This window comes from Streptomyces sp. NPDC008313 (assembly GCF_042956125.1).
GTDB lineage: Bacteria > Actinomycetota > Actinomycetes > Streptomycetales > Streptomycetaceae > Streptomyces.
The window spans coordinates 57,672-113,211 of record NZ_JBIBFR010000025.1 but is presented as its reverse complement, the minus strand read 5'-3'; the positions used below and the strand labels follow the sequence as shown (position 1 = coordinate 113,211).

Below are 55,540 nucleotides of genomic sequence, written 5' to 3'. Positions count from 1 at the left end.
TCGCCCCTGCGGAACGGCACCGGGGCGCTGCTCGTCCCGAACTGCACCAGGTCCGCGTCCGCCGCCCGCAGCGCGAGCGCGGCGCCGAAGACCGCCGCGGCGTCGGCCCGGTTGAGCTCCGAGCGGTCCGACAGCCGCGAGTAGAACATCGAGCCCGAGCGGTCGACGAGCACCAGGGTCCGCCCGCCCAGGGCCGGCACGTTGGCCAGCGAGTGGCCGAGCGCCTGCTCCAGCGGATACGACCAGCGCAGCGACGGGGCGTGCCGGTACGCGGCGAGGTAGCGGAAGGGGAACTGCCGCGAACGCGCCACCTCGGCCGGGTCGCTGATCCTGGCCGCGGCCCGGGCGGCGACCTCGTCCGAGACACCCGCCTCGTCGAAGTTGCGCAGGTTGCGGACCAGCGCCATCGCGCCCATGGACGGGATGACGGCCTCCCAGGCCGCCTTGCCCATCGGGCCCTGCAGCCAGCCGGCCAGCATCTCCCAGGTGATGCCGGCCGCGGCGAGCCGCTCGGCGCCGTCCGGGCCGGTGACGACCGCGCGCCGGTTCCCGGCGGGCAGCGCCATCAGCTCACGGTGGGCGGCGAGCACCCGGCTCGACGCGGGCGGCACCGCCGTGTCCGGGTTGTGCCGGCGGTCCAGGGCGTACCGGAACAGCTCGCCCTGCCACGGCTTGCCGGGGTCGGGCGCGGCGTGCACCAGATTGAGGACGTCGCCGAACCGGTAGCCCTTGGACGCGGTGTCGTACTTCAGCAGCGCCTTCTCGCCGTACAGACGCCGTACGGCGTCGGCGACACCGCGCTTCACGGGCTTGGGCAGCGCGCGGCCGTACCGCGAGGTCCAGTAGGCGAGCAGCTCGCCGGGCTCGTCGGGGCGCCGCAGCACGGAGGCGACGACCTGCCGGTTCGCCGGGCCGTCGGTGGCGCCGGCGTCGAGGCGGGCCTTGACGTACTCGGCGGCGCCCACGAGGGAGGCGGTACGGAGGTTGCCCTCGCCGCGCAGCCAGCCGAGCAGTCCCGCGGTCCACTCCGGGTCCTCGACGGCGAGCCGTCGCACGAGCGAGGCGAACCGGTCGTCGCGGGCCGCGCCGGACTCGTGGAAGGTCTGCTGCGCCACGAAGTTGGCGATCGACAGGAGGAAGAGCTCGGAGCGCGCGTCGCGCTCCTGACCCCGGCCGCCCTGCGCGGTCCGCAGAACGCGGCCGGTGGACGTGACCCGGGACGTGGTCCGCGGCTTCGCGGACTTCGTGTTGAAGCGTGCCATGGTGAATTCCCCCGAATTCGTCGGTGACCGCGCGCACGGAAAGGAAGTCGTGCCGTGCGGTCTTTTTTCGAGGGAGGCGCAGCAAATGGAGCGTGCCCGAGATCAGGAGTCGGCGACGGAACACGCGAATGCTCTGCCCATTGAGCTACACCGGCCCGAGGCCGGTGACGGGACTCGAACCCGCAGCCGTTCGGTCAAGGAAGTAACCGTTGCCTGCGCACCGGGCACACACCATGTGCTGCGCCTCCCGAGATCGGATCGGCAGCGACATGTGATTCGAACACAACGAAGTAGCCGCGGCCCGCGCACCGGGAGGTGCACATGAGACATGAAATTGTGGTGTCCAGAGTTCAGGCCGGCGGAACCGACAAGGTGCTCTGCCTCTGAGCTACACCGGCACGTGGTACCGGTGGCGGGAATCGAACCCGCGGCCGCCCCATTATCAGTGGAAGTAGGTCCTGCCTTCGCACCTGGACATGCATCACTGTAGGAGGCGTACCGCGGGTCGGGCGAGCGAATTGATTCCCTCTGTACGGCGGAGTGTTCAGCCGCGCTTCTGCCGCTTCCAGGGGCCCGTGATGGCGAGCATGACGCCGGGCGTCTGGATGTTGGCGTACAGGGTCCGCCCGTCGGGCGAGAAGGTGACCCCGGTGAACTCGCTGTACTCCGGCTCCTGTTCGGTGCCGATGTTCAGCTCGTTGCGGGCGATCGGGTACGTACGGCCGCTGTCGGTGGCGCCGAAGAGGTGCTGGACGCCCTCGCCGTCCTCGGCGATGACGAGGCCGCCGTACGGGGAGACGGTGATGTTGTCGGGGCCGTCGAAGGCGCCGTCCTTCGACGGGTCGGGGTTCACGCCGAGCAGCACCTTGAGGGTGAGGGTGCGCCGCTTGGGGTCGTGGAACCAGACGGCGCCGTCGTGCTGCACGGGGCTTTCACCGCGGGCGAAGGAGGAGACGATGTACACGCCGCCGTCGGCCCACCACATGCCTTCGAGCTTGCGGGCGCGGGTGACCTGGCCGGCGCCGAACTGCTTGCGCACGGAGGTGGTCCTCGCGTCGCGGTCCGGGACGTCCACCCAGTCGACGCCGTACACGGTGCCGGTCTTCGTGGCGCGGGAGAGGTCGTCGACGAACTTGCCGCCGGAGTCGAAGCACTTGAAGGCCTGGAGCACGCCCGCGTCGTCGGCGAGGGTGCGCAGCTTTCCGCGGCCGTGGTGGAAGCCGTGCGGCGGCGTCCAGCGGTAGAGCAGGCCGTTGGGGTTGGAGGCGTCCTCGGTGAGGTAGCAGTGCCCGCGCTTGGGGTCGACGACGACGGCCTCGTGGGCGTAGCGGCCGAGGGCCTTGACGGGCTTGGGGGCGCGGTTGGCGCGGCGGTCCTCGGGGTCGACCTCGAAGACGTAGCCGTGGTCCTTGGTGAAGCCGTTGGTGCCGGCCTTGTCCTCGGTCTCCTCGCAGGTCAGCCAGGTGTTCCAGGGGGTGGAGCCGCCCGCGCAGTTGGTCGCGGTACCCGCGATGCCGACCCACTCGGCGACCTGGCCGCCGGGGCGCACCTCGACGACCGTGCAGCCGCCGGCCGCGGCCGGGTCGTACACCAGGCCCTCGGTGAGCGGCACCGGGTGGGGCCACTGGGCGCGGGGGCCGGCCAGCTCGTGGTTGTTGACGAGGAGGGTGCGGCCCCGGGGGCCGTCGAAGGCGGCCGTGCCGTCGTGGTTGGACGGCGTGTACTCGCCCGACTCCAGCTTGGTGCGGCCGCTGTAGGTGACGACGCGGTACGAGAACCCCTCGGGCAGCGCGAGCAGGCCGTCCGGGTCGGCGACCAGCGGGCCGTAGCCGACGCCGTGGTGCCCGTGTCCGTGCCCGTGCCGGTCGGCGGACTCCTCGCCCGTGTGCAGGGAGTCCTCGGACGCGAGGGCGTTCGGGGCGGTGGCGAGGGCGCCTACGGTGCCGGCGAGGGCGACTCCGGCTCCGGTCATCGCGGACCTTCTGCCGAAGTCCCTGCGGGTGAGCGACATGGTGTCTCCTGTAACGGTGGAGTGGGACTGTCCAGGGGAGTGGCTGGCTGCGGCCACACCGTCCCGCCCGCGTCTGAACACCGGTTGAACACAGGCCGTCCTGTGGGGACCCCCTTCCGTGAAGTCGGGATCACCCCTGCGGCCCCGCCGTCCGGGGCCGCGCCTCACCGCCCCGGCGTCACGACCGCCCGAGGCCGCACCTCACCGTCCCGGCGGCCCGGCGGCACCACCCCGCCGTCCCGCCCGGCCGCCGACGGCCGGACGTCGCCGTACCGGTCAACTCCCCTTCTGCGAGCGCGCCTTGAACGCCGCCTTGCGCGCTTCCTTCGCGATCTTCTTGTCGGGGTGCAGCCGTCCCATGGCCTCCAGGACGTCCGGTGTCGCCGGGTGGCCGACCCGCCACGCCGTCGCGAAGAACCCGCTGTGCTGCTCGGCGAGGCCCTCCACCAGGGCCTGGAGCTCGGCCGAGTTGCCCTCGGCGGCGAGCTGTGCGGCGACGGTGTCGACGGTCAGCCAGAAGACCATCTCCTCGGACGGCGCGGGCACGTCGGCGGCTCCGCGCTCGCTGAGCCACACCCGGGCGAGCCCGCCGAGCTCCGGGTCGTCGAGGACTTCCCTGAGGGCGGGTTCGGCCCCGGGGCCGATGAGTGACAGCGCCTGCTGGCAGTGCAGCCTGCGCAGCGGCCCGCCCGCGTCCGACCCGCGCGCGGCGGCGAGCAGCTCGCGAGCGGCCGGGAGCGGTTCGCGCCGGCCGAGCCACTGCTCGGTCTCGGCCCGCGCGGCCGCCGGCGGGAAGACGGCCGTGCCGTCGAGCAGGGCGTCCGCGCCCTTGTCCGCCAGATCACCCACGGCGGGAGCGGGCACCCCGGCCTCCACCAGCCGGGCCCGCACCCCGTAGAGCCCGAGCGGGGTCAGCCGCACCATGCCGTAGCGCGAGACGTCACCGTCGTCGACGGGCGTGGCCGGTTCCTCGTCGGTGTCGGCCATCAGCGCCTCGTCGACCGGCTGGAAGTCGACGAGTCCGACCGGCTCCAGAAGCCTGAACTGGTCGTCGAGCCGCATCATCGCGTCCGAGACCTGCTCCAGGACGTCGTTGCTGGGCTCGCCCATGCCGTCGGGCACGATCATCGACGCGGCGAGGGCCGGCAGCGGCACCGGATCGCGGCCGGGCACGTCGCCGCCGACGGTCAGCAGGTACAGGTTGCGCAGCACCCCGTCGAGGAACTCCGCCTCCGCCTGCGGGTCCCAGTCCAGCCGGGCGAAGTCGACGGAGCCGCCCTCGTCCATCGCGTCCACGAGATCGTCGAGGTCCGGCACGCTCGCGTCGGCCAGCACCGTGTCCAGGGCGCCGAGCCACACCCCGAGGACGTCCTGCGGGCTGCCTGAGGTGAGCAGCGCGAGGTCCGCGCCCGTGGCGACCGTGCCCTCCTCCTCGTCCACGATCTCGACGAGCCCGGTGTCGACGGCCACCCGCCAGGCCTCGCTCGCGACGGCCGCCGCGTCCTCGCCCTCGAGACCCAGCTCGGCGGCGGCCGGCGCGAGCTGCTCCTCGACGAGTCCGCCGCCCGCGTCGACCCTGGTGCCGGGTCCGGCCCAGCGGGCGAGCCGGGCGGCGCGGGACAGCAGCGGCGCGGCGAGCGCGTCCCGCGCCAGCTCCGCTTCGGGCGTCAGCCGCACCGGCGGCAGGGAGGAGCTGCTGTCTGACATCGGCTGGTTTCTCCTTGGTGCGCTCAGCACGGGCGGCACCGGCGACGCGGCCGGACCCGCCCGGACGCGAGGTCTCGGACGGCCCCCCCTCCACGCGAGGGGGGCAACCACTCAGCCTAGGACCTGTGCGGGACGGATTTCACCCCATGTCAGCCGGTTCACGTCCTCGTTGGGAGGTGTACGTGGCTGAAACCTTGACAAGTTCCCTGCGTACACACGAGATTGACGCGCGTAGAAGTCGGACGGGGGTCCGTGTGCGGGTTCGCCCGTCCGTCCTCTACGCGCGTCACCAACCGTTCCGGCGCCCCTGTGCACGTCCCCGGAGGGATTTCGTTGCCGAGCAAGTCTTCCGCGCGCCTCGCCGCGCTCACCGTCGCCGCCGTCTGTTCCACGGTGTCCACCGTGGTGCTCACCGCGCCCGCCCACGCGGACTCCGTCCGCATCCACGACATCCAGGGCACCACCCGGGTCTCCCCCTTCGCCGGCCGGCAGGTCACGGACGTGACGGGCGTCGTCACCGGCGTACGGACCTACGGTTCCTCCAAGGGCTTCTGGTTCCAGGACCCCGACGCGGACGACGACCCGGCGACCAGTGAGGGCGTCTTCGTCTTCACCGGCTCCGCGCCGAAGGTCGCCGTCGGCGACGCCGTCACGGTCTCGGGCACGGTCTCCGAGTACGTACCGGGCGGTACCTCGTCGGGCAACCAGTCCCTGACGGAGATCGGCAGGGCCACGGTGACCGTGGTCTCCAGCGGCAACGCGCTCCCGGCCGAGACGGTTCTGGACGCCAGGTCCGTCCCGGACGCGTACACGCCGGCCGGCGACCCCGCAGCGAACGGCTCGGTCAACGGCCTGACGCTGGAACCCGGGAAGTACGCCCTGGACCGCTACGAGTCCCTGGAGGGCATGACCGTCCGGGTCTCCGACGCCCGCGTGGTCACCGCCACCGACCCGTACACCGAGCTGTGGGTCACCGTGAAGCCGCACGAGAACGCGAACCGCCGCGGCGGCACCGTGTACGGCTCGTACACCTCGCAGAACACCGGCCGGCTGCAGATCCAGTCCCTCGGCGCGACCGCCGCCTTCCCCACGGCGAACGTCGGCGACCGGCTTGCCGGTGCCACCGCGGGCCCGCTGGACTACAACCAGTACGGCGGCTACACCCTCGTCGCCAACCGGATCGGCACGCTGGACGAGGGCGGGCTGGAGCGCGAGACGACCAGGCGCCAGGGCCGCGGGGAGCTGGCCGTCGCCACGTACAACGTGGAGAACCTCGACCCGGGCGACGCGACCTTCGCCGACCACGCCGCCGCGATCGTGCACAACCTGCGCTCGCCCGACATCGTGTCCCTGGAGGAGATCCAGGACAACAACGGCGCGAAGGACGACGGCACGGTGGCCGCCGACCAGACCCTCGGCAAGCTGACCGACGCGATCGTGGCGGCGGGCGGCCCGCGCTACGAGTGGCGCGGCATCGACCCGGTCAACGACCAGGACGGCGGCGAGCCCGGCGGCAACATCCGCCAGGTGTTCCTCTTCAACCCCGAGCGGGTCTCCTTCACCGACCGCGCGGGCGGCGACGCCACCACCGCCGTCGGCGTCACCCGGCATCACGGCAAGGCCGCGCTCACCGCCTCCCCGGGGCGGATCGACCCCGCCGCCGCCGCGTGGGAGCACAGCCGCAAGCCGCTCGCCGGTGAGTTCGTCTTCCGCGGCAGGACGGTCTTCGTGATCGCCAACCACTTCGCGTCCAAGGGCGGCGACCAGGGGCTGACCGCGCAGTACCAGCCGCCGGCGCGCAGCTCGGAGGACCAGCGCCACCTCCAGGCGGCCTCGGTGAACGCCTTCGTCAAGGACGTCCTGAAGACCCAGAAGAACGCGGACGTCATCGCCCTCGGCGACATCAACGACTTCGAGTTCTCCGGCACCGCGCGGCTCCTGGAGGACGGCGGCGCCCTCTGGTCCGCGATCAAGTCCCTGCCGAAGAGCGAGCGTTACACCTACGACTACCAGGGCAACAGCCAGGTCCTCGACCAGATCCTGGTCAGCCCGTCGATCCGCCGGCACGGCCTGGCGTACGACAGCGTGCACATCAACGCGGAGTTCGCCGACCAGATCAGCGACCACGACCCGCAGGTGCTGCGCTTCCGGCCGTAGCCACCCCCCGCAGGCCGGGGTACGGCGGCACACGTGAGAGCGGTGGCCCGGGGAGTCTTCTCCCCGGGCCACCGCCCTTCTCGTCAGCGGTCCGCGTTCCTCAGTGGTGCATGTGCCGCCTGCGCACCACCAGGCACACCGCGAGCAGCACGCCGGCCCCGGCGACCACCACCGGACGCGGGTTGCGGCGTCCGGCCCTGACGGCGGAACCGGCCCCGCTGCGCACCGGCTCGGGGACGTTGTGCTGCACGACCTGTCCGGCGTGAACGGCCTTGTCCTGAACGGCGTGCCCCGCGTGGGAGGCCCTGCCGCGCAGCCGTGCCTTCTTCTCGTCGGCCCGGTGCCTGAGTTCGGCGGCCCGGACCTTGGCGCGCGCCTTCACGTCGGCCTTGGCCGCTAGCTCCTCGACGGTGTCGCCGAGCTGGGTCCTGGTCTCGGCGATCTGCCGCCGCAGTTCGTCCGGCCCCTTGGCCCCCGACGCGTGCGCGTCGCCGTCGCCCGCCGCCAGGTGGGCTCCGGTGTCGTGCGCGGTCTCGCTGTGGGCGCCCGCGGAGTGCGGTCCCATCGTTCCCGCGTGGTGGGCCCCCCTGCGATGCTGCGTCATCGGTGCGCCCTTTCCTTGATCTCGTCGACATCGGCCTTCACGCTGTCCAGCGTGCGTTCGGGCTTGGCCGGTGTGGCCCGGCGCAGCTGCCCGCGGCCGGCGATGGCCAGCACCGCCGCGATCAGGAACAGCACTCCCGTGATGATGAGCGCCGCCGCCCACACGTCGAGCACCAGCGAGAGTGCGGCGATGCCGGTGGCTGCCAGGGCCATCAGCCCGACGTAGGCGAGGGCACCGGCCGCACCGAGCATCCCGCCGCCGCGGCCCGCGCGCCGCCCCTTCTCGGCCAGCTCCTCCTTGGCAAGCATCAGTTCCTGCCGGACGAGCTGGGAAAGCTGTTCGGTGGCCTGCCCGACGAGCTCGCCCACCGAGTGGTGGTCGGCCGAGGGGCGACCGACCGGATGACGATCGGCCGGGCGGCGTTCGGTGCCCACAGGCCTGAGGTCCTGGGTAGCGGTCACGGTGTCCCGCCTCCTCTCACTCCGGGACCGTTCGAGTACCCGGACCGCCGTGCGCTACCCCTCCGGCCCGGACCGGAGCCCGCCCGCCCGCACCTCGTAGCGAAGAAGCCCTTTATCTCGTAGAAGAATTAAGTGGAGCTTCACCGTCCTCGCGCCGAGACTGGCCGTATGACGACTCCCGCACCCGCTCCCGCACCGGTCCCCCGCACCCGCGCTCCCTTCGGCCGGGCGCTCTGCGCGATGGTCACCCCCTTCACCGAGGCGGGCACGCTCGACCTGGACGGTGCCCAGCGGCTCGCGGACCGTCTGGTGACCGAAGGCTGCGAGGGACTGGTGCTGTCCGGCACGACGGGCGAGTCGCCGACCACCTCGGACGACGAGAAGACGGCGCTCGTCCGGGCGGTCCGCGAGGCGGTCGGCGGCCGTGCCCCGGTCGTGGCCGGCGTCGGCAGCTTTGACACCCGGCACACCGTCGAGCTGGCCCTCGCGGCGGAGAAGGCGGGTGCCGACGGACTGCTGGTGGTCACGCCGTACTACAGCAGGCCCCCGCAGGACGCGGTGGAGGCGCACTTCCTCGACGTCGCCGACGCCTGCGGGCTGCCCCTCGCGCTGTACGACATCCCCGGGCGCACCGGCACCCGGATCGAGCCGGAGACGATGATCCGGCTGGCGCGGCACCCCCGGATAGTGGCGGTCAAGGACTGCGCGTACGACCTGCTCGGCACCCAGAAGGTGCTCGCCCGCACGGATCTGGCCTACTACGCGGGCTGCGAGGAACACGTCCTCGCCCTGTACGCGGTCGGCGGCGCCGGCTACGTCAGCACGGTCGCGAACGTGGTCCCGCGCCGCCTCCGGGCGATCCTGGACGCCTTCGACGCCGGTGACACCGCCGGTGCCGCCCGGCTGCAGCGCCTGGCCGTGCCGCTCATCGAACTCATGATGGCCTCGGGCCTGCCCGGCACGGTCACCGCGAAGGCCCTGCTCGGCGCGCTCGGCCTGCCCTCCGGGCCGGTCCGCGCGCCGCTGCGGCCCGCCGGCCGGGAGACGGCCGACGGGCTGCTCGCCGCGTACGAGCGGCTGGTGGCCGGCTGATCAACGAACCCCTGTACCGCTGATCGCCGGCCACCGGCCGCCGGTCCGGTGTCCGGGCGGGCGCCCGGGTGCCGCCCCGGCCGGTGTCCGGGCGGGCGCCCGGCTCAGCGCCGGGCGAAGAGCGGGGTCCAGCGGCCCGGCGCCCCGTCGACGCCCTTGCGGAAGCCGCTCAGCGGGACGACCTTGTCGCTGCCGATAGTGACCAGGGCGAGCCCGTTGTGGAACTCGCTGGAGCCCGGGCCCGGCGTGGCCTCCCAGGCGATCAGCCGCTTGTCGTCGGCCCAGGCCAGCAGCTGCTGTCCGCGCACCGTGGTGACCTGCCGGCCCGTGAGGGGGTCCAGGATCGCCGACGCGGACCTCTTGTCGCTCCCGGCGAAGTCCCCGGCGACGCGCTTGCCGTCCGGGGAGAGTCCGGCCTCGACGGCCCAGTGCGTGTACTTCTCCCGCGCGGGCGTGGCGGTCTTGTGGCCCTCGAAGTCGTAGTACTGCTGGTTGGGCGCCGTGATGAGCCCCGAGTACACGAGCTTGCCGTCGTGGCTGAAGGCGAAGTCCTGACGCGGGTTGACGCGGTCCGCTTCGGCCGCGACTTTGCTCCAGCTCCCCTTCCCGGAGTCCACGTCGAGAACGTAGAAGCCGGTCCTGGCCGATTCGCCGAACTGCACGTCCCAGTCGTTCTTCTTCCCGTCGCCGTCACTGTCGTAGTCGACCTTGTGCAGCAGGTCCGGGTTCTCGCTGTACGTGGTGGCGACGAGCTTGCCGCCGTCGGGCGAGAAGGCGACGCCCGCGACCCCGTGCCCGACGGGGATCCACCGGTCCACCTCACCGGTGACCAGGTCGAGGAGGCCGATCCGCTTGGCCGGCAGCCTCTTCTCCAGGACGGCGGCGGTGCGCATCCCGGGGGCGACGTCGACGACGGACCACTTGTCCGCCTTCTCGTACCTGCCGGTCTCCTGGTCGAGGAGCCGGTAGACCCGGGTCGCGACGCCGAGGGTGGCGGACTCCTTGACGTTGGTGCGGGTGAAGTACCCGGCCACGGCGATGTCCCCGGCCGCGATCAGGTCACGTGGCGGCGACTGGCTCGGGTGGCCGATGATGTCGCTCCTGTTCATCTCGCTCGCGGGCCGTACGTCGTCACCGCCCCCGCTCATCACGGGTACGGCCACGGCGGCGGCGATCACGGCGGCCGTGGCCGCGGCGACGGCCGCGATCCTGCGCCCGCGGCGGCGGCGGACGGTCAGCACACGGTCGGCGAAGTCCGGCGGAGGGGACACGCCCCCGGCCGCCTGCTCGTGCAGTGTGTCGCGCAGCAACTCGTCGACGTTCACGGGCGCACCTCCACGGGCGAGTAGTCACGGGACGCGCGCCGTTCGGCGTCCGCCGGGCCGAGAGCGGCCAGTTCGGGGGCGAGCGCCCGCAGCCGGGCGAGCGAGCGGTGGGTGGTGGAGCGGACCGTGCCGACGGAGCAGCCGAGCAGACGGGCCACATCAGCCTCGGGCAGGTCCTCGAAGTAGCGCAGGACGAGCACGGTCCGCTGACGGGAGGTCAGCCGGGCGAGGGCGCCGCGCATGAGGACGCGCAGCTCGGCCGCCGACGAGACGTCCCCTCCCCCGCCCTCGGGCGGCTCGGCGACGCTCAGTTCCCTGCGCGGCCACTTCAGCCGCCAGCGGCTGACCTGCTGCCGGTAGAGGATCTGCCGTACGTACGCCTCGGGTTCGTCGATGCGGTGCCAGCGTCCGGCCGCCTTGATGAGGGCGTTCTGCAGCAGGTCCTCGGCGGCGTGCCGGTCCCCGCCGCTCAGCAGCACGGCCGTCTTCAGCAGCGCCGGCGACCTGCTCGCCACGAACTCGCGGAAACTCTCCTGCCCTGCGGCATCCATCGTCACCTTCTCTTCCCCGGCGAGCCCTGTGCCCCGCCCCTCTGTCCCCTGTGACGCGTCCCGCCGCCCGCCGCTATGCCTGTGGACCCGAACGAATTTCGCGGCTCCGTGTCCTCCCGCTGCCGTACCTTGACCGGATGACCGGACCGCTGCTCTACCTCGACGTCGACGGCCCCCTCAACCCGTACGCCGCGCAGCCCGAGCGCCGGCCCGAGGGGTACACGACGATCCGGGTGGCCCTGCGTCCCGGCACGCCGCTGCGGGTGTGGCTGCATCCGGAGCACGGCCGGGCGCTGCTCGCCCTCGGGTACGAACTGTGCTGGGCCAGCACGTGGATGGATGCCGCGAACCGCTGGATCGCCCCCGTCATCGGCCTTCCGGAACTGCCGTACGTCGACTTCACCGGCGCCCTGTTCACCGAGCGGCCGGACGGCGTCCACTGGAAGACGGCGGCGATCGTGGAGCACGCGCGGGGCCGTCCGTTCGCGTGGGTGGACGACGAGCAGAGCCCGGCCGACGACGCGTACGTGGCCGCCCACCACGCCGGACCCGCCCTGCTGCACCACGTGGACCCCCGGATCGGGCTGCGGGAGGGCGACTTCGAGGCGCTCACGCGGTTCGCGGCGGGCCTGCGCGGCTGACCCGGACGCCCGTCCCGCGACGCCGAACGCCCTCCGGGACGAAGCCGGGAGGGCGCTCGGGCATGCGGGCGGGGTGGGTCAGTTGTGGCTGTGGAGGATGTCGTTCAGGCCGCCCCAGACCGCGTTGTTCGGGCGGGCCTCGACCGTGCCGGTGACCGAGTTGCGGCGGAAGAGGATGTTCGAGGCGCCGGAGAGCTCGCGGGCCTTGACGATCTGGCCGTCGGGCATGGTGACCCGGGTGCCGGCGGTGACGTACAGACCGGCCTCGACGACGCACTCGTCGCCGAGCGCGATGCCGACGCCCGCCTCGGCGCCGACGAGGCAGCGCTCGCCGATGGAGATGATCACGTTGCCGCCGCCGGACAGCGTTCCCATGGTGGACGCGCCGCCGCCGATGTCGGAGCCGTCGCCGACGACGACACCGGCGGAGATGCGGCCCTCGACCATGGAGGTGCCCAGGGTGCCCGCGTTGAAGTTGACGAAGCCCTCGTGCATGACCGTGGTGCCCTCGGACAGGTGGGCACCGAGCCGGACCCGGTCCGCGTCGGCGATGCGGACGCCCTTGGGCGCCACGTAGTCCGTCATACGGGGGAACTTGTCGATCGAGGTCACCTGGAGGTGCAGGCCCTGCGCGCGCGCGTGCAGCCGGACCTTCTCGACGTCGTCGACGGCGACCGGGCCGAGCGAGGTCCAGGCGACGTTGGCCAGGTGGCCGAAGATGCCGTCGAGGCTCTGGCCGTGCGGCTTCACCAGCCGGTGGGAGAGCAGGTGCAGACGCAGGTAGACGTCGTGTGCGTCGACGGGCTTGTCGTCGAGGGAGGAGATGACCGTGCGGACCGCGACCACCTCGACGCCGCGGCGGGCGTCAGGGCCGATCGCCTTGGCGGCGCCCTCGCCGAGCAGTTCCACGGCACGCTCGGCGGACAGCCGCTCGGTGCCGGACGGGCCGGGCTCGCCGGTCAGCTCGGGGGCGGGGAACCAGGTGTCGAGAACGGTGCCGTCGGCGGTGAACGTGGCGAGGCCCGCGGCGGCGGCACCGGTGGTACGGGGAGCAGTGGTGTCGGTCATGAGGGCAACCTAACCGGCCGGAGCCCACGGAGGCGAACCCACCCCGGGGCCGTCTCAGGTACCGGGCCCGCCCCGGGGGGCGGGCCGCGGACCTCACGCCCCGCGGATCACCCGGCTGAGCACCTCGCGCGCGTACTCCTCGTCGTACGGCGTGTCCGTCAGGAGCGTCTGGAGGCAGATCCCGTCCATCAGGGCGACCAGCGCCCGCGCGGTGACCGGGTCGGTGCGGCGGGCGATCCGGTCGGCGAGGCCCTCGCACCACTCGGCGGCGACGGGGCGCAGCGCGGGCCGGCGCAGCGCCGCGAGGTAGAGCTCGTACTCCAGCTCGACACCGGTGCGGTCGCCGGCCAGCCACTCGCCCATCAGTCCGGCGAGCTCACCGGCCGGTTCGACCCGGGCGTCCTCCAGGGCGCCGCGCGCGGCGACGACCTTGGCGAACCCCTCGTTGGCCTGGCGCAGCGCGGCGACCAGCAGGTCGTCGAGGGTGCGGAAGTGGTACGTCGTCGAGCCGAGCGGCACGTCCGCCTCGGCGGCGACGGAGCGGTGGCTCAGCCCCGCGATGCCCTTGGCGCCGACGACACGGATCGCCGCGTCGATGATCCGCTGCCGCCGCTCGGGGTCGTACCGGCGGGACATCAGTGCGCCCCGCCCAGGTTCAGCAGGACGACCCCGCCGATGATCAGGACGATCCCGGCGAGTTTGGCGGCGTTCAGGCCCTCGCCGAGGAAGAGCGTCCCGATGGCGGCGATGACGGCGGTCCCGGCGCCCGCCCAGATCGCGTAGGCGGTGCCGACGGAGACGGTCCTGAGCGTCTGGGCCAGCAGCAGGAAGGCGACGACGTAGCCGAGGAGGGTGAGCAGGGAGGGCCAGAGCCTGCTGAATCCCTCGCTGTACTTCATGGAGGTGGTCGCGGCGACCTCCGCGGCGATGGCGCCGGCCAGCAGCACGTATCCCATGCGTACGAGCGTACACATCGTTGCGTACGGCTGTACACAACGGTCTCCCGGTCCGTGCCCTGCCGCGGCGGGAACGCCAGAACGGCCGTACCCGTGGTGACCGGGTACGGCCGTTCTCGTGTCCCGCCCGTGGTGCCGCGCGTCGCCGCGCGCCCCACGTGGGTCAGACGTTGAAGCCCAGCGCGCGAAGCTGCTCGCGGCCGTCGTCCGTGATCTTGTCCGGGCCCCACGGCGGCATCCAGACCCAGTTGATGCGCAGTTCGTTCACGATGCCGTCCGTGGCGGACTTCGCCTGGTCCTCGATGACGTCGGTGAGCGGACAGGCCGCGGACGTCAGTGTCATGTCGATCGTCGCGATGTTCGCGTCGTCGATGTGGATGCCGTAGATGAGGCCGAGGTTGACGACGTCGATGCCCAGTTCGGGGTCGACGACGTCGTACAGCGCCTCGCGGACTTCCTCTTCCGAGGCGGGCTTCGTCGTCAGCGTCTCGTTCTCGCTCATGCCGTCTTCCTCGCAGCGTTCTCGGGCTCGTCGCCCAGGGCCTGGGCCGTCGCGTCCTTCCACGCCATCCAGCTCAGCAGGGCGCACTTCACCCGCGCCGGATACTTGGAGACCCCCGCGAACGCGACCGCGTCCTCCAGGATCTCCTCCATGGCGTCGTCCGGCTCGATACGGCCCTTGGACTGCATCAGCTCCAGGAAGGTCTCCTGGGTCTTCTGCGCCTCGGACAGGTCCTTGCCGACCAGCAGTTCGTTCAGCACCGAGGCCGAGGCCTGGCTGATCGAGCAGCCCTGCCCCTCGTACGAGATGTCGGCGACCTTCTCGCCCTCGTACCTCACGCGCAGCGTGATCTCGTCGCCGCACGTCGGGTTGACGTGGTGCACCTCGGCGTCGCCATCCCGCAAGCCCCGCCCGTGCGGGTGCTTGTAGTGGTCCAGGATGACTTCCTGGTACATCGAATCAAGCTTCACGACCTGCAGCCCCTCAGCCGAAGAAGTTCCGTACGTGCTCCAGGCCGTCGACCAGTGCGTCGATCTCGGTCGGCGTGGAGTACAGATAGAACGACGCTCGCGTGGTCGCGGGAATTCCGTACCTCAGGCAGACCGGCCGCGCGCAGTGGTGACCGACCCGGACCGCGATGCCCTGCTCGTCCAGGACCTGGCCCACGTCGTGCGGGTGGATGTCACCCAGGGTGAACGAGATCGCCGCGCCCCGGTCCTCGGCCGTGGTGGGGCCGATGATCCTGAGATCGGGGACCTCGCCGAGCCGCTTCACCGCGTACTCGGTGAGGGCGTGCTCGTGGGCGAGGATCCGGTCCATGCCGATCGCGCTCAGGTAGTCGATCGCCGCGCCCAGTCCGACCGCCTGGGCGATCGGGGGTGTGCCCGCCTCGAACTTGTGCGGGGCGGGGGCGTACGTCGACGAGTGCATCGACACCGTCTCGATCATCTCGCCGCCGCCGAGGAACGGAGGCAGGTCCTCCAGCAGTTCCTGGCGGCCCCAGAGGACACCGATGCCCGTCGGACCGCACATCTTGTGACCGGTGAAGGCCACGAAGTCGGCCTGGAGGGCCTGTACGTCCAGCGGCATGTGCGGGGCGGCCTGGGAGGCGTCGATGCACACCAGCGCACCGACCTCCTGGGCGCGGCGCACTATCGCCTCGACCGGGTTGACAGTGCCCAGGATGTTCGACACCAGGACGAAGGAGACGATCTTCGTCTTCTCCGTGATGACCTGGTCGATGTTCGACAGGTCGAGCCGGCCGTCGTCGGTGAGGCCGAACCACTTCAGCTTCGCGCCGGTGCGCTGCGCGAGCAGCTGCCACGGGACGATGTTGGAGTGGTGCTCCATCTCCGTGATGACGATCTCGGTCTCGTGGTCCACCCGGTAGGGCTCGTCGGCCCAGCCGAGCATGTTCGCCACGAGGTTGAGCGACTCGGAGGCGTTCTTGGTGAAGATCACCTCGTCGCGGCTCGGCGCGTTGATGAAGGCGGCGACCTTGTCGCGAGCGCCCTCGTACAGCGCCGTGGCCTCCTCCGCGAGCACGTGCACGCCGCGGTGGACGTTGGCGTTGTGCTGCTCGTAGTACTCGTCCAGGACGTCGATCACCTGGCGCGGAGTCTGGGAGGTCGCCGCGTTGTCGAGGTAGACAAGCTTCTTCCCGTCGTGCAGCACGCGGTCGAGGATCGGGAAGTCCTTGCGGATCGCCTCGCTCAGGAGGCTGGATTCGGTGAGGAGGCCCGGCAGCTGTGTCACTCGGATGCGCCACCCTTCGTGTATGCCTCGTAGCCCTCGTTCTCCAGCTTGTCGGCGAGCTCGGCGCCACCGGACTCCACGATCCGCCCGGCGGCGAACACGTGGACGTAGTCAGGCTTGATGTAACGCAGGATGCGCGTGTAGTGCGTGATGAGCAGGGTGCCCACCTCGCCGCCCTCGCGGACGCGGTTGACGCCCTCGGAGACGACACGCAGGGCGTCGACGTCCAGGCCGGAGTCGGTCTCGTCGAGGATGGCGACCTTCGGCTTGAGCAGTTCGAGCTGGAGGATCTCGTGGCGCTTCTTCTCGCCGCCGGAGAAGCCCTCGTTCACGTTGCGCTCGGCGAAGGCGGGGTCCATGTTGAGGCGCTCCATGGCCTCCTTGACCTCCTTCACCCAGGTGCGCAGCTTGGGGGCCTCGCCGCGGACGGCGGTGGCGGAGGTGCGCAGGAAGTTGGAGACGGAGACGCCGGGGACCTCGACCGGGTACTGCATGGCGAGGAAGAGGCCGGCGCGGGCGCGCTCGTCGACGGACATCTCCAGGACGTTCTCGCCGTCGAGGGTGACGGTGCCGCCGGTGATCGAGTACTTGGGGTGACCCGCGAGCGAGTAGGCGAGCGTCGACTTGCCGGAGCCGTTGGGGCCCATGATGGCGTGCGTCTCGCCCTGCTTCACGGTGAGGTCGACGCCCTTGAGGATCTCCTTCGTGGCGTTGTCGGCCTCGACGGTGACGTGCAGGTCTCGGATTTCAAGCGTTGCCATGGGTGCCTCAGGACTCCTGGGAGAGGGAGACGAGCACGTCGTCCCCTTCGATCTTTACGGGGTATACGGGGACGGGGCGCGTCGCGGGAAGGCCGGACGGCTTGCCGGTGCGGAGGTCGAAGCTGGAGCCGTGCAGCCAGCACTCGATCTGGCAGTCCTCCACCTCGCCCTCGGAGAGGGAGACGTTCGCGTGCGAGCAGATGTCGTGGATCGCGAACACCTCGCCCTCGGTCCGCACGACCGAGAGGGGCGTGCCGTCGAGTTCCACCCGCTTGGGGGTGTCCTCCTCCAGCTCGCTCAGCCCGCAGGCGCGCAGGAACACAGCAGCTTCGGCCATCAGACGGACGCCTCCAGCTCTTCGTCGATCCGGACGAGGAGGCGGTCCTGGATGTCCTGGACACCGATCTGCTGGACCAGCTCGGCGAAGAAGCCGCGGACCACCAGACGGCGGGCCTCGTCGGCGGGGATGCCGCGGGCCATCAGGTAGAAGAGCTGCTCGTCGTCGAAGCGGCCGGTCGCGGAGGCGTGACCGGCGCCGACGATCTCGCCGGTCTCGATCTCCAGGTTCGGCACGGAGTCGACGCGGGCGCCGTCGGTCAGAACCAGGTTGCGGTTCATCTCGTACGTGTCGGTGCCCTCGGCCTTGGCCTCGATGAGGACGTCGCCGATCCACACCGCGTGCGCCTCGTCGCCCTGGAGCGCGCCCTTGTAGACGACGTGCGACGTGCAGTGCGGGGTGTTGTGGTCGACGAACAGCCGGTGCTCCTGGTGCTGGCCCGCGTCGGTGAAGTACAGGCCGAGCAGCTCGGCCTCGCCGCCGGGTCCGGCGTACTGGACGCGCGGGTGGAGGCGCACCAGGTCGCCGCCGAAGGTGACGACGACGGACCGGAAGGAGGCGTCGCGGCCGATGAGCGCGTTGTGCTGGGCCACGTGCACGGCCTTGTCGTCCCAGTCCTGGACGGAGACGACGGTCAGCTTGGCGCCGTCCCCCAGGATGTAGTCGACGTTGGCGGCGAGCACGGCGTCACCGGTGTGGTCGACGACGACGACGGCCTCGGCGAAGGCGCCCAGCTCGATGACCTGGTGGGCGTAGGCGACACCGCCCTCGCCGCGGACGGCGATGCGGATCGGCTCGGTGAGCACCGTCTCCTTGGGGACGGTGACGACGCCGGCCTTCTCGAACGCCGAGTAGGCCTGGGCGGCGATCCGGTCCACCGGGGTGCCGGCCCGGCCGAGCCGGGCGTCGTCGCGGCCGACCGTCTCGACGGTGACGCCCTCGGGAGCCACGACGTCGGTCCGCACGCCCTCGCCGGTGGCGACGGCGGTGCCGTCGTGCAGTCCGCGCAGCCGCTCCAGCGGGGTGAAGCGCCACTCCTCCTCGCGGCCGTGCGGCACCGGGAAGTCCGCCACGTCGAAGGACGGGGGCGCGCTCATGCGCGTCGCGACGGTGGACTCGGCGGCCACCGCGATCTGGCCGGCGGTCGTACTGCCCACCGGGATGTTCTGAGCCTCAGCCATGGCTGTCGGTCTGCTCTCTTCCTACGTCGGATTCCGCTAGCTGCCTGCCGGGGGGGGTCGGTCCTAACCGACCGCGCCCTCCATCTGCAGCTCGATCAGCCGGTTGAGCTCCAGGGCGTACTCCATGGGGAGTTCCTTGGCGATCGGCTCGACGAAGCCGCGCACGATCATCGCCATCGCCTCGAACTCGGTCATGCCGCGGCTCATCAGGTAGAAGAGCTGGTCGTCCGAGACCTTGGAGACCGTGGCCTCGTGACCCATGGAGACGTCGTCCTCGCGGACGTCGACGTACGGGTAGGTGTCGGAGCGCGAGATCGTGTCGACGAGCAGCGCGTCGCACAGCACGTTGGACTTCGAGCCGTGGGCGCCCTCGCCGATCTCCACCAGGCCGCGGTAGGAGGTGCGGCCGCCGGCGCGCGCCACCGACTTGGAGACGATGTTGGACGAGGTGTTCGGCGCCATGTGGACCATCTTGGAACCGGCGTCCTGGTGCTGGCCCTCGCCCGCGAAGGCGATGGACAGGGTCTCGCCCTTGGCGTGCTCGCCCATCAGGTAGACGGCCGGGTACTTCATCGTCACCTTGGAGCCGATGTTGCCGTCGATCCACTCCATGGTCGCGCCCTCGTACGCCACGGCGCGCTTGGTGACCAGGTTGTAGACGTTGTTCGACCAGTTCTGGATGGTCGTGTAGCGGCAGCGGGCGTTCTTCTTGACGATGATCTCGACGACCGCGGAGTGCAGCGAGTCCGACTTGTAGATCGGGGCGGTGCAGCCCTCGACGTAGTGCACGTAGGCACCCTCGTCGACGATGATCAGGGTCCGCTCGAACTGGCCCATGTTCTCCGTGTTGATACGGAAGTAGGCCTGGAGCGGGATCTCGACGTGCACGCCCTTGGGGACGTAGATGAACGAGCCGCCGGACCACACGGCGGAGTTCAGCGACGCGAACTTGTTGTCGCCGACCGGGATGACCGTGCCGAAGTACTCCTTGAAGAGCTCGGGGTGCTCCTTCAGGGCGGTGTCGGTGTCCAGGAAGATGACGCCCTGCTCCTCCAGGTCCTCACGGATCTGGTGGTAGACGACCTCGGACTCGTACTGGGCGGCGACACCGGCGACGAGGCGCTGCTTCTCCGCCTCGGGGATGCCGAGCCTGTCGTACGTGTTCTTGATGTCCTCGGGCAGGTCCTCCCAGGACTCCGCCTGCTTCTCCGTGGACCGCACGAAGTACTTGATGTTGTCGAAGTCGATCCCCGACAGGTCCGAGCCCCAGTTCGGCATGGGCTTCTTCTCGAAGAGGCGCAGGCCCTTGAGACGGAGCTTGGTCATCCACTCCGGCTCGTTCTTCTTCGAGGAGATGTCGCGGACGACGTCCTCGTTGATGCCGCGCTTGGCAGAGGCACCGGCCACGTCGGAGTCGGCCCAGCCGTATTCGTAGTTGCCCAGGCCCTCGAGCTCGGGGTGAGCAGTCTCCGTGGGGAGAGTCATGCGGGGTTCCTCCCGGCCGTGCTTGCAGAAGCGTTGTCGTGATCGGTCTTGGATATCTTGGGGATGAACGTGGTGCAGACGCCGTCGCCGTGCGCGATGGTCGCCAGCCGCTGGACATGGGTACCCAGCAGCTGGGAGAAGATCTCCGTCTCCGCCTCGCACAGCTGCGGGAACTGCTCCGCCACATGGGCGACCGGGCAGTGGTGCTGGCACAGCTGCTCGCCGACCGGTGCGCTGCGCGCCGTGGCAGCGTACCCGTCCGCGCTCAGGGCCTTGGCCAGCGCTTCGGTCCGCTCCTCGGGCCCGGCGGCCTCGATCGCCTCGCGGTAGGCCTGGGCCTGGGCCGCGATCCTGGCGCGGGCGAAGGCCACCACGGCCCCGTCCCCGCCGAACTGCTGCCGTATCCAGCGCAGGGCGTCCGCGGCGAGCGCGTCGTAGGACTGGTCGAAGGCGTCGCGGCCGCAGTCGGTCAGCGCGAACACCTTGGCGGGCCGGCCGCGCGTCCGCGCTCCGTAGACCCGCTGCTCCCGCGCCTCGACCACGTCGTCGGTGACGAGCGCGTCCAGATGGCGCCGGACGGCCGCCTGGGTGAGTCCCAGCCGGCCCGCGAGGTCCGCCACGGTCGACGGGCCGTGGTCCAGGATGGACCGCGCGACGCGGTTGCGGGTGGACCGCTCACCGGTCGCGAGTTCCTCCTGGGGAGCCTCACCGACGTTTTTCACAACGCCATTGTTGCGTAATTCCTGAGGACCTGACAAGCGGCGTCCGGAGGGGCGGACGGTGCGCTGTGTCACTTAGGCAAACCTAATCCGACCTGCGGCGACGATCTTTGATCGATCAACGCGAGCCCCGGCGACCCGGACCGCGGGGGCGCTCCCTAGACTTGCGCCTCATGCGAAGCGAGCCGGTCGTCCAGGTCCAGGCCCTGGTGAAGCGGTACGGAGACAAGACCGCGGTGGACGGCCTCGACCTGGTGGCCGGGGCGGGTGTCACCGCCGTACTCGGGCCCAACGGCGCGGGCAAGACGACCACCGTCGAGACCTGCGAGGGATACCGCAGACCGGACTCCGGGACCGTGCGCGTCCTGGGCCTCGACCCGGTGCGCGACGCCGCCGCGCTGCGCCCCCGGATCGGTGTCATGCTCCAGTCCGGCGGCGTCTACTCCGGGGCGCGGGCGGACGAGATGCTGCGCCATGTGGCCGCACTGCACGCGCATCCGCTGGACGTCGACGCGCTGATCGAGCGGCTGGGTCTGGGCGGCTGCGGCCGCACGCCCTACCGCCGGCTGTCCGGCGGACAGCAGCAGCGGCTGGCGACGGCCATGGCCGTGGTCGGGCGCCCCGAGCTCGTCTTCCTGGACGAGCCGACCGCCGGTCTCGACCCGCAGGCCCGCCGCGCCACCTGGGACCTCGTGCGCGACCTGCGCAGGGACGGCGTCTCGGTGATCCTCACCACGCACCACATGGACGAGGCGGAGACGCTCTGCGACGACGTCGCGATCATCGACGCCGGCCGGGTCGTCGCCCAGGGCACCCCCGAGGCACTGTGCCGCGGCGGCGCCGAGAACACCCTGCGCTTCACCGGCCGCCCCGGCCTCGACGTGGCCTCCCTGCTCAAGGCGCTCCCGGCCGGCTGCACGGCGGCGGAGCTCACGCCGGGCGCGTACCGGGTGGGCGGCGAGGTCGGTCCGCAACTGCTCGCGACGGTCACCTCCTGGTGCGCCCAGCACGGCGTGATGCCGGAACGGATCTCCGTCGAACGGCACACCCTGGAGGACGTCTTCCTGGAGCTCACGGGCAAGGAGTTGCGCTCATGACGAGGGCCCGCACTGATGTCGGCCGGGGGTCCGGGGGTCGTCCCCCGGGACAACACAGCCTGGAGCTCACGGGCAAGGAGTTGCGCTCATGACCACCGCGGGTACGTACGCGCCGGAGCCGGGCGCCGCCCCGCTGCCGCGCATGATCGCGGCGCAGGCGGCGCTGGAGACGAAGATGCTGCTGCGCAACGGCGAGCAGCTGCTGCTCACCGTCGTGATCCCGACGCTGCTGCTGGTGCTGTTCAGCGCCGTGGACATCGTCGACACGGGCGAGGGCGAGGCCGTCGACTTCCTGGCCCCCGGCGTCCTCGCGCTCGCCGTGATGTCCACGGCGTTCACCGGACAGGCCATCGCCACGGGCTTCGAGCGCCGCTACGGCGTCCTCAAGCGGCTCGCGGCCTCCCCGCTCCCCCGCTGGGGCCTGATGACCGCGAAGACGGCCTCCGTGCTGGTCACCGAGGTCCTCCAGGTGCTCCTGCTGGCCGTGATCGCGTACGCGCTCGGCTGGTCGCCGCACGGCAACCCGGTGGCGGTGCTGCTCCTGCTGGTCCTCGGGACCGCCGCCTTCTCGGGGCTCGGTCTGCTGATGGCGGGCACGCTGCGGGCGGAGGCGACGCTGGCCGCGGCCAACCTGGTCTTCCTGCTGCTGCTGGTCGGCGGCGGTGTCGTCGTACCGCTGGACAAGTTCCCGTCGGCCGCGCAGGACGTGCTCGGGCTGCTGCCGATCTCGGCCCTCTCGGACGGCCTGCGGGACGTGCTCCAGCACGGCGCCGGGACGCCGTGGGGCGACCTGGCGATCCTCGCCGTGTGGGCCGTGGCGGCCCTGGGCGCGGCCGGACGCTTCTTCCGCTGGGAGTGACCGGCGCACGCCCGTACGGGGGACAGGGGCGGCGCCCGGCGGGGAACGTTCCGGAGGGCCCCTCGTGAATGGGTGCACAAGCGGACGCCTACGATGGGACGCGTGCCAAACGTGACCCGTGCCGAAGCCCTGGCTGCCGCGCGCAACCCGCTCGCCTTCATCGCCGACCGCTGGACCCCGTCCGACCGGACGGTCCGGCGGGCCGCCCTCTCCGCCGTCGTCATGACGGTCGTCATCGTGGTCACCGGCGGTGCCGTGCGGCTGACCGGTTCCGGCCTCGGCTGCCCGACGTGGCCCACGTGCACGGACGACTCGCTGACCACGACGAGCGCGATGGGCTTCCACGGGGTCATCGAGTTCGGCAACCGCATGCTGACGTACGTGCTCTGCGCGGCCGTCGGCTGGGCGATCGTCGCCGCGCGCTCCCACAAGCCCTGGCGGCGCGACCTGACCCGGATGGGCTGGGCGCAGTTCTGGCTGGTCATGGGCAACGCGGTCCTCGGTGGCATCGTCGTCCTGGTCGGCCTGAACCCGTACACGGTCGCCGCGCACTTCCTGCTCTCCATGGCTCTGATGGCCGTGGCCACGCTGATGTGGCAGCGCGCCCGGGAGGGCGACGGGGAGCCGCGGCCGCTGGTGGGCAAGGCCGTGCGGCAGCTGGTGTGGTTCCTGGTGGCCGCCTCCCTGCTGCTGATCGCGGTGGGCACGGTGGTGACCGGCGCCGGACCGCACGCGGGTGACTCCAGCGACGTCGAGCGGATGCCGCTTGACTGGGAGACGGTCACCAAGGCGCACGCGGTGCTCGCCTGGATCGTGGTGACGCTGACCTTCGCCCTGTGGTTCGTCCTGAAGGCCGTCGACGCCCCCCGGGGCCCGCTGGCACGCACCCGTGAGCTGTTCCTGGTGCTGCTGGCCCAGGGCGCGGTGGGTTACGTCCAGTACTTCACGGATCTTCCCGAGGTCCTGGTCGGCGTGCACATGCTCGGTTCGTGCCTGGTGTGGATCGGCGTGGTCCGGGAGCTGCTGTCCCTGCGTGAGCGTCCCTCCGCGGTGGACCTGCCGGGCCCGGCGCCGGAGGCGGCGCTCACCCGCGCCTGAGGGCCGCCCGCGCGGCCGGCGCCCCGTGCGCACGCGGCCGCCCCGGCGCCCTCAGCCGTCCAGCCCGTACACCCGTCGCGCGTTCCCGGCGGCGATCATGCCCGCGACGCGCTCCGCGTCCGTGAGGGACCACGCGTCCTCGGCGACCCAGGTGCCGAGGACGCGGGCCAGCGCCTCCCTGAACAGGTGTGCTCCCACCACATGGAGTTCCGGCAGCCCGTGGGCGCCGCTGGAGAAGAGCAGCTTGCCGAAGGGCGCCAGCTCGAGGATCTCCGCGAGCACGGCGGCCGCACGGGCCCCGGTGCGCACCAGCGCGGCGCCCAGGTCGGCGTAGACGTGCGGGAAGACGCCCGCGATGTGGGCGGCGTGCCGGTGGTACGGATAGCCGTGCAGCAGCACCAGGTCGGTGCCGAGCCCGGCCGTGGCGCGGGCGAAGTCGGTGAACAGGACCGGGTCGGTGCGATCGCCGGGCAGTCCGCCCTCGTCGAGCCCGGCGTGCAGCTGGAGGGGCCGTCCCGAGGCCACCGCGATCCACAGCAGATGCCTGAGCAGCACGGGGTCGCGCAGCGGACCGCCCACCCGGCGCCCGGCCAGCCAGCGCCCGGCCGCTCCCCGTACCTCGCCGGGGCCGGGCGGCTCGGGGGCGAGGGCCAGGCCGTGCCGTACGCCGGCCACGGATGTGAAGGCCACGGCGTGCGCCGCGGCCCCGTGGACGGACTCGGCGAGGTTGGCGAGGAAGGACTCGACGGTTCCCGAGGTGTCGGCGACCTGTTCGGCGAGGAGTTCCAGCCGCACGATCTCGTGGGCGTCGGCCGCTCCCGCAGCGGCCATCTCGCCGGGCCCGGTGAGGTCGCCCGGCAGTCCGGTGTCGACGAGGTAGGTGGTGATGCCGCTGCCGCGCAGGAGCCTGCGGCCCGCCTCCAGGACGCCGAGTTCGCGGCGCCGTGCCAGATAGCGGGCGGGCGGGCAGTGCGGCTCCAGACCGAGCAGGGGCGGGCACCAGCGGCGCAGCGCGAAGCCGGTCTGGGTGTCGAAGAAGGTGGTGCCGGGGGCGGGCGGGCCCTCGGCACGGGCGAGCTGGGCCTCGAAGGTGCCGAGGCCCAGCTCCGTCCGCAGTACGCCGTGGCAGTACTGGTCGATCAGGGACGGCGTCTCGATCATCCGGGCTCCCCTGCGACTGGACCGTGCCTGTGCACGTCCTAACGGGTGAACCGGTCGCAAGGTGTTGCTCGCACAAAAGGTCCCCGCGCCCGCCCGGGCGCCGTCCCGTGCCGGACGGCTCAGCCGCCGGTGGGGCCGCCGAGCTGGATTCCCGCCATCCGCGTCCACTCGTACGGGCCGGTGCGCACCTTGCCCGCGAACGCGCCGTCGAAGTCCTCGTGCACCGTGATGCCCGCCTTGCGGACGGCCTGCTCGGCGACGGCGTACGTGGGGGCCACCAGGTCGCCCCAGCCGCCGTCCTCGCCGACCAGCACGATCCGGGCGCCGCGCTGCCCGAGGTAGGCCACCTGCCCCTCGGCGCCGCCGTGCGCCTTGGCGAAGGCGCCGATCTCCCTGGCGAGCCGCGCCGCCCTGCGCTCGGCCCTGGCGTCCGGGGCGGCGCCGGGGCTCTCGTTCTCGTCGACCTGCTCGTTGTCTGCCATGGCCAGGATGCTACCGACGGGTAGATCAAACGGCGACGGGCGGGGGGGGGGGGGGGGGGGGCCCCCCCCCCCCCCCCCCCCCCCCCCCCCCCCCTCCCCGCACCCGATGGTGGAGGGCGTCACCCGCCGCTGTACACCGTACAAGAGACTGTTCTACGGTGTATGGCATGTCGGACACCCTCATCCCCGGGGGCCACGGCCGTACCGGTCACCCCCGTCGCTGGCTCATCCTCGGTGTCATCTGTCTCGCCCAGCTCACCCTCCTGCTCGACAACACCGTGCTCAACGTGGCCATCCCCTCCCTCACCCGGGAGCTGGACGCGGCGACCTCGGACATCCAGTGGATGATCAACGCGTACTCGCTGGTCCAGTCCGGGCTGCTGCTCACCGCCGGCAGCGCCGCCGACCGGTACGGTCGTAAGAAGATGCTGGTCACAGGCCTGGCTCTGTTTGGCATCGGCTCCCTGGTGGCCGGATTCGCCGACTCCACCGCGCAGTTGATCGCCGCGCGTGCGGGCATGGGCGTCGGCGGGGCGCTGCTGCTCACCACGACGCTCGCCGTGGCGATGCAGATCTTCGCGCCCGGGGAGCACCCGAAGGCCATCGGCATCTGGAGCGCGGTCAACGCCCTCGGCTTCGCGGCGGGGCCGCTGCTCGGCGGCTTCCTGCTGGGCCACTTCTGGTGGGGCGCGATCTTTCTGGTCAACCTCCCGGTGGCCACGCTGGGGCTCGTCGCCGTGGTGGCGCTCGTACCGGAGTCGAGGAGCCCGCGCGGTGACCGGCCCGATCTGCTGGGCGCGCTGCTGTCCACCATCGGCATGACCGCGCTGGTGTTCGCGATCATCTCGGGCCCCGGAAGCGGCTGGACGTCGCCCAGGGTGACGGTCACCGCCGCGGTCGCCGTACTGGTCCTGGCCGGGTTCGCCCACTGGGAGAGCCGGATTCCGTATCCGATGCTCGACCTGCACTTCTTCCGGGACCGGCGGTTCACCGGAGCCGTCGCGGGCGCCGTCCTGATCACCTTCGGCATGGGCGGGGCGCTGTTCCTGCTGACCCAGCACCTGCAGTTCGTGCTGGGGTACGGGCCCCTGGAGGCCGGTCTGCGGACGGCACCGCTCGCGCTGGCGGTCGTGGTGCTGAACTTCTCCGGTCTCTCCGCCCGGTGGACGGCGCGGCTCGGCACCCCGGTGTCGATCGCGCTCGGCATGGTCGCGATGTCGGCCGGCCTGGTGTCGATCGCGATGCTCACCACGCACGGCTACGGCGGCACCCTGCTCGGGCTGCTGCTGATCGGAGCGGGCTGCGCCCTCGCCAACCCGGCCATGGCGCACGCCATCATGAGCGCCATTCCGCCGGAGAAGGCCGGGGTCGGCGCCGGCATCAACGGCACGCTCGCCCAGTTCGGCCTCGGCCTCGGCCTCGGCCTCGGCCTCGGCCTCGGCCTCGGCGTCGCGGTGCTCGGCGCGGTCCTGACCTCGCGGTTCGCCGCGCTCGTCCCGGTCGCGGCCACCTCGCTGCCCGCGGCGCTGGCGTCCGCGGGATCGACGGCGGAGCGGGCGCGGATCACCGACGCGTTCTCCTCGGGGCTGGAAACCAGCCAGCTGGTGGGCGCCCTGGCCGTACTTCTGGGGGACTGCTGGCGGCGGCGTTGCTGCACAGGGCCGAGCGGGCAGACTCCGCGGTGACGATGCCCATGTAACGGTGCGTGCGCCGCACACATAGCATCAGGAGGGGCGCGTTCCGGTCGTACGAGGAGGTCGCCGGAGGAGTGGGTACGAGGAGCCGGGGCCGCGGCCGTACGGGAAACTGCCGGGTCCGGGGCAGTACGGGGCCGTGCGCGGTGCGGGCCGGGGAGTACCAGTTCGAGGAAGGTGCGCGATGGTGAGGGCAGCCGAGCGTCCGGCGCGGACCAGCGTCTGGCTGGAGGGCAAGGCACCGCGGAGCGGGACACGGGGCGGCGGGCAGCCGTCGGGGCTCGACCGCGACCGGATCACCGCGGCGACCGTACGGCTGCTGGACGCCGAAGGGCTGGCCAGATTCTCCATGCGCCGGCTGGCCGCCGAGCTGAACGTCACGGCGATGTCCGTGTACTGGTACGTCGACACCAAGGACGACCTGCTCGAACTCGCTCTCGACGCGGTCTACCGCGAACTGGCGCCGCCCGAGCCGCAGCCGGCCGACGACTGGCGCGGACGGCTGCGTGAACTCGCCACCGGCTACCGGGCGCTGCTCGTCCGCCACCCGTGGGTGTCGACGCTCGTCGGCAACTTCCTGAACATCGGCCCGCACTCCAGGGCGTTCTCCCTCCGCGTGCAGGACATGATGCGCACCACGGGTCTGCCCCGGCACGGTCAGATGGGCGCCCTGTCGGCGGTCTTCCAGTTCGTCTACGGGTTCGGCACGATCGAGGGGCACTTCATCCAGCGGTGCGCCTCCGCCGGGATGAGCCAGGACGAGTACTTCCGCCAGGCCATGAGCTCGATCCGCGAACAACCGCAGTTCGCCAGGGACTTCGAGAACGCGGCGGAGATGATGGAGGCCCGCGGCGGCGACACGGTCGAGGAGATGCGCGAGCGGGATTTCGCCTTCGCCCTGGAGACCCTGATCGCGGGCATCGAGGCGATGGTGGCGCGCTCCAGGACGCCCGAGACGCCTGGGACACCCGAGGCGCCTGGGACACCCGGGACGCCCTGACGGGCCTCGCCGCTACTCCCGGCTCGCCGGCCGGGCCGGGAAGCCGCCGGTGGCGACCGGGCCCCACCTCACCGGCGTGACCCGGATGATCGACTTGCCCTGCTTCCGCATGGCCTCCCGGTACTCGTCCCAGTCCGGGTGCTCGCCGGAGATGTTGCGGTAGTACTCGACCAGAGGTTCGACGGACTCGGGGCAGTCCACGACCTCGGCGGTGCCGTCGACCTGGACCCAGGGGCCGTCCCACTCGTCGCTGAGGACGATCAGGCTGACGCGCTCGTCGCGCTTGGCGTTGCGGGTCTTGGCGCGCTCCGGGTAGGTGGAGACGACGATGCGGCCCGAGTCGTCGACGCCGCAGGTGAGGGGTGATCCCTGGGGGCTGCCGTCGGCGCGGCGGGTCAGCAGGACGGCCCGGTGCCGCGGGCGGACGAAGTCCAGCAACTCGTCCAGGGAGACAGAGGTGTTCGTCGCGATGTTGGGTGCCATGGCCCCCAGCCTATGACCCGGCCCGCGCCCTCCCCGGCACCCGAGCCGCGACACCTCCGGCACCCGAGCCACCGACACTCCGGCACCCGGCCGGCGGCGTCCCGGGCGCCCGCGACGCGGCCCTCCGGCACCCGGCCGGCCGGGCCCCGCGCCACCAGGTCACCTGTCCGGCCCCTTGCACGGCGACACCCCGCGCAGGCAGGCCACCGGAGCCCAACACACCTCGTCGGAGCGGCTAAAGTTGTGTTCGTCCTGTGCTCGCAGTCGGGAATGTGCTGCGGAGCTCTCCTGCGCATGGCCATGTTGGCCGTGCATGCCGAAGAGGTTCGTGGTGGCTGCGTCCGACTTTTCTGAATTGCCCCGTTTTGATGTGGGGTTCGAGCTGGCCGATGCCCTGACGGCCGCCGCTCAGCAGTTGCACGACACGTCGACCTCCCACCACACCCTGCGGACCGCCGCCCGGCTCGCCGCGCACATCCTTCCCGGCGCCGAGTACGCCGGAATCTCCCTGGTCGAGGGGCAGACCAGGCGCACCCTCTCCTGGACCGACGAGGTCGTGCGCTCCGCCGACGCCCTGGGCGCGGGCCGTGACCACCACGCGTACTGGAGCGGGCTGTGGAACGGCCCGGTCGCGCGGATCGAGGACAGCGCCGCCCACGACGACCGCTCGGCCGCCCTCGCGGACCTGGGACTGCGCTCGGTGCTCTCGCTCAGGCTGCGCACCGACAAGCGCCGGCTCACCGTTCTGACGGTGTACTCCCGCAAGCCCAGGGCCTTCGACGAGTCGGCCACCCGGATCGGCCGGCTGTTCACCGCCCACGTCAGCATCGCGCTGGGCGCGGTCACCGTGCGGGAGCAGCTGACGGAGGCCATGCGGACCCGTGACCTGATCGGCCAGGCCACGGGCATCCTCATGGAGCGCCTCGGCATCGACGTGGCCGATGCCTTCGACAGCCTCGTGCGCGCCTCCCAGCAGGAGAACGTCAAGCTGCGCGACATCGCCCAGGAGGTCGTGGACGCGATGAAGAAGGACTGAGCGCACGCCGCCGCACGGACGTGCCGCCGCACGGAGGTGCCGTCGCCCGGACACGCGTCACACGGACACCCGCGGACACGCGTCGCACGGACACTGCCGTCACACAGGCGCTGCCGTCACACAGCCACCGCCGTCACACGGACGGCAGTGACTCCCCCTGCACCGCCTGGATGTCCAGCTCCACCCGCAGGGTCGTACCGATGGCGGAGATCCCCGCCTGGACGACCTGGTTGTAGTTCATCGCGAAGTCCTCGCGGTGGAGTTCGGCGGTGGCGCGGAAGGCGGCGCGCGTGCCGCCCCACGGGTCGGCGCCGGTGCCGAGGTAGGCGAGGTCCAGCTCGACGGGGCGTACGACGCCGTGCATGGTCAGTTCGCCGTGCACCGTCCAGCGGTCGGAACCGGCCGGGGACAGGCCCGTCGACCGGTAGGTGATCTCGGGGTACGCCTCGACGTCCAGGAAGTCGGGGGACTTCAGGTGGCCGTCGCGCATGGCGTTGCCGGTGTCGATGGAGGCGGCCGAGATCACGGCCTCCACGCGGGACTTCTCCACCTCGTCCGGGGCGATCTCGACGCGCCCGGAGAACGCGGTGAACCGGCCGCGCACACTGGAGATCCCCAGGTGCTGGGCGACCGCCGCGACCGAGGAGTGCGCGGGGTCGACGGTCCACGGTCCGGGCGGCGGGAGTTCGGTGCCGCCCTGGCGGGCGAGGGTCACGGTGCCGATCTCGGCCCGCCCGCTCGCCGTGACGATCGCGCTGGAGGCGGCGGGCGCGTACCCGACGGCCGTCACGATCACGGTATAGGCCCCGGGTGCCAGGGCGGTGCTGTCGTGGACGGCCCCGTCGGCGTCCGCCCCGGCCCGCACCACCTGGGCGCCGGTCATGTCGGTCACCGTGACGACCGCGTGCGACACGGCCCACCCGTCCCGCGTACGAATCCGTGCGGTCAGTCCCATCCCGTTCTCTCCCTGCGAGGCGTGTTGCGCGTGCTTCTCGTGGTTCTCGTGCTTCTCGTGGTTCATGTCGTTCGTGGCGTTCATGTGCTTCTCGCGGCCGTCCGGTGAAGGCGGCCGGAAAGAGACCGGCCCGTGGGGGGCGCACCTCCGCTCAGAGCGCGCCCCACCACGGGCCGGGGTCCGTGACTACTCGCCGGGGTGGGCGAGCTCGATGTCGTGGCCGTCGACGCCGCGACCGCTCACGGTGAGCGCCGTGGCCACCGGCGGGTATCCCGTCGCGATGACGGTGTACTCGCCGCCGTCCAGGTCGGCGAAGGCGTACGCCCCGTCCGCCCCGGTCCTGGCCGTACCGACCACGTTTCCGGCCGCGTCGACCAGCGTGACCCGGGCGTCCCCGAGCGGTCCGCCGGGCGCCCGGACGACGCCCTCGAGCTGTGCGCCCGCGCTGAGTTCGACGTCGATCCGGGTGACCCCGGTGCCGCCGACCTCGACGGGGAGAGCCGTCGGCCGGTGGCCCGCGGCGTTGACCGCGACGGTCACGGGGCCGGGGACCAGCTCGGCGAAGGCGAACTCGCCCTGCTCACCGGTGGAGCCGGTGGCCAGTACGTCACCGCGCACATCGGTCACGACGACCATGGCGCCCTGGACCGGGTCCCCGGTCCCGGCGGCCCGCACGGCACCGCCGAGGCCACTGGTGCCGCTCAGCAGGATGTCGTACGCCAGCGGCTCGTCGGCGACCACGATCGTCGAGGCCTGCGGCTGGAAGCCGTCGGCGGAGGCGATCAGGACGTACGAGCCGCTGCCCGGCGTGTCCACCGCGTAGGCGCCGTCGGCCTGGGCGACGGCACGGCCGAGCTGGCGTCCCGCGAGCGAGATCAGGGTGATCGCGGCCCGCGGCACGGGTGCGCTCTCGGCGCCGCGGACGTGACCCCTGACGGGGATCCCGCGCGGCGGGACGGGGGCGTTCGCGGCCTCGGCGGCGGGGGCGGCAAGCTGCTGCGCGCCCTCGTGACCCGCGTCGTCGCCGGCGTCGGACTCGGTGCCGGTCCCGGCCGCGGAGGGACTCGGGGCGGCCTCGGCGACCGACGGGGTCGCGGCGGCCGAGGCCGCGGCCGGAGCGAGGTCCGCGGTCCGCTCCTCGGCGGCCTGCGCGAGGCCGCCCGAGGTCCGCAGCGGGACCTCCTTGATGAAGAGGGTGACGAGGAAGGCGAGCAGGGCAGTGCCGGCCGCGATCATGAAGATGTCGGCGATGCCGTGCCCGTAGGCGCTCTCCATGACGGTGCGCAGCGGGGCGGGCAGCTTGTCCATGTCCGGGATCGATCCGCCGGAGGACGCGCCGGAGGCGGCGGACGCGTACCGGGGACCGAGGTCGGTCAGACCGTCCTTGGCGTAGTCGGTGATCCGGCTGGCCATGATCGCGCCGAGCGCGGAGACACCGATCGCACCACCGAGGGAACGGAAGAACGTGACCGTGGAGCTGGCCGAGCCGAGGTCGGACGGAGCCACCTGGTTCTGCGTGCACAGCACCAGGTTCTGCATCATCATGCCGATGCCGAGACCCATCACGGCCATGAAGACCGCGATGTGCCAGTACGTGGTGTCGTAGCGGATGGTGCCCAGCAGACCGAGGCCGGCCGTCACCAGGAGGCCACCGCTGACCAGCCACGCCTTCCACTTGCCGGTCTTGGTGATGATCTGACCGGAGACGGTGGAGGAGACGAACAGGCCGCCGATCATCGGGATCGTCATGATGCCGGACATGGTCGGGGACTTGTCGCGGGCCAGCTGGAAGTACTGGCTGAAGAACACGGTGCCGGTGAACATCGCGACACCCACGAAGAGCGACGCGACGGACGACAGGGTGATGGTCCGGTTGCGGAACAGGCGCAGCGGGATGATCGGTTCGGCGGCCCTGGACTCGACCAGGACGAAGAGCAGGCCCAGGACGACCGCTCCGGCGACCATCGTGTACGTCTGCCACGAGACCCAGTCGTACTTGTCACCGGCGAAGGTGACCCAGAGCAGCAGCAGCGAGACGGCGGCGGAGATGAAGAACGCGCCGGCCCAGTCGACCTTCACCTGACGCTTGACGACGGGCAGGTGCAGGGTCTTCTGCAGCACGATCAGCGCGATCACCGCGAAGGGCACGCCGACGTAGAAGCACCAGCGCCAGCCGAGCCACGAGGTGTCGGTGATGACACCGCCGAGCAGCGGGCCGCCGACGGTGGCGACGGCGAAGACGGCGCCGAGGTAGCCGGAGTAGCGGCCGCGCTCACGCGGGGAGATCATCGCGGCCATGACGATCTGGGCGAGCGCGGACAGGCCGCCGACGCCGATGCCCTGGACCACGCGGACGGTGATCAGCATGCCCGGGTTCTGCGAGAGACCCGCGACCACCGAGCCCAGGACGTAGATGGTCAGGGCTATCTGGACGAGCGCCTTCTTGCTGTACAGGTCTGCGAGCTTGCCCCACAGCGGGGTGGTCGCGGTCATCGCCAGCAGGGAGGCGGTGACGACCCAGGTGTAGGCGGACTGGCCGCCGCCCAGGTCGCCGATGATCTCGGGGAGGGCGTTCGTGACGATCGTCGACGACAGGATCGCGACGAACATGCCGAGCATCAGCCCGGAGAGCGCCTCCATGATCTGCCGGTGGGTCATCGGAGTTCCGTCCGGGGACCCACCTCCGTGCTTGGCGTGGGCCCGCACACCGGCTGGTGTGGTCGTTGCCATGGGTTTCCTTCTCTTACGTACTTACGCGGGTGTACGGGTGGTCTGTGTCGATACGGGGGCGGCGTGCGTGCCGTGGGCGGCCGCTTCCGCCGCGAGGGCGGGCGGCGTGACCCGGGACGCGGGCCGGCAGTCGCCGAAGCTCTCGCGCAGCCGGGTCATGAGCCCTATGAGCTGGCCGACCTCGTCGTCGGTCCAGTCGCCCAGCCGGTGGGCGAGCAGTTCGGTGGTGCGCCGGGAGAGCTCGTCGAGCCGGTCCCGGCCCGCGTCCGTGAGGCGCAGGATGCGCGAGCGCTTGTCCGCCGGGTCGGGGGACCGGTCGATCCAGCCCCGTTCGGCGACATGCGCGACGTGCCGGCTGGTCACCGACATGTCCACGGCGAGCAGCTCGGCGAGCCTGCTCATCCGCATGTCGCCGTGCCGGCCGAGCAGCGTCAGGACCGCCGCGGAACCGCCGGGGCAGTCGTGGGGCAGGATCCGTGCCATGTCCCTCTTGACGGCGCCGATGGCACTGAGCTGACGGGCCAACTCCTCGTACTGGGTCTGCTCGGCCACCGCACCTCCCGCATTCGTTGCTTAGGGCAACCATAAAAGCAGTTGGTTGCCGCAGGCAAACTAAAGCGGGCGTACCGAGATAAAAAGTTGGCAAAGGCAGGTCTGGGTGGCCGCAAACCCGCTGCTCAGGGAGGGCCGAGGGCTCCGCACCCCGGAAGGCCAGCCCCGTACTTGGGCAGCTCCCGCGCATTCGCTAGGGTCCTGGGCCATGGCAAACACCCAGGGCCCCGAGGGCAACTACGACCCCGCGGGTAGCACCCAGATGTTCCGCGCATTCGTCGACGAGGGCCCCCAGGGCCGTCAGCAGCAGCAGGCCCCCGCGCCGGCGGGCCCCCGCATCGGCCTGATCCTCGGCGTCGTGGTCGCCGTCGTGGTCGTGGCCGCGGTGGCCTGGCTCGCGCTGAAGTGACGACGACCGCCGAGGGCGCCGGCAACGGCACCCTCGGCGGTCGTGTGTCCGCATGGGCCGGGGTCGGTGGTCCGAGCCCCGGCCGGCGCTTCCGGGCCGTCCGGCCCGGCCTGAGCGTCCGGCCCGTCCGGTTCGGTCAGTCCGAGATGAGGCCCTCGCGAAGCTGGGCCAGGGTCCGGGTGAGGAGCCGGGAGACGTGCATCTGTGAGATGCCGACCTCCTCGCCGATCTGCGACTGGGTCATGTTCGCGAAGAAGCGGAGCATGATGATCCGGCGCTCACGGGGCGGCAGCTTCGCCAGCAGCGGCTTGAGGGACTCGCGGTACTCGACGCCTTCGAGAGCCGTGTCCTCGTACCCCAGGCGGTCCGCGAGCGAGCCCTCGCCGCCGTCGTCCTCGGGAGCGGGCGAGTCGAGCGACGACGCCGTGTACGCGTTGCCGACGGCCAGACCGTCGACCACGTCCTCCTCGGACACGCCCAGCGCGGTGGCGAGTTCGGCCACCGTCGGGGAGCGGTCGAGCTTCTGCGAGAGCTCGTCGCTGGTCTTGGTCAGCGCGAGCCGCAGCTCCTGCAGACGGCGCGGGACCCGGACCGACCACGAGGTGTCGCGGAAGAACCGCTTGATCTCGCCCACGACCGTCGGCATGGCGAACGTCGGGAACTCGACGCCGCGTTCGCAGTCGAAGCGGTCGATCGCCTTGATCAGCCCGATCGTGCCGACCTGGACGATGTCCTCCATCGGCTCGTTGCGGCTGCGGAAACGCGCCGCCGCGTACCGGACGAGCGGGAGGTTCAGCTCGATGAGGGTGTCCCGGACGTAGGCGCGCTCGATGCTGTTCTCGTCGAGGGCGGCGAGCCGCAGGAACAGGGAGCGGGACAGGGTGCGGGTGTCGATGGCTTCCGAGGTCGGCATGGCCGGGGGCTCCGGGGCCGGAAGGGCCGGGACATCGTGAAGCGCGTCGGGCGCGGATGCGCTCTTCGTGAGCGTGAGCACCTTCGAGCTGCCCTGGTCTGCGGACATGCCACCCCCTTTGGGTCGCGGACGGTCGCGGCGGAACGCTCCCGTCTGAGGAACGCAGCCTCCACCTGAATACCGGAGGCGAGGCCGCGGCAAACGCGCTTCCGGCAGAATGTCACATGTCGGCAACGCGCTGTAGTGACATGTCGACACACAGATGCCGAATCGGCCCTGGAGAGAAGGGGTCTGACGGATTTTCAGCGGTCTTCCGCCGGAAAAACGCCGGATGAGCGATTCGCTCGTACCGGTTACGCCTCGATCCTGTTTGCGGACCGCAGACGCGCGAAGCTGCGGGCGAGCAGCCTTGACACATGCATCTGAGAGACGCCCAGTTCGGCGCTGATCTGCGACTGCGTCAGATTGTTGTAGTACCGCAGCAGCAGGATCCGCTGTTCACGCTCGGGGAGTTGGACGAGGAGGTGGCGGACCAGATCGCGGTGCTCGACTCCGTCGAGGGCGGGGTCCTCGTAGCCGAGCCGGTCGAGCAGCCCCGGCAGGCCGTCGCCCTCCTGGGCGGCCTCCAGGGAGGTCGCGTGGTACGAGCGGCCGGCCTCGATGCAGGACAGCACCTCCTCCTCGCTGATCCGCAGCCGCTCCGCGATCTCGCCGGTCGTGGGCGAGCGCCCGAAGGCCGTCGTCAGGTCCTCGGTGGCGCTGTTGACCTGCACCCACAGCTCGTGCAGACGGCGCGGGACGTGGACGGTGCGGACGTTGTCGCGGAAGTACCGCTTGATCTCGCCGACGACGGTCGGCATGGCGAAGGTCGGGAACTGGACGCCCCGGTCGGGATCGAAGCGGTCGATCGCGTTGATCAGCCCGATCGTGCCGACCTGGACCACGTCCTCCATCGGCTCGTTGCGGCTGCGGAACCGGGCGGCGGCGTACCGGACGAGCGGGAGGTTGGCCTCGATCAGTGCCGCGCGCACCCGGGTGTGCTCCGCGCAGCCCGGCTCCAGGTTCTTGAGCCGCCCGAAGAGCACCTGCGTGAGCGCGCGGGTGTCGGCGCCGCGCCGCTTCTCCGGGGCGGCTGTGGTCACCGGAGGTCGTTCGGTGAGGGGCTGGGCGGGCTCCGCCGAGGCCGGAGCCGGAGCCGGAGCCGAGGCCGGAGCCGGTGCCGGTGCCGGAGCGGAGGCGGGGGCGGGGGTGGAGGACGGGCGTTTCTCCTGGGGCGGTGCTTGAGGCGCAGTACTGGCCGGCACGGTCAACGCCACCCCTTCATCCGTCGAACAATCCGTCAACTCAACCGTCAACTCAACCGTCAATACGCATCCGTCAAAAGCGGTCATAGCATCACAAGACAGGTGCACTGTGTGCAAGCACCGCATAACTCCGTGTTGAGGGCAGGGAAGGAGGCGGGTGGAGACGGGCGGAGGCGTCCGGTGAATGCCCTCGACGCCAATAAACCCCCCGCCGGTCGCGGCGGGGGGTTTCGCGGGTGTGTGTCCGGCCGCGCGACTCAGAAGGGGTAGTCGGCGATCACCCAGGTGGCGAACTGCCGCCACAGCGCCACGCCCGCCTGGTGCGCCGGGTGCTCCAGGTAGCGCTTCAGCGCGTCCGTGTCCTCGACGGCGGAGTTGATGGCGAAGTCGTAGGCGATGGGCCGGTCGGTGATGTTCCAGTCGCACTCCCAGAACCTCAGGTCCGGGATCTGCCCGCCGAGCGCCCGGAAGGCGGCGACGCCCTCGACGACGCGCGGGTCGTCACGCTCGACGCCCTCGTCGAGCTTGAAGAGGACCAGGTGGCGGATCACGGGCGCTCCCAGGGACGCGACGGCGGCCGCCCGGCCGCCTCGGGCGGGGCGTGCTGCCCCGGTGGCGGTGCCCCGGTCAGTTCTGGGCTCCGTCGGCGACCCACGTCATGAAGTCACCGATGGCCTGAGCGGCACTCGAGATGCCCTCGAACCCTATCTGGACGTAGTCGGCCGCCTTGGCCGGGTCGGTGATGATCACGTAGAGCACGAAGACCACGAGCACGTACAGAGCGATCTTCTTGGACTGCACCGCCACCGCGGCCTCCCCCGTATCCCTGTGCCCCAGGGGGTGTCTGACGCCCCCTGAGTCCCCTGCTGACGGCGGCGAGTGTAACCCGACCATGTGTTCGCAGCGCCTGTGACGATCCCGGACACGCGAAGGGCCCGGTCCAGTGGACCGGGCCCTTCGTCTTCGAGCGGTAGCGGAGGGATTTGAACCCTCGGTGACTTGCGCCACACTCGCTTTCGAGGCGAGCTCCTTCGGCCGCTCGGACACGCTACCGAGGGAGACCCTACCCCAAGGTGGGCCGTGCTCAGAAATCCGTTTACGGCCGTGCGGGCGGCCGGTCTCACGGGCGGTCCGGCCCCGTGCCGCGCGTACGTCCCGGCCTGTCGTCAGCGGCCGCGGAAGAAGTCCGTGAGCAGCCGGGCGCACGGGTCGGCGAGTACGCCCTCGACGACTTCGGGCCGGTGGTTGAGCCGCCGGTCGCGCACGACGTCCCAGAGCGAGCCGGCCGCGCCCGCCTTCTCGTCGCGGGCGCCGTAGACGACCCGGTCCACGCGGGACTGCACCAGGGCGCCCGCGCACATCGTGCAGGGTTCCAGGGTGACGACGAGCGTGCACCCGGACAGCCGCCACTCGCCCAGCGCCGCCGCGGCCCGGCGGATCGCCAGGACCTCGGCGTGCGCGGTCGGATCGCCGGTCGCCTCCCGCTCGTTGTGCCCGCGCGCGAGCACCGTCGTGCCGTCGGCGGCCAGGAGGACCGCGCCGACGGGAACGTCCCCGCCCCGGGCGGCCAGACCGGCCTCGTCCAGGGCGAGCCGCATCGCGGCCCGCCACCGGTCGCGTACCGGATCGGGCTCCTGGGGCGGGGACGTCCCGCGTGCGCTGATCACCAGGGGAAACTAACGCACGGTCTCCAGCACCTCCGCCGCGCCCAGGACCTCGGCGATCGTGCTGAGCGCGTCGCCCTCGACCAGGAGGAGCAACTCCTTGTCGCTCATGCCGAGGTCGGCCAGGATCTCGCGGTCCCCGACGGGAGTGTGCGACACGGCCTCGCCGGACGCGCCGTCGTCATCGTCGTCGTCGGAGTCCTCGGGCTCACCGTCCTCCGTGCCGTCGAGGTCGAGGGAGTCCAGGTCGGGGACGTCGTCGGGCTCCCTTCCGAGCAGTTCGTCCGTGAGCAGGATCTCGCCGTACGAGGAGCGGGCGGCGGCTGCGGCGTCCGAGACGTAGATGCGCGGATCCTCCTCGCCGTCCACGCGGACGACGCCGAACCACGCGTCCTCCTGCTCGATGAGTACGAGCACCGTGTCCTCGTCGGAGGCTTCACGGGCCAGGTCCGTCAGATCCGACAGGGTTTCCACATCGTCGAGCTCTGTGTCGCTCGCTTCCCACCCGTCTTCGGTGCGCGCGAGCAGTGCGGCGAAGTACACCGTGACTCTCCCACTGGTCATAGGTGTGCCGGTTGGGGATCCCCCCGGCGGAGGCTGTGGGCGGGGTGTGCTGCTCCGAGCCCCGCCCACTGGGAATCGTGGCAGAAACAGAGCGCTCAGGGGATGTCTTCGGACGGCTGTGTCCGCCTCTTTTGACCGCTCATCAGCGGATCGTACGCGGCCGAGGACTCCTCGTACGCGCGCGCGGCCCGGTCCGGCCCGCGCGCGCCGCCGCACCGGGCCTTGGGTCATGGGGCGGTGGGAGCGGACCCACGCGCCGCCCTACCAGCGGAAGGTGCGCATCCGCATGGCGTGGCGGAGGCGGGCGGCCTTGGCGCGGCGGGGCTGGACCCGGTCGCGCAGCTCGCGCGCCTCGGCCAGCTCGCGCAGGAACCTGGCCCGGCGCCGCCTGCGCTCGGTCTCAGTCTCGTGCTGCTCCGGGGCTTCCTTCTCCCGCTCCGGCATCCGCGCATCACCCCCAGGTCCGTGACGTCCAGGTTCCCTCCGCCGGGGGGTTTGATGCCTGCTCGGAGCGATACGGCGAGGAGCGGGCCCGGCCGGGCGGAGCGGTGGTGGGCGCCCGGGGCCCGGTTACTGTTGGGGACATGCGTCTCCACGTCGTCGACCACCCGCTGGTCGCCCATAAGCTCACCACGCTGCGCGACAGCCGTACCGACTCCCCGACCTTCCGGCGGCTCGCCGACGAGCTGGTCACCCTGCTCGCCTACGAGGCCACCCGGGACGTGCGCACGGAGCAGGTCGACATCGTGACCCCGGTCGCCGGGACGACGGGCGTCAAGCTCTCCCACCCGCGCCCGCTCGTCGTGCCGATCCTGCGTGCCGGCCTCGGCATGCTCGACGGCATGGTGCGGCTGCTGCCGACCGCCGAGGTGGGCTTCCTGGGCATGGTGCGCGACGAGGAGACGCTGCAGGCGTCCACGTACGCGACCCGGATGCCGGACGACCTCTCGGGACGCCAGGTCTACGTCCTGGACCCGATGCTGGCCACCGGCGGCACCCTGGTCGCGGCGATCCAGGAGCTGATCCGGCGCGGCGCGGACGACGTGACGGCCGTGGTGCTGCTCGCCGCCCCCGAGGGCGTCGAGATCATGGAGCGCGATCTGGCGGGCACGCCGGTCACCGTCGTCACGGCCTCGGTCGACGAGCGCCTCAACGAGCACGGCTACATCGTCCCGGGCCTCGGAGACGCGGGCGACCGGATGTACGGAGCGGCCGAGTAGGACGAAGGGCCGCGGGTCAGCCGTCTTTCTTCGCCGACGGCTCCTGGCCCCGGGTCAGCAGTCCTTCTTCGCCGACGGCGCCGGCCGGGGCTCGGCCAGGACGGCCAGCGCCTTGTCGGCGGCCGTCCTGGGCGCCAGCTCCTTGTAGCCGCCGCCGATGACGAGGTCCACCTCGGCGGCCTTCGCCCGGCCGTCGGTCTTCAGCTCAGCGCCCGGGAGCTGGGTGCCCAGCACCGGCAGCGCGGCCTTCGCGGCCGCCTTCGCGCCGAGCAGTACGCCGGCACCCTTGACCTTCTTGTCGTAGGCCGCCGTCGCGTTGCCCACCGTGCCGATGCGGAACCCGCGCTTCTTCAGCTCGTCCGCGGTCTCCTTGGCCAGGCCCTTGCGGGTCGTGGCGTTGAGGACGTTGACGGTGATGTCGCCGGGCTTCGGCACGTCCTTGCCGACCGTGGCCGCGAGGCCCGCCGCGGTCGTCGTGCCGGCCGCGGCCTTGGTGCCGGTCCCCGCGCCCGCGCCGGAGGCGTTCTTCCTGCTCGTGCACTCGCCCTTGGCCCCGGCGGCCGCGGACGTGTCGCCACCGGAGAAGACGTCGACGAGCTGCACGGTTCCCCAGCCGATGAGGCCGAGGGCGACCACGGAGGCGGCGAGTGCCAGTACGAGCCTGCCGCGCCTCCTGGGCCGGCGCATCCGTGGGTATTTGTCCCCCGTGATCCGGTACTGGCCGCCCATGCCAGGAGGAGTCAGCATGCTCATGGGCGCAGCGTAGTGCGCGCGAGCTGTGATTCCTACAAAATGATCATCTCTGGCCGCCGACTCCCACCAAAAGGGTCACGCGGTGGGCCGACCGGCCGATCAGTCGAGTTCGAGCACGCGCGCGTGCAGAACCTGCCGCTGCTGGAGCGCGGCGCGGACGGCGCGGTGCAGGCCGTCCTCCAGGTAGAGGTCGCCCTGCCACTTCACGACGTGCGCGAAGAGGTCGCCGTAGAAGGTGGAGTCCTCGGCCAGCAGGGTTTCCAGGTCGAGCTGGCCCTTGGTCGTCACCAGCTGATCGAGGCGGACCGGGCGCGGCGCGACGTCCGCCCACTGCCGGGTGCTTTCCCGGCCGTGGTCGGGGTACGGCCGGCCGTTTCCGATGCGCTTGAAGATCACACGGAAAGCCTACCGGTCAAGACCTTCCGGGCGCAGCCAGCACGGCGGAGTGCGGCAACGGAAAAGGCGGGGGAAAGCAGGCGAACCGCTCATTCCCCAGGCCCCGCCGGGGCTGCCCCGAGGCGCTCCGGCCGGTGCGGGGACCGGGTCCGGGGCCGGGAGGGCAGCCGCCCGCAAAGGCACCCGAAGGCGTGAACGCCTTACGGGTAGTGGCCCCACCTCGCCGGCGCGCGCACCGGCGCAGTGAGTGCGGCGAGTGCGGGGTGGGGCTCATGGGAGGTGATGTCCCACCCGGAGCGGGTGATCAGCCGGTACGCGCGCAGAACCGCTCTCATGGCGTACGGCGGCGGGGCGTACGGGTGTACGGGACCAGGGCTGGCGGGCGTGCGTGCGGGACAGGGGCGGGCGCTCAGCGAGGGTGAGGGTGCGGGTGGCGGTCCGCGCCTATCCAGTGGTCTTGGAGGTCTTGGAGGTCTTGGAGGTCTTGGAGGTCTTGGTGGTCCTGGAGGTCTGGGAGGCCTTGGCCGCCTTGGCCGCCGCCTTCATCCCCTGTTTGTGGGCGCGCACCTTCACGAGCGACTCCGGCCCGGTGATGTCGGCGACCGAGCGGAAGGACTCCTCCTCCCCGTACGGTCCCGCCGCCTCGCGCCATCCCTCGGGCCGTACGCCGAGCTGCTTGCCCAGCAGGGCGAGGAAGATCTGCGCCTTCTGGGCCCCGTACCCGGGGAGTTCCTTCAGCCGTCGCAGCAGCTCCACGCCGTCGGGGACGCCCTCCCACACGGCGCTCGGATCGCCGTCGTAGTGCGCGACGAGGTACTGGCAGAGCTGCTGGATCCTCCCCCAAGCTCTTGAGGAGCAGGGGGGACCCCCACCGCCATGGACCCCGGATACCGGTGCACGGCGGGCTTGTCCGAGAGCAGGGCGGCGAAGGCCTCCGGGTCGTACGCGGCGATCTCGTGGGCGTCGAGATCCTCGGCCCCGAGCCGCTCGGCGATGGTCCGGGGTCCCCTGAACGCCCACTCCATCGGCACCTGCTGATCCAGCAGCATCCCGACCAGGGCGGCGAGGGGACTGCGCCCGAGCAGCTCGTCGGCCTCGGGATCCTGCGCGATGTGCAGCGTGACGTCCATGCTCCGATGATCGCGCGCGGGTACGGCGGACGCCTCCCCGGGAGCGAGACCCGGGCGGCGTGACGGGGGACGCCGGGTAAGTAGCCTGACCGCGGCTCCTGATGAGCGTGCCTGGCCGCGGCTCCCGATGAGCGTGCCGCCGGATCCGTCCGTACGTATCCGGGAACGCGGACACGCGGGCACGCGGCGGTGCGGGGACGCGGACATGCGGACGCGCGGATACGGAGTGGTGACGTGGTCGGACCGGGAGGCGGGGGGCGCGGCGTCCGGGACGGGGGCGGGAGCCGCACCGGCGCCGGCTGCGACGGTGGCGGTGGGGCTCCGGGCCGGGGTGGACGGGGCACGCCGGCCGGCCGGGTGCTCGCGCTGCTGGGTGCCGTACTGCTCCTGGTCCTCTTCTCGGGCGCGGGTTCCGCCTCGGCGCACGCCGCGCTGAAGGGGACCGACCCCGCGGACGGCAGTGTCGTGAAGTCGGCGCCCCGGCACGTCACGCTGACGTTCACCGAGTCCGTCTCCCTCCTCGACGACTCCTTCCGCCTCCTCGACCCCGACGGCCGCGGCATCCGCACCGGCGAGCCCCGGCACGCGGACGGCGACTCCGCCACCGCGCGGGTGACGCTCCCGGAGGGACTGGGCACCGGCACGTTCACCGTGGCCTGGCGCGTCGTCTCGGCCGACAGCCACCCGGTGTCCGGGGCCTTCACCTTCTCGATCGGCGCACCGTCGCCGACCAGCGCGGTCCTCCCGGCCGCCCCCGTCGGCGACACCGTCTCCTCCACGCTGTACGACATCGCCCGCTACGTCGCGTACGGCGGCCTGGCCCTGCTCATCGGGGCGGGCACGTTCGTGCTGGTGTGCGGGGTTCCCGGTGCGCCGCGGCGGCTGCTGGTGACGGGCTGGTGGGCGCTGCTGCTGTCCACGGTCGCGCTGCTGCTGCTCCGGGGCCCGTACGAGCGGGGCAGCGGCCCGGCGGACGCCTTCGACCCGTCCGTGCTCGGTGGGACGCTGACCAGCAGGCCCGGGGCGATGCTGCTGGCCCGGCTGGTGCTGCTGGCGGCGGCCGTGGCGCTGCACCGCGTCCAGTCGCGGACGCCGGGGGCAGGGCCGGCCGTGACCGTGCCCGGCGGGGTGCTGGCCGTGGGTCTCGCGGTCACCTGGGCGGCCGCCGAGCACGCGTCCGCCGGTATCCAGGTCCCGGTGGCGGTCGCCTCCTCCGTACTGCACCTGCTCGCCATGGCCGTCTGGCTGGGCGGGCTGGCCGCCCTGCTCACCGCGCTGTACCGGTCGCCCGAGCCGCTCCCGGCGTCCGCCGTGGCCCGCTTCTCCCGGGCGGCCCTGGCCTCCGTGACCGTCCTGGTCCTCACCGGCGTCTACCAGTCCTGGCGGGGCCTCGGTTCCTGGGGCGCTCTGACCTCGACGTCGTACGGCAGGATCCTGCTCGCCAAGCTGGCCGCCGTGCTGATCCTGCTGGCCGCGGCGGGGTACTCCCGGCGCTGGACCGGACGCCTGCCGGGGGCGGAGGCGCGGGTGAGCGAGCCCGTCGCCGTGCCCGTCCCGGCCACCGTGGCAGGGGTACGCGAGAGGACCGGCGGCCCCGTGGGAGGTGAGCCGGGGGAGCCCGGGAGTCCGGCCGCTGCAGCGGACACCGGCTCGGACGCGGGCCCGGCCCCGGAGGGAGCGGCGGACGGCCGGGAAGACCGTCCGGGCGACGCGCACCGACGGGCCCTGCGGCGTTCCGTGCTGGCCGAGGTGGCCGTCGGTGCCGTGGTCCTGCTGCTCACCACCGTGCTCACCGGCACCGTGCCCGGACGCGCGGAGAACGAGACGGTGGCGGCATCCAAGGCCTCGGCGGCCGACGTCCCCGCGTCCTCCGCGGTGCTGGCCCCCTTCACCGTCGGCACCCCCGGCACCAGGGGGAAGGTGCAGATCGAACTGGCGCCCGGCCGGGTGGGCGAGAACGCGGTGCAGGCCCTGGTCCTCGGCCCCGACGGAGGGATCACCACCGTCCCCGAACTCCGCCTGAGGTTCTCCCTGCCCGAGCGGAGACTCGGCCCCATCGACGCCGGGCTCACCGACCAGGGCGGCTACTGGGGCACGGACGCGGTCACCCTGCCGGTCGCGGGGACCTGGACCATGAAGGTGACCGTCCGCACGACCGACATCGACCAGGTCACCGTCTCCAGGAAGATCCGGATCGGCTGACGGCGTCCGTCAGCGGGCCTGACCCTCCGTCTGGTCCCGCGCGCCCTCCGGTGTCTGGGCCCGCGTGACGTCCGGCGATTCGCCCGGCGTCCCGTCCGGTGCATCGCCCTGCGCTGCGGCCGGTGTTCCGTCCGGCGTCCCGCCACGCTCCGAGGCCGCCGCGCGGCGGTACTCCGCGTTGATGCGCTGGGCCTCTTCGAGCTGGTCCTCGAGGATGACGATGCGGCAGGCGGCCTCGACCGGGGTCCCCTGGTCGACCAGCTCCCGGGCGCGGGCGGCGATCCGCAGCTGGTAGCGCGAGTAGCGGCGGTGGCCGCCCTCCGAACGCAGCGGCGTGATCAGCCGCGCCTCGCCGATGGCCCGCAGGAAGGCGGGGGTGGTGCCGAGCATCTCGGCGGCGCGGCCCATCGTGTACGCGGGGTAGTCGTCGTCGTCCAGACGACGGCTGAGCGGAGACTCTGCTGACATGTCACCTCGTTGTGCAACGAACGCCTTCACGGGCTCGGTGCCTTCGGCATCCAGGTCCCGGAGGAAATAAAACACCATTCCCCGGCCCCGCCGCCGTCCCGGTCGCCTCCGGGAGCCCGCGCCGCCGGACGGGCCGGACGGGCAGGGTGCCTCGGCCGGTGTGCCGGGGCGGGAGCCGGCCGGCGGGGCCGCTGAATAGAATCCGCTTCCATGTCGAACTCTGAGGAACTGCTCGCCGGTATCGCCGCGAAGGTGGAGTCCGAGCGCTGCAATCAGATGTCCCTGACGGTGGTGGCCTCCGGAGCGGTGATCACCGGACGGCTGGCCCCCGAGGCCGTGTGGAGGCAGCGGGTCGCCGAGGTCCTGGCCGACTCGGAACGCCTGGGGGCGTTCGCCGACATCTTCACCGCCGACTCCGGGGAGCACAGCCCCGGCGACGGGACCCCCACCCACCTGCACTTCCATGTCGCCCGCATCCTCCAGGGCACCATGGGCATCCCGGACACGGGCGGCATGTTCCGGGTCGCGATCAAGGACATCAGCGCCTGGACGGTAGGAGACCTCAGCTACTCCGACCAGTGACCCGACGGGCCCGCGTCAGGCGTCCGGGTTCAGGTCCGGAGAAGCGAGCCAGTCGGTCAGGAGCCGGTTGACCTCGGCGGGGCGTTCCTGCTGGATCCAGTGGCCGCAGCCGTCGAGGACGTGCGAGGAGACGAGTCCGGGCAGGGTGACGGGGTACGCCTCGATCGCGTCGGCGAGCCAGGTGGTGGAGGCGTCCAGGCCGCCACCGGCGAACAGGGACGGCTGGGTGACGGGAGCGCCGTCGAAGCCGGCGAGGTCCTCCCAGTCCCGGTCCATGTTCCGGTAGCGGTTCAGCGCCCCGGTGAGACCGGTCCGCTCGAACTCACCGGCGTAGACGTCGAGATCCGCCTCGCTGAGCCAGCCGGGCCGCGGTCCGGCTGGGAAGCGGTCACGCATCGCCCTGCCGCGGGGCACGAAGTGCGGCCCCGGGGCGGGCGGGGCGTGCATCGTGTCCGCGGACAGGGCGGCGTAGAAGCCGGCGAGCCAGCCGCGTACGTCGGGTTCGATCTCCGACTCGGCGCGGCCCGGCTCCTGGAAGTACGAGACGTAGAACTCCTCGTCGCCGCCCATCCCGGCGAAGATGTCGCTGGGCCTCGGCCCGCCGCGCGGGCTGTAGGGAACGCTCAGCAGCCCGACCGCGCGGAAGACGTCCGGCCGGAGAAGGGCGGAGTTCGCCGCGATGGTGGCGCCCCAGTCGTGCCCGACGATCACCGCGGACCGCTCGCCGAGGGCGTCCACGACCGCGGCGTTGTCCTCCACGAGGTCGAGCATCCGGTACGCGTCCGTGCGTTCCGGCCTGGAGGACCGTCCGTAACCCCGGACGTCGACGGCGACCGCGCGGTATCCGGCGGCGGCCAGCGCGGGCAGCTGGTGGCGCCACGAGTACCAGGACTCCGGGAAGCCGTGCACGAGCAGCACCAGGGGGCCGGTGCCCTGCTCCACGAGATGGATCCGGCCCGCGGGCGAGGGGACCAGGCGGTGGACGGCGGGGGTGGGGCGCTGCGACATGAGACCTCCAGAACGTGGTGACGGCCATGGTCCGCCGCCCGGCGCGAGAGGCCCCAGGGATGTTGCCGTTCCGGCAAAAACGGCTCGCGGGCGCCCCCGTCGGCGCGGCTACGGTGACGCCATGCCCCACACCTCCGCGCTTCTGGTCATCGACATGCAGAACGCCCCCGTGGCGATCGCCCACCGGGCGGCCGAGACCGTCGCCGTGATCGCCGGGCTCCGTGAGCGGGCCAAGGCCGCCGGTGTACCGGTCGTGACGGTCCAGGACGTCGGCGACGGGACGGCGGCCGACGACGAGGGGTGGCGGGTCGTGCCCGCACTCGAGCCCGCCGCTGACGAGGAGGTCGTCCGGAAGACCAGCCCGGACGGCTTCCTGGACACCGGCCTGGACAGCACCCTGCGGAGGCTGGGAGTCACCGAGGTGATCGTCACCGGGTTCGCGACGGAGATCTGCGTGGACACCACGGCACGCCGGGCGCTGAGCCACGGCTACGACGTGGTGCTGGTCGCCGACGGGCACACCACGTCGGTCCGCCCCGGGACCGGGGCCTACGCCGCCCCGGACCGGTCGATCGCGCACCACAACGAGATATTCCGCCACCTCCGCTTCCCCGGCCGGAACCTCCGCGTCCTGCCGGCCTCCGAGGTGACCCTCGGCTGAGGCCGCCGGCCTCCGAGGTGACTCTGGGCTGAGGCCCGCCGGTCCGACGGGGGCCTGACGGGGGCCTGGGCAGCCACGGCCGAAGCCCGGGCTGCGGGGGAGGACATCGGCGTACGACACCGGCGGTGACCGGGGCGGTGGGGCGGACAACGTCGAAGGGCCCCGCAGCGAACTGCGGGGCCCTTCGAGTCGTGCCCGGTGAGGCACTGGCGGAGGATACGAGATTCGAACTCGTGAGGGGTTGCCCCCAACACGCTTTCCAAGCGTGCGCCCTAGGCCTCTAGGCGAATCCTCCGTCGGGAACATTACATGACGGTGGGAGGTGCTCGCGAACTCGTTCCCGCCCGCCGAATCGGGTACCCTGTGCGGAGCCCCTCACGTGGCGCTATCTGACTGAACTCCCCCAGGGCCGGAAGGCAGCAAGGGTAGGTCGGCTCTGGCGGGTGCGTGGGGGGCGCTTATGTTTCCGGCGGGGTTTTCCGGGGGCGGGGGCGACCCGGCGGGGGATGGCGGTGACCTCTCGGGCGGGAGCGGGGTCGTGGCGTCGGCCACATCCGATTTCCCCTGTGGCGGGGGTGGCCCGTGTCCGGGCCGGTCCGCCCTGTCTCGGGCGGTCCTGGTTGTCAGTGGGCGCCTATAACCTCGTATGCGTGTCGTCTCTCGCGCTGTACCGCCGTTATCGCCCGGAGTCGTTCGCCGAGGTCATCGGTCAGGAGCATGTCACTGACCCGTTGCAGCAGGCGCTGCGGAACAACCGGGTCAATCACGCGTACCTGTTCAGCGGGCCGCGCGGGTGCGGCAAGACGACCAGCGCGCGCATCCTGGCCCGGTGCCTGAACTGCGAGCAGGGGCCGACGCCGACGCCGTGCGGTGAGTGCCAGTCCTGCCAGGACCTCGCCAGGAACGGGCCGGGTTCCATCGACGTCATCGAGATCGACGCCGCTTCCCACGGTGGCGTGGACGACGCCCGTGACCTGCGTGAGAAGGCGTTCTTCGGGCCCGCGAGCAGCCGGTACAAGATCTACATCATCGACGAGGCCCACATGGTCACGCCGGCCGGCTTCAACGCCCTGCTGAAGGTCGTCGAGGAGCCGCCGGAGCACCTCAAGTTCATCTTCGCCACGACCGAGCCCGAGAAGGTCATCGGGACGATCCGGTCGCGCACCCACCACTACCCGTTCCGTCTCGTCCCGCCCGGGACCCTCCGGGAGTACCTGGGCGAGGTGTGCGGGCGCGAGGGCATCCCCGTCGGCGACGGAGTGCTGCCGCTGGTCGTGCGGGCCGGGGCCGGGTCCGTGCGTGACTCCATGTCCGTCATGGACCAGCTCCTCGCGAGCGCCGGTGACTACGGTGTGACGTACCCCATGGCCACCTCGCTCCTCGGCTACACGGAGGCCTCGCTGCTCGACTCCGCCGTCGAGGCCTTCGCCTCCGGGGACGGAGCCGCCGCCTTCGAGATCGTGGACCACGTCATCGAGGGGGGCAACGACCCGCGGCGGTTCGTCGCCGACCTGCTGGAGCGCCTGCGGGACCTGGTGATCCTCGCGGCCGTACCGGACGCCGCGGAGAAGGGGCTCATCGACGCGCCCGTCGACGTGGTGGAGCGGATGCAGGCCCAGGCCGGTGTCTTCGGCGCCGCCGAGCTCAGCCGCGCCGCCGACCTCGTCAACGAGGGGCTGACCGAGATGCGCGGGGCCACCTCGCCCCGGCTCCAGCTTGAGCTCATCTGCGCGCGCGTCCTGCTCCCGGCCGCGTACGGGGACGAGCGTTCCGTCATGGCCCGCCTCGACCGCATAGAGCGCGGCGTGAACTTCTCCGGCGGCGGGTCCGCGCCCGCCATGGGGTACGTGCCCGGACCGGAGGCTCACGGGGGCGGAGCCGGCGTGGGGGCGGGTACGGGCCCGGGGGCGGGGGCCTCGTTCCAGGACGCGTCGGTTCCGCCCGGCGGCGGTCCGGCGGCGGCTCGGGCCGCCGTACGCGCGGGAAGCGGTGGGGCGGCGGACCAGGCCGTCGCGGCGGGTCCGGGTGCCGGGGGTTCCGGCTCCGCGGGTCCGGCCCCGGCTGCCGAGCACGTCCAGAGCCAGGGGCAGGGGCACAGTCAGGGGCTAAGCCAGGGGCAGGGGCAGGAGCAGGGGCAGCGTGGTTCGGGGCCGGGGGGTTCGGGGCCGGGGGGTTCGGGTGACGCCGCCGCGCCGCCCGCGCCCGCCCCGGCGCCGGCTCCGCCCGCGGCCCCCGCCGGATCCGCGCCCGGCGCATGGCCCACCCCCACGGCCGCCGGGAGCGGTCGGCGGCCCGGCGGCTGGCCGACGGCGGCCCCGGCGGGAGGCGGACAGCCGCAGACCGGTGCCGGCTCCGGTGCCCAGCCGTCGCGGACGGCCGCCCCGGTCTCCGCGCCCGCGCCCACGCCGGCAGCGTCCGCTCCCGCCGCTCCCTCCCCCGTGTCCGGACCGCCGGGCGGCGGCCCCGACCCGCGCGTCCTGTGGCCGAACATCCTGGAGGCGGTGAAGAACCGCCGCCGGTTCACCTGGATCCTGCTCAGCCAGAACGCCCAGGTCACCGGGTTCGACGGCACGACTCTGCAGATCGGCTTCGTGAACGCCGGCGCCCGGGACAACTTCGCGAGCAGCGGCAGCGAGGACGTACTGCGGCAGGCGCTGACCGAGCAGTTCGGCATCCAGTGGAAGATCGACGCGATCGTCGACGCCTCGGGCGGCGGTGACGCACCGCCGTCCGGCTCGGGCGGCGGTCCGGGCCCCGGCCCCGGCCCCGGTCCCGGTTTCGGTGGCGGCTTCGGCGGCGGGCCGGGCGGAGGCGCTCCGGCGGCCCCGCGTCCGGCGCCCCAGTCCGCGGCGCCCGCACCCCGGCCGGCACCGGCGCAGGGGGGACCGGCCGAGGGGCGTCCTGGAGGACAGGGACAGGCGCAGGGGCAGCAGGGCCGGGACCAAGGGCCGGGAGCGGGCGTTGTCCCACCGTCCTCCGCCCCGCAGCCGCGTCCCGTCGCGCCCGAGGACGACATTCCGGAGGACGACGACCCGGACATCGAGGAGTCCGCGCTCTCGGGCCACGACCTGATCGTCCGCGAGCTGGGCGCCACGGTGGTGGACGAGTTCACGAACGACTGACCGGCCGAGGTGCGGCGGACCAGGGAGCCTTGAGGACCGGCCGAAGTACGCAGACCACCGAGGTGCCCGGACCTGTCGGAGTGCGGCGGGCCGGGGAACACTGCACCGGTAGGGACGACTGACCGGTTCGCCGGCGTCCGGAGACGCGGTTCGCGAGCGTGAGAGGCGTGGTGCGCGAGCGTGAGAGGCGTGGTGCGCGAGCGTCGCGGGCGCCGATGCGCGCCGCCGCTTTTGGGGGATCGCACCAGGTCTGCGTCCGCCCCGCCTCGGAAGCCCCTACAAGGGCGGCCGTCTCCTGCGGTTACGCTGACCCCGTGAAGGTCCTTGTCATCGGTAACGGCGCCCGCGAACACGCCCTGTGCCGCTCCCTGTCCCTCGACCCCGACGTCACCGAGCTGCACTGCGCCCCCGGCAACGCAGGCACCGCCCAGGTGGCCGAGTCGCACCAGGTCGACGCCCACGACGGCGCCGCCGTGGCCGCGCTGGCCACCGGGCTCGGTGCCGAGCTGGTCGTCGTCGGCCCGGAGGCCCCGCTCGTCGCGGGTGTCGCCGACGCCGTGCGCGCGGCGGGCATCCCCTGCTTCGGCCCGTCCGGGGAGGCGGCCCAGCTGGAGGGCTCCAAGGCGTTCGCCAAGGACGTGATGGCCGCGGCGGGCGTCCCCACCGCGCGCTCGTACGTGTGCACGAAGCCGGAGGAGATCGACGAGGCGCTCGACGCCTTCGGCGCTCCCTACGTAGTGAAGGACGACGGGCTGGCCGCCGGCAAGGGCGTCGTCGTGACCGACGACCTCGGCGTCGCGCGGGCCCACGCCCTGGCCTGCGACCGGGTCGTCATCGAGGAGTTCCTCGACGGCCCCGAGGTCTCCCTCTTCGCGATCACGGACGGCGAGACCGTCGTCCCGCTCCAGCCCGCGCAGGACTTCAAGCGGGCGCTGGACGGGGACGAGGGCCCGAACACCGGCGGCATGGGCGCGTACTCGCCGTTGCCGTGGGCGGACCCGAAGCTGGTCACGGAGGTCATGGAGAGCGTCCTGCAGCCGACCGTCGACGAGCTGCGCCGCCGGGGCACGCCGTTCTCCGGTCTGCTCTACGCGGGGCTCGCGATCACCAGCCGCGGCGTACGCGTCATCGAGTTCAACGCCCGCTTCGGCGACCCGGAGACGCAGGTCGTCCTGGCCCGGCTGCGGACCCCGCTCGCGGGCGTGCTGCTCGCCTCGGCCAACGGGGAACTCGCCGGCCTCCCCCCGCTGCGCTGGAGCGACGACGCGGCCGTCACCGTGGTCGTGGCCTCCCACAACTACCCGGGCAGCCCCCGCACCGGCGACCCCATCACCGGGCTCGACGAGGTGGCGGCCCAGGACGCCCCGTACGCGTACGTCCTGCACGCCGGTACGAAGCGCGACGGCGACGCTGTGGTCAGCGCGGGTGGCCGCGTGCTGTCCGTGACGGCGACCGGCGCGGGGCTCACCGAGGCCCGCGAGCGCGCGTACGCGGCCGTGGGCCGGATCGGCCTCGACGGCTCCCAGCACCGCACGGACATCGCCGCCCGGGCCGCGGCCGAGGCGGAGCCGACGGCGGAGCGGGGCGCCTGACGGCAGGCCCGCCTCCTGAGTACCGCTCGGCCCCTGGATTCCCCGGAACCAGGGGCCGATCGCGTGCCCGTTGTCCTCCACCTTTCCCCAAAGCCATTCCATCGGGTGACCAATGCCCCAACCGGCTGACTACGGCCGAGGCCCCAACTAGGGTGCGGCGCAAAGGGGTCCGGCACTTGGCCCACCGGCATTGCGATGTCGGTGGCGGGTGCCACAGTGGGGGAGTGAGCAACGCGAGAGGGCATCCGCCGACGCGGGCTGCGGGACAGCCCGGGGCGGGCCGGACGGTAGGGGGTGTCATCGGGTCGTGACCGGTATGGGTGTGGAGGTGGGCGCGCAGGCCGCGCGTTCCCGGGCTCTGGCCGTGCTGCGGGTCCGCAGCAGGGCACTGGCCGTCGCCCTGCTTCCCGCGGCGGTCGCCGTCGTCCTGCTCGTGGGCGGGGCCACCGGCCGTGTGGACGGGGCCGGCTGGCCGGTCGCGCGCCGGGTGGTGACGGTCGTCGCCGTCGTCGTCCTCCTCGCCGCCGCGGGCGTCGCGCTCCTCGTCGTCCGGGCTCGTCCCGCCATGACCCCGACCGTTCCGGTCACCGAGCGGTCCGCGCCCGACCTGTACCGCATGGTCCGGGACCTGGCGGACCGGCTCGGTGTCCCGGCGCCCTCCGCCATAGCGCTCACCCCCGACTGTGACAGCTGGCTGGAGGACCGGACGCACCGGGCACACGCCCCGCCCCACGCCCCGGCCCCGGACGGCGGAGCGCAGACCCCGGCCGCCCAGGGCATACGCGCCCTGGCCGCGCGGCCCCGGCGGGACCGGGCCGCCCCCGTCCTCGTCATCGGCTCACCGTTCCTGTGGTGGATGCGGGTGGGCGAGCTGCGTGCGGTCCTCGCCCCGGTCGTCGCCGGTACGGGCCCTTCCGCGCACCCCGACATAGCCGCGGCCCGGCGCTTCGTACGCGGGCTCGACGCGGCAGTGGCCGTCGCCTCGGAGCCGTCCCGCGGCGTCCTGACCCGGACGGCGCTGAGAGGGGCGGGCTGGGTCGCCCGGCTGCTGCTGCGCGGCTGTCGCGGTCACGTGGCCGAAATGGAGCGCGGGGTCGCGGCGGCCGCCGCCGAGCGTGCACAGGCTGTGGACTACGGGCTGCGGATCGTCGCCCAGGAGCAGGTGGGCCTCGCGTACGCGGGATGGGACCGGCTGCTGACCCGGGTCGCCCTGCCCGCCTGGCGGATGGGCCGCTGGCCGGCCCGGCTGGACGCGGGCGTGGTCGCGGCCCTCACCGAGCTCTCCCGGCGCGACCGTCTCGCCGAGGGCTTCACCTCCCGGCTCGGCGAGCGCCCGGCCTGCGACCTCCTCGAGGAGCCGGGCACCGTCGACGAGGCGGCCTCCCTCCTCGCCGCCCGCCTCTTCCACGGCGGTCCCGCCGGGTGCGGCCCCGACTGGGCCCCGGTGGCCTGGCAGGAGTACCCGGAGGAGGTCGTCGACCGCACCTGGCGCACGGACGCGGCCCGGTTGCACCGCGTCCTGAACACGCTGGGCGTCCGCCACTCCCCGGACCCCACGGCCCGCGACGCTGACGGCCCGACCCTGGCCCGGGTCATGGACCACCTCACGGCCTCCCTGACCGCCGCGGCCCCGGCTGATCCGCCGCCGGCCCCCGCCTCACCCGCGGCCCCGCCGGTGCCGAAAGCGCCGCCCGGTCCCCTCGTACCACCCGCTGCATCCGCTGCACCGGCGTCACCCGTCGTGACGGCGCCGCCGGGCACTGCGCCCCCGCAGGAGGCCGGGAGCGAAACCGACGACGCCGCCCCCGGGAACGAGCGGTCGGCCGCCCTCGCGGCGGGACTCACGGCCGAGCTGGCCCGTGAGGAGGCGTCCGCGCCCGACGCCCGCCCCGCCCCGGCCACGGGCGCCGAGCAGCCCGGCCCGGACAGCGCGACGTGGGACGACGGAGCACTGCCGCTCTTCCCCCTTCAGCCGCCGCGCACCGGCCGCGACCTGCTCGCCGACCACGTCACCGCGATGGTCTGCTGCGCCGCGATGGACACGGCGGGAGCGGCACCCGGCCTGGACTGGCTCGACGGCCCCGCCCTTCTCGTCAAGGGCGAACGCGCCGCCGACCTGGGCCCCCCGGTGCTCACCCTGATAGAGGACGGCGACCCCGGTCCGCTGCGTGACTGGCTCCGCCGCCTGGGCGTCCGCCCCGAGAAACCGGTCCGTCTGGTCTGACGACCGTGCGGCCCCGTGGTGGGACTACCGGACGGCACGGCGTTTCGTTAACGCCAATTCGCGACGAACGGTGACGGAATGCGTGCGTAATGTGATGTGCTGGGTCCCTTCGCGAGCACCGCGCCCCGAGCGCGGACCGCGTACGCCGGAACCGACAGGGGAGAGGCGGCGCGACCCGCACGCGACACGACGTGAACAGCACGACGTGAACAGCACGATGCGCGCACCGCGACGTGAACCACACGGCGCGCACGCGCGACGCGCCCAGCATGATGCTCGGGGGCACGAAGGAGGGGAGCGGACATGGGATCGGAACGGATCCGCCGCTGGGAGTCGGGGGCGCTCGCACACGCCGTGACGGACCCCTTCGGCCAGGGCCCGGTTCCCTGGCTGCGCGGAGACGAGCAGTACTTCGGCGACACCGGTCAGGTCGTCCCCTGGTACATCGACCCCGCCCCGGGCGCCACACCTGCCCGGGACCAGGACGGCGGCCCGGATGCCGGGCGGACCCGGACCCGGACCGCGTCGCTCAAGGGCGCCATCCCCCAGCCGCGCACCAGCGGCCCCCGGCCCGCGGACGACGTCCACCACCAGATCAAGGGCTTCGCCTCGACCGGCGCCGTCGCCCCCGGAGAGGCCGTCGACTTCCACATCACCGTCGACCCGCCCCAGGAGTTCGGCGTCGACATCTACCGCATCGGCCACTACGGCGGGGACGGCGCGGCGAAGATCACCACCAGCCCCCGGCTGTCCGGCATCGTCCAGCCCCGCCCGCTGGCGGCCGACCGCACGGTGTCCTGCCACCACTGGTGGCTCTCGTGGCGCCTGCAGATCCCGAGCTACTGGAACGTCGGCGCGTACGTGGCGGTCCTGACCACCGCCGACGGCCACCGTTCCCACGTGCCGTTCACGGTCCGCGACGACCGCCCCGCCGACCTGCTGCTCCTGCTGCCGGACGTCACCTGGCAGGCGTACAACCTCTACCCGGAGGACGGCCGGACCGGCGCCAGCCTCTACCACGCCTGGGACGACGAGGGCCGCCTGCTCGGCGAGGCGGACGCCGCGACGACCGTCTCCTTCGACCGTCCGTACGCCGGTTCCGGGCTCCCGCTGCACGTGGGCCACGCCTACGACGTCATCCGCTGGGCCGAGCGCTACGGCTACGACCTCGCCTACGCCGACGCCCGCGATCTGCACGCCGGCCGCGTCGATCCCACCCGCTACCGGGGCCTGGTCTTCCCGGGCCACGACGAGTACTGGTCGGCGCGGATGCGCCGCACCACGGAGCTGGCCCGCGCGCAAGGCACCTCCCTCGTGTTCCTCTCCGCCAACACCATGTACTGGCAGGTCGAGCTGGGCCCGTCACCGTCCGGGGTCCCCGACCGGCTGCTCACCTGCCGCAAACGCAGAGGGCCGGGCAAGCCCGCCCTCTGGCGGGAGATCGACCGCCCCGAGCAGCAGCTGGTGGGCATCCAGTACGCGAGCAGCGTCCCCGAGCCCCGCCCGCTCGTCGTGCGCAACGCCGACCACTGGCTGTGGGAGGCGACCGGCGCGCAGGACGGCGACGGGATCGACGGCCTCGTCGCCGGTGAGGCGGACCGTTACT

At 72.4% G+C, this 55,540-nt stretch carries 51 protein-coding genes, 2 tRNA genes, 1 other RNA gene and 3 pseudogenes (2 of these 57 only partly in view); 19 read left to right on the top strand and 38 right to left on the bottom strand.

Annotated features, from left to right (window positions below; translation table 11 throughout):
- The 3 genes from ACFY93_RS28415 to ACFY93_RS28405 form a co-directional block, all read right to left on the bottom strand.
- Positions 1-1,262 carry the 5' portion of a TROVE domain-containing protein gene (locus ACFY93_RS28415; RefSeq protein WP_391364194.1) on the bottom strand. Its footprint begins 319 nt before the window's first position, so the window shows 1,262 of its 1,581 coding nt (coding positions 1-1,262); it begins with the start codon at positions 1,260-1,262; its stop codon lies off the left edge, out of view.
- Positions 1,263-1,806: 544 nt separating this feature from the next.
- Entirely contained in the window at positions 1,807-3,273 is a 1,467-nt protein-coding gene (locus tag ACFY93_RS28410) for an alkaline phosphatase PhoX (protein WP_391364192.1), read from the bottom strand.
- Positions 3,274-3,549: 276 nt separating this feature from the next.
- Positions 3,550-4,980, bottom strand: coding sequence for a hypothetical protein (locus tag ACFY93_RS28405; protein WP_391364190.1), 1,431 nt, complete (start codon positions 4,978-4,980; stop codon positions 3,550-3,552).
- 333 nt (positions 4,981-5,313) lie between these two features.
- Between ACFY93_RS28405 and ACFY93_RS28400 the strand changes: the two genes are divergently transcribed.
- On the top strand, positions 5,314-7,137 hold the full coding sequence (locus ACFY93_RS28400; RefSeq protein WP_391364188.1) for an endonuclease/exonuclease/phosphatase family protein: 1,824 nt from the start codon (positions 5,314-5,316) through the stop codon (positions 7,135-7,137).
- Positions 7,138-7,237: 100 nt separating this feature from the next.
- Here ACFY93_RS28400 and ACFY93_RS28395 read toward each other — a convergent pair whose 3' ends face one another.
- Together ACFY93_RS28395 and ACFY93_RS28390 are read right to left on the bottom strand one after the other, a co-directional pair.
- Positions 7,238-7,741, bottom strand: coding sequence for a DUF3618 domain-containing protein (locus tag ACFY93_RS28395; RefSeq protein ID WP_391364186.1), 504 nt, complete (start codon positions 7,739-7,741; stop codon positions 7,238-7,240).
- On the bottom strand, positions 7,738-8,202 hold the full coding sequence (locus ACFY93_RS28390; RefSeq protein ID WP_391364184.1) for a phage holin family protein: 465 nt from the start codon (positions 8,200-8,202) through the stop codon (positions 7,738-7,740). The genes ACFY93_RS28395 and ACFY93_RS28390 overlap by 4 nt, the downstream gene beginning before the upstream one ends.
- Positions 8,203-8,370: 168 nt before the next feature.
- Between ACFY93_RS28390 and dapA the strand changes: the two genes are divergently transcribed.
- Complete coding sequence (dapA, locus tag ACFY93_RS28385; protein ID WP_391364183.1) at positions 8,371-9,294, top strand: 4-hydroxy-tetrahydrodipicolinate synthase; 924 nt, start codon at positions 8,371-8,373, stop codon at positions 9,292-9,294.
- Between the two features lie 104 nt (positions 9,295-9,398).
- On the opposite strand, the gene ACFY93_RS28380 is transcribed toward dapA, so the two are convergent.
- Together ACFY93_RS28380 and ACFY93_RS28375 are read right to left on the bottom strand one after the other, a co-directional pair.
- Positions 9,399-10,619, bottom strand: coding sequence for a WD40 repeat domain-containing protein (locus tag ACFY93_RS28380; RefSeq protein WP_391364182.1), 1,221 nt, complete (start codon positions 10,617-10,619; stop codon positions 9,399-9,401).
- The gene (locus ACFY93_RS28375) at positions 10,616-11,170 is read right to left on the bottom strand and encodes a SigE family RNA polymerase sigma factor (protein ID WP_391364181.1); all 555 of its coding nucleotides are present in this window, start codon (positions 11,168-11,170) and stop codon (positions 10,616-10,618) included. Before ACFY93_RS28375 ends, ACFY93_RS28380 begins: the two co-directional genes overlap by 4 nt.
- Before the next feature lie 137 nt (positions 11,171-11,307).
- Between ACFY93_RS28375 and ACFY93_RS28370 the strand changes: the two genes are divergently transcribed.
- Positions 11,308-11,811, top strand: a complete 504-nt coding sequence (locus tag ACFY93_RS28370) for a hypothetical protein (RefSeq protein WP_391364180.1) — start codon at positions 11,308-11,310, stop codon at positions 11,809-11,811.
- A gap of 78 nt (positions 11,812-11,889) precedes the next feature.
- On the opposite strand, the gene dapD is transcribed toward ACFY93_RS28370, so the two are convergent.
- The 11 genes from dapD to ACFY93_RS28315 all read right to left on the bottom strand — a co-directional run bounded on the left by dapD (position 11,890) and on the right by ACFY93_RS28315 (position 20,578).
- Positions 11,890-12,879, bottom strand: a complete 990-nt coding sequence (gene dapD, locus ACFY93_RS28365; protein WP_391364178.1) for a 2,3,4,5-tetrahydropyridine-2,6-dicarboxylate N-succinyltransferase — start codon at positions 12,877-12,879, stop codon at positions 11,890-11,892.
- A gap of 93 nt (positions 12,880-12,972) precedes the next feature.
- Positions 12,973-13,515 carry a TetR family transcriptional regulator gene (locus tag ACFY93_RS28360; protein ID WP_391364176.1) on the bottom strand — a complete coding sequence of 181 codons (543 nt, stop codon included), beginning with the start codon at positions 13,513-13,515 and terminating at the stop codon, positions 12,973-12,975.
- Positions 13,515-13,835: an SMR family transporter gene (locus ACFY93_RS28355; protein ID WP_391364174.1), complete on the bottom strand. Its 321-nt coding sequence runs from the start codon at positions 13,833-13,835 to the stop codon at positions 13,515-13,517. Before ACFY93_RS28355 ends, ACFY93_RS28360 begins: the two co-directional genes overlap by 1 nt.
- A gap of 163 nt (positions 13,836-13,998) precedes the next feature.
- A complete protein-coding gene (locus ACFY93_RS28350) occupies positions 13,999-14,337 on the bottom strand; it encodes a metal-sulfur cluster assembly factor (RefSeq protein ID WP_355790821.1) in 339 nt (112 codons plus the stop codon).
- Positions 14,334-14,807, bottom strand: coding sequence for a Fe-S cluster assembly sulfur transfer protein SufU (gene sufU / locus ACFY93_RS28345; RefSeq protein WP_391364172.1), 474 nt, complete (start codon positions 14,805-14,807; stop codon positions 14,334-14,336). Before sufU ends, ACFY93_RS28350 begins: the two co-directional genes overlap by 4 nt.
- Before the next feature lie 13 nt (positions 14,808-14,820).
- Complete coding sequence (locus ACFY93_RS28340; protein WP_391364170.1) at positions 14,821-16,092, bottom strand: SufS family cysteine desulfurase; 1,272 nt, start codon at positions 16,090-16,092, stop codon at positions 14,821-14,823.
- On the bottom strand, positions 16,089-16,853 hold the full coding sequence (sufC, locus tag ACFY93_RS28335) for a Fe-S cluster assembly ATPase SufC (protein WP_391364168.1): 765 nt from the start codon (positions 16,851-16,853) through the stop codon (positions 16,089-16,091). Before sufC ends, ACFY93_RS28340 begins: the two co-directional genes overlap by 4 nt.
- A 7-nt stretch (positions 16,854-16,860) precedes the next feature.
- Positions 16,861-17,190: a Rieske 2Fe-2S domain-containing protein gene (locus ACFY93_RS28330; protein WP_391364166.1), complete on the bottom strand. Its 330-nt coding sequence runs from the start codon at positions 17,188-17,190 to the stop codon at positions 16,861-16,863.
- Positions 17,190-18,371: a Fe-S cluster assembly protein SufD gene (sufD, locus tag ACFY93_RS28325; RefSeq protein ID WP_391364164.1), complete on the bottom strand. Its 1,182-nt coding sequence runs from the start codon at positions 18,369-18,371 to the stop codon at positions 17,190-17,192. Before sufD ends, ACFY93_RS28330 begins: the two co-directional genes overlap by 1 nt.
- A gap of 63 nt (positions 18,372-18,434) precedes the next feature.
- Entirely contained in the window at positions 18,435-19,856 is a 1,422-nt protein-coding gene (gene sufB, locus ACFY93_RS28320; protein ID WP_391364162.1) for a Fe-S cluster assembly protein SufB, read from the bottom strand.
- On the bottom strand, positions 19,853-20,578 hold the full coding sequence (locus ACFY93_RS28315; protein ID WP_391364160.1) for an ArsR family transcriptional regulator: 726 nt from the start codon (positions 20,576-20,578) through the stop codon (positions 19,853-19,855). Before ACFY93_RS28315 ends, sufB begins: the two co-directional genes overlap by 4 nt.
- A gap of 170 nt (positions 20,579-20,748) precedes the next feature.
- Here ACFY93_RS28315 and ACFY93_RS28310 point away from each other — a divergent pair, with 170 nt between their 5' ends.
- The 3 genes from ACFY93_RS28310 to ACFY93_RS28300 all read left to right on the top strand — a co-directional run bounded on the left by ACFY93_RS28310 (position 20,749) and on the right by ACFY93_RS28300 (position 23,629).
- A complete protein-coding gene (locus tag ACFY93_RS28310; RefSeq protein WP_391364158.1) occupies positions 20,749-21,672 on the top strand; it encodes an ATP-binding cassette domain-containing protein in 924 nt (307 codons plus the stop codon).
- 88 nt (positions 21,673-21,760) lie between these two features.
- Complete coding sequence (locus ACFY93_RS28305; RefSeq protein WP_391364156.1) at positions 21,761-22,531, top strand: ABC transporter permease; 771 nt, start codon at positions 21,761-21,763, stop codon at positions 22,529-22,531.
- Between the two features lie 93 nt (positions 22,532-22,624).
- Positions 22,625-23,629: a COX15/CtaA family protein gene (locus tag ACFY93_RS28300; protein ID WP_391364154.1), complete on the top strand. Its 1,005-nt coding sequence runs from the start codon at positions 22,625-22,627 to the stop codon at positions 23,627-23,629.
- Between the two features lie 51 nt (positions 23,630-23,680).
- On the opposite strand, the gene ACFY93_RS28295 is transcribed toward ACFY93_RS28300, so the two are convergent.
- Together ACFY93_RS28295 and ACFY93_RS28290 are read right to left on the bottom strand one after the other, a co-directional pair.
- Positions 23,681-24,790, bottom strand: a complete 1,110-nt coding sequence (locus ACFY93_RS28295; protein WP_391364152.1) for an amidohydrolase family protein — start codon at positions 24,788-24,790, stop codon at positions 23,681-23,683.
- A 119-nt stretch (positions 24,791-24,909) separates the two neighbouring features.
- Positions 24,910-25,272 (bottom strand): hypothetical protein, encoded by a 363-nt coding sequence (locus ACFY93_RS28290; RefSeq protein ID WP_391364150.1) that lies wholly within the window; start codon positions 25,270-25,272, stop codon positions 24,910-24,912.
- 167 nt (positions 25,273-25,439) lie between these two features.
- Here ACFY93_RS28290 and ACFY93_RS28285 point away from each other — a divergent pair.
- Positions 25,440-26,971: pseudogene (locus tag ACFY93_RS28285) on the top strand (MFS transporter).
- Between the two features lie 179 nt (positions 26,972-27,150).
- Positions 27,151-27,966, top strand: a complete 816-nt coding sequence (locus ACFY93_RS28280) for a TetR/AcrR family transcriptional regulator C-terminal domain-containing protein (RefSeq protein ID WP_391364147.1) — start codon at positions 27,151-27,153, stop codon at positions 27,964-27,966.
- A 12-nt stretch (positions 27,967-27,978) separates the two neighbouring features.
- On the opposite strand, the gene ACFY93_RS28275 is transcribed toward ACFY93_RS28280, so the two are convergent.
- Entirely contained in the window at positions 27,979-28,449 is a 471-nt protein-coding gene (locus tag ACFY93_RS28275) for a TIGR03618 family F420-dependent PPOX class oxidoreductase (protein WP_391364145.1), read from the bottom strand.
- Between the two features lie 313 nt (positions 28,450-28,762).
- Here ACFY93_RS28275 and ACFY93_RS28270 point away from each other — a divergent pair, with 313 nt between their 5' ends.
- Complete coding sequence (locus tag ACFY93_RS28270) at positions 28,763-29,485, top strand: ANTAR domain-containing protein (protein ID WP_391364143.1); 723 nt, start codon at positions 28,763-28,765, stop codon at positions 29,483-29,485.
- A 133-nt stretch (positions 29,486-29,618) separates the two neighbouring features.
- On the opposite strand, the gene ACFY93_RS28265 is transcribed toward ACFY93_RS28270, so the two are convergent.
- The 3 genes from ACFY93_RS28265 to ACFY93_RS28255 form a co-directional block, all read right to left on the bottom strand.
- Entirely contained in the window at positions 29,619-30,440 is an 822-nt protein-coding gene (locus ACFY93_RS28265; protein WP_391364208.1) for a YceI family protein, read from the bottom strand.
- Positions 30,441-30,626: 186 nt separating this feature from the next.
- Positions 30,627-33,170, bottom strand: a complete 2,544-nt coding sequence (locus ACFY93_RS28260) for a DHA2 family efflux MFS transporter permease subunit (RefSeq protein WP_391364140.1) — start codon at positions 33,168-33,170, stop codon at positions 30,627-30,629.
- A gap of 21 nt (positions 33,171-33,191) precedes the next feature.
- Entirely contained in the window at positions 33,192-33,722 is a 531-nt protein-coding gene (locus ACFY93_RS28255) for a MarR family transcriptional regulator (RefSeq protein WP_391364138.1), read from the bottom strand.
- Between the two features lie 208 nt (positions 33,723-33,930).
- Between ACFY93_RS28255 and ACFY93_RS28250 the strand changes: the two genes are divergently transcribed.
- On the top strand, positions 33,931-34,131 hold the full coding sequence (locus ACFY93_RS28250) for a hypothetical protein (RefSeq protein WP_391364135.1): 201 nt from the start codon (positions 33,931-33,933) through the stop codon (positions 34,129-34,131).
- Positions 34,132-34,267: 136 nt separating this feature from the next.
- On the opposite strand, the gene ACFY93_RS28245 is transcribed toward ACFY93_RS28250, so the two are convergent.
- From ACFY93_RS28245 to ACFY93_RS28210, 8 genes are all read right to left on the bottom strand, one after another.
- Positions 34,268-35,152 carry a SigB/SigF/SigG family RNA polymerase sigma factor gene (locus tag ACFY93_RS28245; protein ID WP_391364133.1) on the bottom strand — a complete coding sequence of 295 codons (885 nt, stop codon included), beginning with the start codon at positions 35,150-35,152 and terminating at the stop codon, positions 34,268-34,270.
- 245 nt (positions 35,153-35,397) lie between these two features.
- Positions 35,398-36,354, bottom strand: a complete 957-nt coding sequence (locus ACFY93_RS28240) for a SigB/SigF/SigG family RNA polymerase sigma factor (RefSeq protein ID WP_391364206.1) — start codon at positions 36,352-36,354, stop codon at positions 35,398-35,400.
- A gap of 251 nt (positions 36,355-36,605) precedes the next feature.
- Complete coding sequence (locus ACFY93_RS28235; RefSeq protein ID WP_391364131.1) at positions 36,606-36,899, bottom strand: Dabb family protein; 294 nt, start codon at positions 36,897-36,899, stop codon at positions 36,606-36,608.
- Positions 36,900-36,975: 76 nt separating this feature from the next.
- Entirely contained in the window at positions 36,976-37,155 is a 180-nt protein-coding gene (locus ACFY93_RS28230) for a hypothetical protein (RefSeq protein WP_391364129.1), read from the bottom strand.
- A 161-nt stretch (positions 37,156-37,316) separates the two neighbouring features.
- Positions 37,317-37,401: transfer RNA gene (locus ACFY93_RS28225), tRNA-Ser, on the bottom strand.
- Between the two features lie 113 nt (positions 37,402-37,514).
- Positions 37,515-37,946: a tRNA adenosine(34) deaminase TadA gene (gene tadA, locus ACFY93_RS28220; protein WP_391364204.1), complete on the bottom strand. Its 432-nt coding sequence runs from the start codon at positions 37,944-37,946 to the stop codon at positions 37,515-37,517.
- A 78-nt stretch (positions 37,947-38,024) separates the two neighbouring features.
- The gene (locus ACFY93_RS28215; RefSeq protein ID WP_391364202.1) at positions 38,025-38,555 is read right to left on the bottom strand and encodes a hypothetical protein; all 531 of its coding nucleotides are present in this window, start codon (positions 38,553-38,555) and stop codon (positions 38,025-38,027) included.
- A gap of 282 nt (positions 38,556-38,837) precedes the next feature.
- A complete protein-coding gene (locus ACFY93_RS28210) occupies positions 38,838-39,020 on the bottom strand; it encodes a hypothetical protein (RefSeq protein WP_391364127.1) in 183 nt (60 codons plus the stop codon).
- Between the two features lie 140 nt (positions 39,021-39,160).
- Here ACFY93_RS28210 and upp point away from each other — a divergent pair, with 140 nt between their 5' ends.
- Positions 39,161-39,796: a uracil phosphoribosyltransferase gene (gene upp / locus ACFY93_RS28205; protein ID WP_391364125.1), complete on the top strand. Its 636-nt coding sequence runs from the start codon at positions 39,161-39,163 to the stop codon at positions 39,794-39,796.
- 54 nt (positions 39,797-39,850) lie between these two features.
- On the opposite strand, the gene ACFY93_RS28200 is transcribed toward upp, so the two are convergent.
- From ACFY93_RS28200 to ACFY93_RS28190, 3 genes and pseudogenes are all read right to left on the bottom strand, one after another.
- Positions 39,851-40,549 carry a LytR C-terminal domain-containing protein gene (locus ACFY93_RS28200; RefSeq protein ID WP_391364123.1) on the bottom strand — a complete coding sequence of 233 codons (699 nt, stop codon included), beginning with the start codon at positions 40,547-40,549 and terminating at the stop codon, positions 39,851-39,853.
- Between the two features lie 99 nt (positions 40,550-40,648).
- A complete protein-coding gene (locus ACFY93_RS28195; protein ID WP_003999914.1) occupies positions 40,649-40,945 on the bottom strand; it encodes a type II toxin-antitoxin system VapB family antitoxin in 297 nt (98 codons plus the stop codon).
- A gap of 444 nt (positions 40,946-41,389) precedes the next feature.
- Positions 41,390-42,075: pseudogene (locus ACFY93_RS28190) on the bottom strand (HhH-GPD-type base excision DNA repair protein).
- Positions 42,076-42,432: 357 nt separating this feature from the next.
- Between ACFY93_RS28190 and ACFY93_RS28185 the strand changes: the two are divergent.
- Positions 42,433-44,277 carry a copper resistance protein CopC gene (locus ACFY93_RS28185; RefSeq protein WP_391364121.1) on the top strand — a complete coding sequence of 615 codons (1,845 nt, stop codon included), beginning with the start codon at positions 42,433-42,435 and terminating at the stop codon, positions 44,275-44,277.
- Between the two features lie 117 nt (positions 44,278-44,394).
- On the opposite strand, the pseudogene ACFY93_RS28180 reads toward ACFY93_RS28185, so the two are convergent.
- Positions 44,395-44,745 (bottom strand): annotated as a pseudogene (locus ACFY93_RS28180) (MerR family transcriptional regulator); the annotation flags it as partial.
- 210 nt (positions 44,746-44,955) lie between these two features.
- Between ACFY93_RS28180 and ACFY93_RS28175 the strand changes: the two are divergent.
- The gene (locus tag ACFY93_RS28175; protein ID WP_391364119.1) at positions 44,956-45,327 is read left to right on the top strand and encodes a hypothetical protein; all 372 of its coding nucleotides are present in this window, start codon (positions 44,956-44,958) and stop codon (positions 45,325-45,327) included.
- 15 nt (positions 45,328-45,342) lie between these two features.
- On the opposite strand, the gene ACFY93_RS28170 is transcribed toward ACFY93_RS28175, so the two are convergent.
- Complete coding sequence (locus ACFY93_RS28170; protein ID WP_391364117.1) at positions 45,343-46,335, bottom strand: alpha/beta fold hydrolase; 993 nt, start codon at positions 46,333-46,335, stop codon at positions 45,343-45,345.
- Positions 46,336-46,456: 121 nt separating this feature from the next.
- Between ACFY93_RS28170 and ACFY93_RS28165 the strand changes: the two genes are divergently transcribed.
- On the top strand, positions 46,457-46,996 hold the full coding sequence (locus tag ACFY93_RS28165) for an isochorismatase family protein (protein WP_391364115.1): 540 nt from the start codon (positions 46,457-46,459) through the stop codon (positions 46,994-46,996).
- A gap of 207 nt (positions 46,997-47,203) precedes the next feature.
- Here the strand turns inward: ACFY93_RS28165 and ACFY93_RS28160 are convergent.
- Positions 47,204-47,291: transfer RNA gene (locus ACFY93_RS28160), tRNA-Ser, on the bottom strand.
- A gap of 71 nt (positions 47,292-47,362) precedes the next feature.
- Between ACFY93_RS28160 and ffs the strand changes: the two genes are divergently transcribed.
- The 5 genes from ffs to ACFY93_RS28135 form a co-directional block, all read left to right on the top strand.
- Positions 47,363-47,461: signal recognition particle sRNA small type (gene ffs / locus ACFY93_RS28155), an RNA gene on the top strand.
- Between the two features lie 185 nt (positions 47,462-47,646).
- Entirely contained in the window at positions 47,647-50,118 is a 2,472-nt protein-coding gene (locus ACFY93_RS28150) for a DNA polymerase III subunit gamma and tau (RefSeq protein WP_391364113.1), read from the top strand.
- Between the two features lie 314 nt (positions 50,119-50,432).
- A complete protein-coding gene (gene purD, locus ACFY93_RS28145; protein ID WP_391364111.1) occupies positions 50,433-51,710 on the top strand; it encodes a phosphoribosylamine--glycine ligase in 1,278 nt (425 codons plus the stop codon).
- Between the two features lie 316 nt (positions 51,711-52,026).
- A complete protein-coding gene (locus ACFY93_RS28140) occupies positions 52,027-53,934 on the top strand; it encodes a hypothetical protein (protein WP_391364200.1) in 1,908 nt (635 codons plus the stop codon).
- Positions 53,935-54,237: 303 nt separating this feature from the next.
- Positions 54,238-55,540, top strand: the 5' portion of a protein-coding gene (locus ACFY93_RS28135) for a N,N-dimethylformamidase beta subunit family domain-containing protein (protein WP_391364109.1). Its footprint extends 236 nt past the window's final position; 1,303 of the gene's 1,539 nt are visible here — the first part of the coding sequence; the start codon lies at positions 54,238-54,240; its stop codon lies off the right edge, out of view.

Coding starts and splice junctions, on each gene's coding strand:
- ACFY93_RS28410 (WP_391364192.1), bottom strand. CDS start 3,273: ATGTCGCTCACCCGCAGGGACTTCGGCAGAAGGTCCGCGATGACCGGA.
- ACFY93_RS28405 (WP_391364190.1), bottom strand. CDS start 4,980: ATGTCAGACAGCAGCTCCTCCCTGCCGCCGGTGCGGCTGACGCCCGAA.
- ACFY93_RS28395 (WP_391364186.1), bottom strand. CDS start 7,741: ATGACGCAGCATCGCAGGGGGGCCCACCACGCGGGAACGATGGGACCG.
- dapA (WP_391364183.1), top strand. CDS start 8,371: ATGACGACTCCCGCACCCGCTCCCGCACCGGTCCCCCGCACCCGCGCT.
- ACFY93_RS28375 (WP_391364181.1), bottom strand. CDS start 11,170: ATGGATGCCGCAGGGCAGGAGAGTTTCCGCGAGTTCGTGGCGAGCAGG.
- ACFY93_RS28370 (WP_391364180.1), top strand. CDS start 11,308: ATGACCGGACCGCTGCTCTACCTCGACGTCGACGGCCCCCTCAACCCG.
- dapD (WP_391364178.1), bottom strand. CDS start 12,879: ATGACCGACACCACTGCTCCCCGTACCACCGGTGCCGCCGCCGCGGGC.
- ACFY93_RS28360 (WP_391364176.1), bottom strand. CDS start 13,515: ATGTCCCGCCGGTACGACCCCGAGCGGCGGCAGCGGATCATCGACGCG.
- ACFY93_RS28355 (WP_391364174.1), bottom strand. CDS start 13,835: ATGGGATACGTGCTGCTGGCCGGCGCCATCGCCGCGGAGGTCGCCGCG.
- ACFY93_RS28350 (WP_355790821.1), bottom strand. CDS start 14,337: ATGAGCGAGAACGAGACGCTGACGACGAAGCCCGCCTCGGAAGAGGAA.
- sufC (WP_391364168.1), bottom strand. CDS start 16,853: ATGGCAACGCTTGAAATCCGAGACCTGCACGTCACCGTCGAGGCCGAC.
- ACFY93_RS28330 (WP_391364166.1), bottom strand. CDS start 17,190: ATGGCCGAAGCTGCTGTGTTCCTGCGCGCCTGCGGGCTGAGCGAGCTG.
- sufD (WP_391364164.1), bottom strand. CDS start 18,371: ATGGCTGAGGCTCAGAACATCCCGGTGGGCAGTACGACCGCCGGCCAG.
- sufB (WP_391364162.1), bottom strand. CDS start 19,856: ATGACTCTCCCCACGGAGACTGCTCACCCCGAGCTCGAGGGCCTGGGC.
- ACFY93_RS28310 (WP_391364158.1), top strand. CDS start 20,749: ATGCGAAGCGAGCCGGTCGTCCAGGTCCAGGCCCTGGTGAAGCGGTAC.
- ACFY93_RS28305 (WP_391364156.1), top strand. CDS start 21,761: ATGACCACCGCGGGTACGTACGCGCCGGAGCCGGGCGCCGCCCCGCTG.
- ACFY93_RS28300 (WP_391364154.1), top strand. CDS start 22,625: ATGGGACGCGTGCCAAACGTGACCCGTGCCGAAGCCCTGGCTGCCGCG.
- ACFY93_RS28295 (WP_391364152.1), bottom strand. CDS start 24,790: ATGATCGAGACGCCGTCCCTGATCGACCAGTACTGCCACGGCGTACTG.
- ACFY93_RS28290 (WP_391364150.1), bottom strand. CDS start 25,272: ATGGCAGACAACGAGCAGGTCGACGAGAACGAGAGCCCCGGCGCCGCC.
- ACFY93_RS28280 (WP_391364147.1), top strand. CDS start 27,151: ATGGTGAGGGCAGCCGAGCGTCCGGCGCGGACCAGCGTCTGGCTGGAG.
- ACFY93_RS28275 (WP_391364145.1), bottom strand. CDS start 28,449: ATGGCACCCAACATCGCGACGAACACCTCTGTCTCCCTGGACGAGTTG.
- ACFY93_RS28270 (WP_391364143.1), top strand. CDS start 28,763: ATGCCGAAGAGGTTCGTGGTGGCTGCGTCCGACTTTTCTGAATTGCCC.
- ACFY93_RS28265 (WP_391364208.1), bottom strand. CDS start 30,440: ATGGGACTGACCGCACGGATTCGTACGCGGGACGGGTGGGCCGTGTCG.
- ACFY93_RS28260 (WP_391364140.1), bottom strand. CDS start 33,170: ATGGCAACGACCACACCAGCCGGTGTGCGGGCCCACGCCAAGCACGGA.
- ACFY93_RS28250 (WP_391364135.1), top strand. CDS start 33,931: ATGGCAAACACCCAGGGCCCCGAGGGCAACTACGACCCCGCGGGTAGC.
- ACFY93_RS28245 (WP_391364133.1), bottom strand. CDS start 35,152: ATGTCCGCAGACCAGGGCAGCTCGAAGGTGCTCACGCTCACGAAGAGC.
- tadA (WP_391364204.1), bottom strand. CDS start 37,946: ATGCGGCTCGCCCTGGACGAGGCCGGTCTGGCCGCCCGGGGCGGGGAC.
- ACFY93_RS28210 (WP_391364127.1), bottom strand. CDS start 39,020: ATGCCGGAGCGGGAGAAGGAAGCCCCGGAGCAGCACGAGACTGAGACC.
- upp (WP_391364125.1), top strand. CDS start 39,161: ATGCGTCTCCACGTCGTCGACCACCCGCTGGTCGCCCATAAGCTCACC.
- ACFY93_RS28200 (WP_391364123.1), bottom strand. CDS start 40,549: ATGAGCATGCTGACTCCTCCTGGCATGGGCGGCCAGTACCGGATCACG.
- ACFY93_RS28175 (WP_391364119.1), top strand. CDS start 44,956: ATGTCGAACTCTGAGGAACTGCTCGCCGGTATCGCCGCGAAGGTGGAG.
- ACFY93_RS28170 (WP_391364117.1), bottom strand. CDS start 46,335: ATGTCGCAGCGCCCCACCCCCGCCGTCCACCGCCTGGTCCCCTCGCCC.
- ACFY93_RS28165 (WP_391364115.1), top strand. CDS start 46,457: ATGCCCCACACCTCCGCGCTTCTGGTCATCGACATGCAGAACGCCCCC.
- ACFY93_RS28140 (WP_391364200.1), top strand. CDS start 52,027: ATGGGTGTGGAGGTGGGCGCGCAGGCCGCGCGTTCCCGGGCTCTGGCC.